Consider the following 57,671-nt stretch of genomic DNA (forward strand, 5'->3'; position numbering starts at 1 on the left):
GGTGGCCATAGCGGAGGGGAAACACCCGTTCCCATTCCGAACACGGCAGTTAAGCCCTCCAGCGCCAATGGTACTGGGACGATAGGTCCTGGGAGAGTAGGTCGCTGCCGGAAAAAACTCTAAAAGGGATAGGCAATCTGCCTATCCCTTTTTACTTTTATTCCTTCATGAAAATGGTGGTTCTCGGAACCGTCCCTGGAGTTGTGTATACAGAATATTTAGAAAAAATTTAAGAGAAAAATGAGAAAATTGTAGACAGGCTTTGTAAAATGAATATAATTTGTTATATAGGAAGATTTGCACATTATATTTGCACCCTTATAATGAGGGGAGGGGTGCGGAGGGCTGGGATGATTTAAATTAAAGAGCAAAACAATTTAGAAAAAACTGAAAAATTAAAAAGGAGGATGGTAGCAGGTGCGCAAAAGTTTTCTTACGGTAATGACGGTAGGTTTATTAGCGTTTTTACTTTTATTTACCTCCGCTTGTGGCAATAAGTCGAGTGAAAGTGACACTATTAAAATTGGAGCTAACTTGGAGCTTTCGGGAAACGTTGCTACTTTGGGTCAGTCTGGTTTAAATGGTATTATGTTAGCGGTTGAAGAAATTAATAACTCCGGTGGCGTTCTGGGCAAGAAAATTGAAATTGTCAAGTACGATAATAAGTCGGATAACACCGAGGCAGCCTCTGTAGCTACCCGTTTAATTACGCAAGATAAAGTTGTCGCCATTATCGGTTCGATGACTTCCGGTAATACCCTTTCTTACGTTAATATAGCAGAGACCAATAAAGTTCCGGTTATTTCCCCTTCGGCAACTAACCCGGATGTAACCGTTGATCCCAAGACCGGCAAAGTGCGGGAATACATTTTCCGGACTTGCTTCATTGACCCCTTCCAGGGAACTGCCATGGCAAAGTTTGTGTTGAACGACTTAAAACTTAAGAAAGTTGCTGTTTTAAAGGATAATACTGCTCCTTATTCCGTTGGTTTGGCCAAATTCTTTGTGGAGGCTTTTAAAGCTGGTGGTGGCGAGATTTTAGCCGATGAAAACTATACCACCCAGGACCAGGATTTCCGTTCCGTCTTAACCAAAATTAAAGGTTTAAATCCTGAATTTATTTATGTGCCGGGTTATTATGAGCAAGTGGGTCAAATTGTAAAACAAGCCCGGGAGCTTGGTATCAATGTTCCGATGGGTGGCGGTGACGGTTGGGACTCTCCGAAATTGGTAGAAATTGCCGGTGCTGCTGCGCTTAATAATACCTTCATTACCAACCACTATTCATCGTTAATGCCTGACCCGAAAGTTCAGGACTTTGTGAAGAAGTATAAGGAAAAATACGGTAGCGAGCCGGATGCTATGGCAGCAGTAGGTTACGATACGGTATTGGTGCTGGTAGATGCTATTAAACGGGCTGGAGAGGCAACACCCGAGAAGATTAAAGAGGCTTTGAAAACCACCAAAGATGTAGAAGGGGTTACTGCTAAAATTTCCCTGGATGAAAACCATAATGCTGTTAAAGGTTTGGTTATTTTAGAATATAAAGATGGTAAGCAGACCTATAAGGCATACGTAAATCCATAAATTTGAGCACTGCGGGGGAAGGGAATGTCCCTTCCCCTAAAAAAATGAACTCTTAAGGTTAGGGGTGGCCAAAATGACGGAATTTATCCAGCAGTTGATAAACGGAATATCTGTAGGAAGCATTTATGCTTTAATTGCCCTGGGATATACCATGGTTTACGGTATTATAAAACTCATAAACTTTGCTCACGGCGATGTTTATATGCTTGGTGCTTTTGTTGGGCTTTATGCGACCGCGGTTTTAAAAATGTCGTTTGTTCCGGCGTTGATTGTTTCCATGATTGTTTGTGCAATTTTGGGGATTATTATCGAAAGGTTAGCTTACCGGCCGTTAAGAAATTCTCCCAAGATAGTAATTTTAATCACGGCGATAGGTGTTTCGCTCCTTTTGGAGTATACCACCATGTTTTTCCTGGGCCCCCAGCCTCGAGCTTTTCCGGAGGTTTTTAAACAAGTTTCTTATCCGTTGTTGGGGGGAAAAGTTACCATCTCCAATCGGGAAATTTTGATTATTGTTGTTACCATTATTTTAATGCTTCTATTGCAATACATTGTTCATAATACCAAAATTGGTAAAGCGATGCGGGCGGTTTCTTATGATATGCAGGCCGCACGCTTAATGGGGATAAATGTAGATACGACAATATCCATCACCTTTGCGATTGGTTCTGCCCTGGCAGCAGCAGCAGGGGTGCTGGTTGGGGTATATTACAATAAGGTCTTTCCTTTAATGGGCATAATGTTTGGTTTGAAAGCTTTTGTTTCTGCGGTTTTAGGGGGAATAGGAATTATTCCGGGAGCAATGACCGGGGGCTTAATTTTGGGGATTACCGAATCTTTGGTAAGCGGCTATGGAAGTTCTCTTTACCGGGATCCGGTGGCTTTTGTCATTTTAATTATCATCTTGTTAGTCAAACCATCCGGCATATTCGGTAAAAACGTCCGGGAGAAAGTGTAGGTGAAACGGATGCTGAAAAACTGGCTTACGAAGGAAAATCTCACTGTAACGGTTTTACTGGTAGTGTTAATGTTAGGAGTTCAGGTTTTGTACTCCGCAGGAATTTTAAGCCCCTTTGTCATGTTAAACTTAATTATTATCGCTATAAACATTATCCTGGCGGTCAGTTTAAATTTAGTGGTTGGCTTTACCGGTCAGTTTTCTATAGGTCATGCGGGGTTTATGGCTTTAGGTGCTTATGCCTCGGCTATTATGACTTTAAACTTTAATGCTCCTTTTATTGTCTCCCTTTTAGTAGGAGCAATAGTTGCCGGTATTGGAGGTATAATTATTGGTATACCTACCCTGCGTTTAAAAGGTGACTATCTGGCAATAGCTACTCTGGGACTTGCGGAAATTATCCGCGGGGTAATAACCAATATCGATTATCTTGGCGGTGCTTATGGACTGATGGGAATAACACAGCGGACCAACTGGCTCTGGGCCTTTGGTTGTATGCTGGTTACGGTTATGGTAATTAAGAATTTTGTCCAATCCAGTCATGGTCGGGCCTGTATCTCCGTTCGTGAAGATGAAATTGCAGCGGAAGTGATGGGTATCAATACTACTAAATATAAAGTTATCGCTTTTACCATGGGTTCGTTTTTTGCGGGAATTGGTGGAGCGCTTCTGGCGCACTACATTACCTTTATTGAACCCAACGCTTTTAACTTCTTAAAATCCTTTGATATTTTAGTGATGGTGGTTTTGGGCGGACAGGGAAGCATTACTGGCTCCGTGGTAGCGGCAATTGTCTTAACTTTAATTTCTACCTTTTTACAGAGTTTGGCAGAATTACGGCTTATTATCTATGCGATAATCTTAATCTTGGTTATGTTGTTTAGACCCCAGGGACTTCTTGGGACCCACGAATTATCCTTTAAGCTTTTGCAGAGGAAGAGGGGTGTAAGTCATGGCAACCATTCTGCAAACGCATAGCCTGGGGATTAGTTTTGGAGGATTAAAAGCGGTTCAGGATTTAAATCTTACCTTAAATGAAGGGGATTTAGTTGGGTTAATCGGTCCCAACGGTGCTGGTAAAACAACGGTATTTAACCTTTTAACGGGGATTTACCTGCCAACTACCGGCGATATCATCTTTAAAGGTGAAAGTATCGTAGGTTTAAAGCCGTATGAAATTGCAGCCAAAGGCATAACCCGTACTTTCCAGAACATTCGCCTTTTTAGCGAGCTTTCGGTTTTAGAAAACGTTTTGATTGCCCGGCATTTGCATGCTCCTTATAATATGGTTCATGCTATTCTCCGCCTCGGGAAGTACTACCGGGGAGAAAAAGAAATGCGGGATGAAGCTTATGAGCTTTTAAAAATCATGAACTTAGCCCATAAAGCGGAAGAAAAAGCCAAAAACCTGCCTTATGGAGAGCAGCGGCGGTTGGAAATTGCCCGGGCGCTGGCAACACATCCTTCTTTGCTGCTCTTGGACGAACCGGCAGCGGGTATGAACCCGCAGGAAACTACCGAGCTTATGGAATTAATTGGCTTTATTCGGGATAAGTTTAACTTGACTATTCTTTTAATTGAACACGACATGCACCTTGTAATGAACATCTGTGAGCGGATTTACGTTTTGGATTACGGCATAAATATAGCTCACGGTACCCCGGAAGAAATTAAGAACAATCCCCGGGTCATTGAAGCATATTTGGGAGAGGGGGCATAACTGTGAGCGGAAAAGAAGTATTAAGAATCGAAGATTTAAATGTTTTTTACGGAGCTATTCATGCTTTAAAGGGAATTTCCATTACCGTGAATGAAGGGGAAATAGTTACCTTAATTGGGGCAAACGGCGCCGGAAAAAGTACTACCTTAAATACGATTTGCGGATTGGTAAAACCCAAATCGGGAAAGATAATCTTTGAAGGTGAGGATATTACCGGCAAAGCCGCCCACGAAATTGTCAAAAGGGGAATCAGTCAGGTGCCTGAAGGCCGGCGGGTTTTTGCCAATATGTCGGTTTTAGAAAATTTAGAACTGGGGGCGTATCTGTTAAAGGATAAGGCGGAATTTAAACGTAGATTAAACCGGGTATTTGAGCGGTTTCCAAGACTTGCGGAAAGGAAGGGGCAACTGGCTGGCTCGCTTTCCGGTGGTGAGCAGCAAATGCTGGCTATGGGCCGGGCGTTGATGTCTGCCCCGCGCCTTATGCTGTTGGATGAACCATCTATGGGTTTGGCTCCCCTTTTAGTTAAAGAAATTTTTGCCATTATTAAAGAGTTAAACGAGCAGGGGACGACAATTCTTTTAGTGGAGCAAAACGCTCATATGGCGTTATCTATTGCCCATAAAGGCTATGTTTTGGAGACCGGAAAAATTGTATTATCTGGCCCTGCCCGGGAGCTGGCGGAAGACCCGCAGGTCAAAGCAGCCTACTTAGGTGGCTAAGATACGTTGGGAGCAGTTCTTTTAAAAAGAGCTGCTCTTTTTCTTTTTGACGGTTTTTTAGTATAATTTAAAAAAATGAAGCAGGGACCTTAAGCTGTTTTTGGCTTTCCGAAACAAGGTAATATATCTTAAAGAAGGAGGATTTTATGATTGATCTGCACACCCATACTACTGCTTCCGATGGTACATGTACTCCCGAAGCTTTAGTTAAACTTGCTCAAAAGGAAGGGCTTAAGATTTTGGCTGTTACCGACCATGATTCTGCTGCCGGAGTTATTGAGGCGGTAGAGGCTGGAAAAAAGTATGGAGTTAAAGTAATTCCCGGAGTGGAAATAAGTGTGGTTTTTGAGCCAACGGAAATGCATATTTTGGGCTATGGTATAGATGTGAACGACCAGATTTTTGCAGAAGCGCTCACAAAACTTAAGGAAAACAGGGAGCGACGCAACCCGAAAATGTTAGCCAAATTACGAGAACTGGGGTTTGAGATTACTTTGGAAGAAGTAATTGCCGAAGCCGGAGGAGATATAGTCGGTAGGCCCCACATGGCCCGGGTTTTGTTAAAAAAGGGGTATGTTTCTTCAATTGATGAAGCCTTTAGCAAATATCTTGGCAAAGGGTGTCCGGCTTATGTTCCGAAGGAAAAATTAACCCCTAAACAAGCTATAAATATTATAAAAAAAGCCGGTGGACTTACCTTTTTAGCCCATCCGGTGTACTTAGAAAAAGATGACGAGGGCTTAAAAAAAATTTTAGAGGAATTGATAAGTTATGGTTTGGATGGAATTGAAGCTTATTATACCTACCACAATGAAGAACAAACCAGGCTGTACCTGGAATTAGCCGGTAAGTATAATCTTTTAATATCCGGTGGCAGTGATTTTCACGGGGAAAATAAGCCTGAAATCCTCCTGGGTCGGGGGCTTGGAAATCTAAAAATTCCCGAAGAAAAAGTTAGCTGGATAAACTGGTTTCTTTATTAGCAGGAAGGGAGATAAAGCCGTAACTTCCTTCTAAAACACCCAAAATTACCAGTAACCCTCCCAGTACTCGGGGAAGGGTTATTTTTTCTCCCAAAAAAACGGCAGATAAAATCAAGGTAAAGATAGGAATTAAATTAATAAAAAGTGCTGATTTTTGAGCACCTACTTTTTTTATTCCGAGATTCCACCAAAAGAAAGCGAGAACCGTAGGGAATACAGCTAAATGAATGATTAAAAGATAACTTTTTAACGATATTTTTAACATATTAACGTGTTGCATTTCCCCGATTCCCCAGGGAAGAAAGAAAATAGCACCAAAGAAAATACTAAAAGCAGTTGTTGCTAAAGGGGAAACCGTTCCCATAACCTTTTTGCTGATAACGGAATAAATTGCCCAGGAAATTACCGCTCCGAAAAGTAAAAAGCGGGTAGGTTCAAGCGGTCCTTGAAAGTAAGTTAAAGGATGACCTTCCGAAATGACAAGTAAAACTCCGATGAAAGAAATTATCAGTCCTAATATTTTTTCAAACGTAAGTTTTTCTTTTAAGAAAAGAGCAGCCAACAGCGAAACAACAATGGGGTTGACGGCAATAACCAGCGAGCTGTCGGAAGCGGGATTGAATTTTACGCCGAAAAAGAAAAAGAGGTTATAGAGAAAAATCCCGGTAAATCCCATGATAACAAGATACAGGTAATTTTTTAACCCGTAACGCCGGTTTTTTTCCCGGTATAAAGCAAGGGGCATAATTATTAGGCCGCTTAGTAAAAACCGGAGGGTCGCAGCAACTACCGGAGGCACTTCCCTGACCACTTCCCGGGCGGCAACAAAGGCACTGGCCCAAAGCATTGCAACTATAACCAGTAAAATATAAGTTAAACCGAGGTTTTTCTTTTCCATATTTCCATCCTTCCTTATTTAGCTTAAAAAGCGCAAAGCGGGCTCAAAGACGAAGACAAAGATCAGTGCCGGGAGGTAATTTCCTATTTTTAGCTTGGTTAAGTTTAACATGTTCGTACCGATCCCGATTATAAGTATACCACCGGTGGCGGTGAGTTCATTAACTATTGCCGGCGTTAAAAAGCCTTTAATAAGCCCGGCAAAAAGGGAAATACTTCCTTGATAGATTAGTACTGGAAAAGCGGAAAAAATGACACCTTTTCCCAGCGTCGCTGCAAATATAATTGAAGAAATACCGTCTAAAAGGGATTTAATAAAGAGAATTTGGTGGTTATTATTTAAACCATCTTCAATTGCTCCCATAATCGCCATAGCTCCCACGCAGAAAACTAAAGTGGCGTAAACAAAGCCCCGGGCAAAGTCTCCTCCACTTTCGGAAAAACGTTTCTCAAGTTTTTGACCTAAAGAGTTAAGACCCTTTTCTATTCCCAAAAACTCCCCCACCAGGCCTCCCAGTACCAGGCTTAAAATTACTACCAAAAAGTTTTTCGAGGTGATAGCCATTTGGATACCAACGACTACTACTGATAAGGCTAAAATGTTCATTACTATTTCCTTATAGTTTTCAGGCAGGCTCTTTTTAAAAAATACACCGATACTTCCGCCAAGAAGGATGGCAATAAAGTTTACAATTGTTCCCAGCATCTTTCCCCCTCCTGAAATAAAATTGAAGATAATAATTTAAATTTGTAAGTAATATATAGTAAAATACTAACATAGAATAGTAATTTTGGGTATAAATAATTAACTAAATTTTGGAGGATTAAATGGAAAAAAAGAACTGGCTTATTTTTGAAACTTCGCATTTGGGAGAAAAGTATCTGGAGGATTTTTTTAGGATAGAGCCTTTAACGGCTAAAATGCTGGTAAATAGGGGTATTTTCCACCCGCGAGGGGTACGGCGGTTTTTCTGGGGAAATATTGATGATACATATTCCCCCTATTTATTAAAGGATATGGAAAAAGCTGTCAAGTTAATTCTTTCAGGACGGAACACAGAAAAATTTTTAATTTACGGGGATTACGATGCCGATGGCCTTACTTCCACCGCCCTTCTTTACGACTTTTTGCGAAAAAGGGGCTTTAATGTAGACTGGTATATTCCCAATCGTTTGGATGAAGGATATGGCCTTCATCTCCCACCTCTGGTGAAAGCTTTAGAAGAGGGGATTAGTTTTATCATTTCTGTTGACTGTGGGATAACAGCTGTGGATGAAGTTAAAACGGTAAGGGAAATGGGGGCAAAGGTGGTTATAACCGACCACCACGAGCCCCAGGAAGAAATTCCAGTAGCGGAGGCGGTAATTAATCCCAAGCAAAAAGATTGTCCTTACCCTTTTAAGGGCTTGGCGGGGGTTGGTGTTGCTTTAAAACTGGTTTTGGCTTTAGGAATGGCTCTGGGGGAGCGGGAAGAGGATATTTTAGACCAGTATTTGGACCTCTTTACCGTTGGAACGGTAGCAGATATTGTACCCCTTGTGGATGAAAACCGGATTTTTGTAATTGAAGGATTAAAAAGGCTTGCTGCTACCGGGCGTCCCGGATTAAAAGCTTTGAAAGAAGTAGCTCAATTAAACCGGGAAGAAATAACTACCCGGGATGTTGGGTTTATATTATCTCCCCGTTTAAATGCTGCCGGGCGCTTGAAGGATCCTGCTTTAGCTTTTGAATTGTTGATTGAAGAAAACTACGAGCGAGCTTTAGCTTTAGCCTACCGCCTTTCCGAAGAAAACCAGAACCGCCAGGGAATCGAAGCGGAAATTTTTAAGGCGGCGGTGGAAACAATTGAAAGGGAAGTGGATTTAGACCGGGAAAAAATTCTCATTATAGGTGGAGATGGCTGGCATCCCGGCGTAATTGGAATTGTTGCTTCGAAGCTCATGGAAAAATATTACCGTCCGGTGATTTTAATAAGTTTTGACGGGGAAGAAGGTAAAGGTTCTGGCCGGAGCGTTTTTGGTTTTAACTTGTTTGAGGCTTTAAAAGCGGTAAAGGATTATCTAACCCATTTTGGTGGCCACGAGCGGGCGGTGGGGGTAGGGGTCCTAAAATCCCGCTTTTTGGAGTTTAAAGAAGCGCTGCTGGCTTATGCCGAAAAACATTTACCGGACGAGCTTTTACTGCCCAAAATAGAAGTGGAAGAGGTTGTGGGTGAAAATGATTTAAATTTAAAGATTTCGGATGAAATTGCGCTTTTTGCTCCCTTTGGAGAACAAAATCCCGAACCGCTTTTTTTAATTAAAGGTGGCCAAATTAGGGGAGCTCAAGCCGTTGGGAAAAACGGAAATCACCTAAAGTTTAATGTAAAGCTTAACCGGGAAATTTTTAGTTCCATTGCTTTTTCTAAAGGGGATTATTTAGAGTTTGTCTACCAGCAGAACGAAGTAGATTTAGCGTTTATTCCCCAACCCAATCGGTTTAACGGTAAAACGGAACTGCAACTAAATGTCAAGGAAATTGCTCCGGGGGAAGGGCGTATTTTTAAAGTTAAAAAAATAAAGGAAAAAGAGTTAAATACCATTGAAGAAGAGTTATCCCTTTTAGCAAAACCGTATTGTTATAAGTTTGCCAACCATCCGGAAAAAGTAAGTTTTGCCCGGAGAATTAACAAGTTAAACCAAAGGGAGTTTAGTTTTATAAAACTTGCGGGAACAAAGAAAACGTTAGTGGTTACAGCTAATCTTGCGGAAATGTACGGTCAGGCCCTGGAACTGTGGGAAAATGGTTTTACTTTATTACCGTACTGTCCTGAACTAAGGGAAACTTTTAAAGAGAAAGCCCTGAAAAAATACCGGGAAACGGGAATATTACTTACTTCCGAGCAGTATTTGCCGGAAGCATTAAACTTTACCTTTGAACAAATAATTTTTACAACTCCGCCGCTTCTTTTAGATGTTACCATTCCGCTGCTTACGGATTATTCGGGCAGTCTGGGAGTTTTGGCTAACAAAGAAGATCTAAAAATACTTTATCTGCGGCTTGTGCGAATTTTACCCCAGAGGGATAAAATTGCCAAAGTTTATATGGCTTTGCGGCAAAAACTTTTAACGGGAAATCCCTTTACTTTTTCTGAGAAAGAGCTGTTTTTTAATGCTTTTGGTGATGAAATGAGGGTGAAAGATGATTACTTGCTTTTAATTAGCATTCTTAAAGTTTTAACAGAATTAAACTTAATAAAAATTTGGGAAGAGGACGGTAAAAAATGGGTATTTTTGTTTCCACCTCCCCAAGATAAAATAAATCTGGAAATTTCCAGCACCTATGCCCGGGCCAAGGAATACGAGCAAAACCTTCGGGAGTATTTTAAGGTTTTTTATCCGGATGTGTTATAATAAAAGACAAAAAACTTAAAGAGAAAGGGGTGAGGATGTGCTTTCGCTGGAAGCTCTTTTAAAAAAAATAAAGAATTATAATAACAACATGGACGAAGAATTAATTAAAAAAGCTTATAACTTTGCGGCAGAGGCGCATGCCGGGCAAAAGAGGGCTTCCGGGGAAGATTACATCACCCACCCCTTGGCGGTTGCATTTATTTTAGCGGGTTTGCAGATGGATGATGAGACAATTGCTGCCGGATTACTCCACGATGTAGTGGAAGATACGGCTTATACCATTGAGGATATAGCCCGGGAGTTCGGGGAAGAAGTTGCCAATTTAGTTGATGGAGTTACCAAGTTATCCCGGATAGAGTTTAAAAATAAAGAAGAGCAGCAGGTAGAAAACTTAAGAAAGATGTTTTTGGCCATGGCCAAGGATATCCGGGTAATATTAATAAAGCTTGCCGATAGACTGCACAATATGCGCACTTTAAAATATCACAATCCGGAAAAACAAAAGGAAATTGCCCGGGAAACTTTGGAAATTTTTGCTCCCCTGGCCCATAGACTGGGAATTTACCGGATTAAGTGGGAACTTGAAGATTTGGCTTTCCGCTATTTAGATCCGGATAATTATTATGACATTGTCGAAAAAATCGCCAAAACCAGGGCCAAGAGGGAACAGTATATCCAACAGGTTATTTCTATCTTAGAAGAAAAATTAAAGTCATATAATATTAAAGCCAAAATTGAAGGACGTCCCAAGCATTTATACAGCATTTTTCAAAAAATGCGGGAACAGCAAAAAGATTTTAGCGAAGTTTACGATGTCATGGCGGTTCGGGTGATTGTGGAAAGTGTCCGGGACTGTTATACGGTGTTGGGTATTATCCATACCATGTGGATTCCGGTCCCGGGACGCTTTAAGGACTACATCGCCATGCCGAAGTCTAATATGTACCAGTCCCTGCATACTACCGTTATTGGACCTTTTGGCGAGCCCCTGGAAATCCAGATTCGGACTTTTGAAATGCACCGCACTGCCGAATACGGTATTGCTGCTCACTGGCGGTATAAAGAAGGAGGTAAAGGCGACAAAAAGTTTGACGAAAAGCTATCGTGGCTACGCCAGATCCTCGAGTGGCAGCGGGAACTTAAAGACGCCCGGGAGTTTATGGAAACCCTTAAAGTTGATATTTTTTCCGATTCTGTTTTTGTTTTTACTCCCAAGGGCGATGTGGTTGAGTTACCGGCGGGGTCGGTGCCGATTGATTTTGCCTACCGCATTCATACTGACGTGGGAAATAGGTGCGTTGGGGCCAAGGTAAACGGCAGGCTGGTACCGTTAGATTATCAGTTAAAAAATGGTGATATTGTTGAGATTATTACCAAGCAGGGAGCCGCTCCAAGTAGAGATTGGCTGAAAATAGTTAAAACTTCCCATGCCAAAGGAAAAATTAAATCGTATTTCAAAAAGACCCAGAGGGAAGAGCTGGCCCTTAGAGGCCGGGAGTTAATTGAAAAAGAAATTAAGAAACTGGGCTTAAACCCCGAAGAGTATTCTTTAGAAAAAATATCCGAAGTAGTTAAAAAATTAAATTTTCATTCTCTGGAAGATTTATTTGCTGCTGTTGGCGATGGAACTGTAACTCCCAATACCGTTCTTAATAAAATTCGTGAAGGCCTTCCCAGGACTGAAAAAAGTATTGAAGAAAGGGTAATAAAGGAAAGCAAAGCTACCCTTAATAAGCCAACCCGGGGCTTAGTGGTGCGGGGAGAAGCGGATTTAATGGTTCGCCTTGCCCAGTGCTGTATGCCCGTACCGGGGGACCCTATTGTTGGCTATGTAACCCGCGGACGGGGCGTTTCGGTGCATCATACTAACTGCCGGAACGTTGAATATTTTCGGCGCCACGAACCGGAGCGTTTGGTAGAAGTGAACTGGGAAGGGGCTATTGAACTTCCCTTTACAGTCCGTCTGGAAATTCGCGGTCATGACCGGGCCGGTTTTTTAAATGACATCTTGGGGGTATTGGCCGAACAAAAAATTAGTGCCAATTATGTATCCGGTCGGAGTACCAAAAATGGTGGAGCTGTGGTGGATTTGGCTCTGGAGGTAAAAAATATCAATCAATTAAAACAAATTACCGATAAATTAGAAAAGGTTAGAGGGGTCACCGAAGTTTATCGGGTAAATAAATAGGAGGGTTATATGCGGGCAGTAGTGCAAAGGGTTAAACGTGGGAAAGTTACCGTTGACGGACAGGTTGTTTCCGAGATAGGACCAGGCCTGGTTGCTTTGGTTGGGATACGACAGGGGGATGGGGAGAGAGTGTGCCGGTATCTTGCGGAAAAGTTAGTAAATTTACGTATTTTTGAAGATGAAAAGGGAAAATTTAATTACAGTGTCAAAGATGTAGGAGGCGAGATTTTAGTCGTTTCGAATTTTACCGTTTACGGTGATACCCGTAAAGGACGCCGCCCAAGCTTTACCGAGGCAGCCCCACCGGAGGCTGCCCGGGAGGTATTTGAAAGATTTTTAGATATACTAAAAGAACAAGAGGTTTCGGTAAAAAGCGGGATTTTTCAGGCGACGATGGAAGTGGAAATAATTAACGATGGTCCTGTTACGGTTATTGTGGAAAGTTAATTGGGTGAGGTGAAAAGGGTGCAGATAAAAACTTTAACGGTGGGGGTAATTGCTGCTAACTGTCATATAGCGTGGTGCGAGAAGACGGGCGAGGCTGTGGCAATTGACCCCGGCGGTGATGGAGATAAGATCCTGAGATTTATCGATCAGAATGGCTTAAAACTAAAATATATCGTTTTAACCCACGGTCATGGCGATCACATAGCGGCAGTGGATGAGGTGCGCAACAAAACCGGTGCGAAAGTTTTAATCCATCCCAAAGATGCCCCGATGCTTCTTGATCCCAGCAAGAATTTATCGGGCTTTTTAGGAGGAGCGGTGAAGCTGGCGCCGGCAGACCAGGAAGTAGTGGACGGTGATGAAATAATTTTTGGTGGAGAAAAGCTTAAGGTACTCCATACCCCCGGACATACTTTGGGGAGCATTTGTATATACGGCTGTGATGTCCTCTTTTCCGGGGATACCTTGTTTTTTGGTTCGGTAGGTCGGGTAGATTTTCCCGGTGGTTCCTGGGAAAAGTTATTAAAATCCATCCGGGAGAAAATTTTTACCCTGCCCGAAGATACCCGGGTGCTTCCAGGACACGGCCCGGAGACTACCGTAGGGTATGAAAAGGAGCATAATCCTTTTTTAAAGGATTAATGAAAATACTCTTTTCAAGAAAAATAGATTTGCTATAATAGTAATAGTTATTAAATAAAATTAAATGGAGGGTTCTCAAATGGCAGTCTTTGTATGTGAAAAGTGCGGTTATGAAAAAGAAACCCGGTGTAAACCGAGAAAATGTCCTCAGTGCGGTGAAAGCAATACTTTTAAGAAAAAAGAAGCATAAAACAATTTTAAAAACGAGGTGGTAGGATGCCGCCTCATTTTTATTTAGAGGTTTTATTTAGAGGGTGAGAACATGAATGAATTGTTTATAAATTTAATTGAAAGGTTAAGCGTCATCATTACTTTAGCCTTTTTTGTTTCCAAAACCAGACTTTTTCGCAATATTCTCCAACAGGAATTAACCATTCGCCAAAAGTTGGGTCTAATTTTGGGGTTTGGACTTTTTGGAATTATCGGGACTTACTGGGGGATACCGATTAAAGGGGCTATTGCTAACTCCAGAGTAGTAGGGCCTGCTATTGCCGGTATAATTGGAGGGCCTGCCGCAGGTTTGCTGGCAGGTTTAATTGCCGGAGTGCACCGGGCCTGGCTGGGTGGTTTTACGGCAGTGGCTTGTGGCATATCTACAACCGTTGAGGGATTAATTGCCGGGGTCTTGGCCCGGCGTTTTCCGGAAAAAAGGTTTAATGTAGTTTTTGGTATTTTAACCGGTATGTTTATCGAAACGTTACAAATGATTATTATTTTACTTTTAGCCCGGCCCTTTGAAGATGCCCTTAGTTTAGTAAAAGTAATTGGACTGCCAATGATTTTGGTAAACGGTATAGGTATAGGGGTTTTTCTTTTAATATTAGAAAGCACGGTGAAAGAAAAAGAGCATATAGGAGCGGTTTATGCGGAAAAGGCTTTAAATATTGCTAACGAAACCTTACCAATTTTAAGGGAAGGTTTAAATGAGGAAACGGCTTTTAAGGTTGCTCAAATTATTTTAAGTAAAACCGATGCTGATGCTGTTGCCCTTACCGATAAAAACATTATATTAGCTCATGTCGGCAGTGGCGAAGATCACCATTTAAGCGGCACACCAATAAAAACAGCTGCTACCGCTAAAGCTTTAAATAACGGGGAACTAACCGTAGTTTTAAATAAGGAGGCTATAGGCTGCAGCAATTCCAATTGTAAATTGGCGTCGGCAGTGATAGCTCCTTTATTTATTAGAAACGAAGTGGTGGGGGCATTAAAGCTTTATTACAATAAACCGGATAAAATTGGTGAGTTTACCATTATTTTTATTGAAGGATTATCCCGTTTAATTTCCACCCAGCTGGAATTATCAATGCTGGAACATCAGGCAAAGCTTTTGGCCAGGGCTGAATTAAAAGCCCTGCAAGCTCAAATCAATCCTCACTTTTTGTTTAATTCTCTAAATACCATAGTAGCTCTTTGCCGAAAAAATCCCGATCAGGCCCGGGAGTTGATAATAAAGCTTAGCGAATATTTCCGGCGGAATTTAAGGGAATGGGAGCCTTTAATACCCTTGGCGGAAGAATTAAAAAATGTGGAATTGTATCTCACCTTTGAAAAAGCACGATTTTCTGATAAGTTACAGGTAAATTTAAATATAGATGATAAAGTAAAAGAAGTTATGGTTCCTCCCTTTGCCGTGGAAACGTTGGTAGAGAATGCTGTCAAGCACGGCATTTTGCCCAAAAAGGGTGGATTAGTTCAAATAAATGCCAAACTTCAGGATAACAAAGCGGTAATTGAGATAGTGGATAATGGTGTTGGTCTTAGGGGGGACGTAAAAGTTGGAGTTGGACTTTCCAATCTAAAAGAAAGATTAAGGAATCTTTTCCGGGAAGAAGGGCAATTTTACTTATATTCCAGGGAAGATGGGGGCACGATATCCAGGTTAATAATTCCTCTTTTAAGCAAGGAGGCTTTAAGATGATCACAGCGGTTGTGGTGGATGATGAACCTTTAGCCCGGGAAGAACTAAAGTATTTATTGGAAGAAACTGAAAGGGTTGAAGTTATCGGGGAAGCAGATTCGGGTGAAGAGCTTTTTGAGGTTTTAAGGGACCGAAAACCGGATGTGGTTTTTTTGGATATTGAAATGTACGGTTTAAACGGTTTAGACGTAGCCTTGGAGCTTTTAAAGGAAAAAGATCCCCCGTTAATTGTTTTTGCCACTGCTTACGACCAATATGCGGTAAAAGCCTTTGAATTAAATGCCTTGGATTATCTATTAAAACCTTTTTCTGCAGAAAGGGTAAAGCTGACTTTGGAAAAAATTGAGGAAAAGTTAAGAGATAAAGAGATATACAAACAGAAGATGTGGCAGAGTATCCAAGCCATTGCTCCACAGCAAAAAGTGTTTATTCAGACTGCGGATAAAATTTTACCGCTCAAAAGAGAGGAAATATATTTCGTTGAAGCTCAGGGGAGATATGCCCGGCTAAGGTTAAAAAATAAGTGGGTCATGTGCCGGCATTCTCTTTCGGAATTAGAGGATATGCTCGGCGAAAAAAATTTTGTAAAAGTTCATAAGAGCTTTTTGGTAAACTTTGAGCAGATAAAAGAAATTATTCCGCTTTTTGGTGGGGGATTGATTTTAAGAATGGGAGATGATGGAGCCAGTGAGGTGCCGGTAGGCAGGACTTTTCTGAAAAGCTTTAAAGAAAAAATTGGGTTAAACATATAAAACAAATATTACAAAGTTTTCGACAGTTATTGCAAAAATTCAACATTATATTACAAAATTATATGCAAAGGTAAGGGTTGTCCCTTAAATTAGGTTAGGGAATAATAATTATTATTTGAAGGGGTGAGTTTTGTGAGTGCCTTAGAACTTATCATTGGGGCAGCCCTTATTTTAGTTTTAGCTTACCGGTTTTACGGGAGTTTTCTGGCGGCTAAGGTTTTAACCTTGGATGAAATGCGGAAAACTCCTGCTGAAAAATACAACGACGGTAAAGATTATGTGCCGATGAACAAATGGGTTGCCTTTGGTCACCATTTTGCGGCAATTGCCGGAGCAGGACCGCTGGTGGGTCCGGTTTTAGCGGCGCAGTTTGGTTATCTTCCGGGAACCCTCTGGATTTTAATTGGATCGGTTTTAGCTGGTGCCGTGCATGACATGGTGGTCTTATTTGCCTCCATTCGCCACGGTGGCAAAAGTTTGTCGGAAATTGCCAAAAAGGAAGTGGGCCCTGTAGCAGGGGTTGCAACCGGTATTGCGGTATTTTTCCTCATTATTTTAACTATGGCCGGTTTGGGCCTGGTGGTAGTTAATGCGTTATTTAAAAACCCCTGGGGTGTCTTTACCATTGCCATGACCATTCCCATAGCAATATTTATTGGTCTTTATATGCATAAGATTCGTCCCGGAAAAATTGGTGAAGCATCCCTTATTGGCGTTATCTTGGTTCTTTTAGCGGTATTCCTTGGACCGTATGTCAAAAATTCGTTCTTAGCTCCGTACCTGACTTTATCGGATAAAACACTGGAAATTTTACTTCCGGCCTATGGCTTTTTAGCAGCAGCTTTGCCGGTATGGCTTTTATTAGCACCGCGGGATTATTTAAGCTCCTACATGAAAATCGGAACGATTTTGGCACTGGCATTGGGAATTATAATAGTTAATCCCCAAATTCAAATGCCGGCATTTACGAAATTTATCCATGGCGGCGGTCCGATAATTGGTGGCAAAGTATGGCCGTTTATTTCTATCACCATAGCCTGTGGAGCTATTTCCGGTTTCCATGCTTTGGTCAGTTCCGGAACTACGCCGAAAATGATAGCAAACGAGAAAGATATTAAAATTGTCGGCTATGGTGCCATGTTAACGGAAGCTTTTGTGGCTTTAATGGCCTTAATTGCTGCTACTACTTTAATGCCGGGTGATTACTTTGCCATCAACACCAAGCCGGAAATTTTTAAAACGTTGAATATGCCGGTAGTTCACTTACCAGAACTTTCTAAACTTGTAGGTGAGGATGTTGCAGGACGGCCCGGTGGAGCTGTATCCCTGGCGGTTGGGATGGCCAACATTTTTGCAAGTATCCCGGGTTTAAAACACTTAATGGCTTACTGGTATCAATTTGCCATCATGTTTGAGGCTCTGTTTATCTTAACTACCATTGACGCTGGTACCCGGGTAGCAAGGTATATTGCTCAAGACTTACTGGGAATGATTTATGAGCCAATTAAAGAAAGTAAATCAACTGTTTTAGCTGTAGTTTTAAGTGCCTTTGTTTCCTTTGCCTGGGGTTATCTAATTTATGGTGGAGATATTAAAACTATCTGGCCGGTGTTTGGGGTAGCCAACCAAACTATTGGGGTTTTAGCGTTAGCTATTGGAACTTCAATGATATTACAGAAGAGTCAAAAGCGGATTTATGCGCTGACTACTTTCTTACCAATGACCTTCCTTTTTGTCACGGTAATGGATGCTGGTATTATAAATCTTACCAAAGTTTATCTCCCGCAGGGGCAAATGGTACCAGCAGTTTTAGTAGCAATAATGTTGTCTTTAGCGATTATCGTTATGGTAAGCTCAATTATCAAGTGGCTGAATATTTTAAGTAAGCCGCATCAACCAGAAGTAGCTGTTGAAAATTAAAGAATTAAAAGCCCTGAAGCTAAAAGCTTCAGGGCTTTTTGCTACTTAATTAATTCATAAATCGCTGCGGCATATATCTTGGTTATCTGAATTAAATGGTCGATATCGATATACTCGTCTTTTTGGTGGGCAAGTTCTTCCATGCCCGGGAATAGAGGACCAAAAGCAACGGCGTTGGGAATAGCCCGGGCATAAGTGCCGCCGCCAATGGCGATTAACCGGGCGGGCTCGCCGGTTTTTTCTTCATAAACTTTTTTAAGTTTCTGCACCAAGAAATGGTCTTCGGGTACGTATAAGGGAGCCATATCGGAGATATCTTTTAAGTAAATGCCGGTACCGGAAATTTTCTCTTCTAAGATTTTTAAGAGATCTTCTTTTTTATAGGTAACCGGGTAGCGAATATTTAAAGCAGCGTAAGCTTCTTTTTCGGTAAGCTCTAAGACGCCGAGGTTGAGGGTAAGATTACCTGAAACGTTATCCGAGAGTTTTAACCCAATATTTTCTCCGTTATAAGTTAAACCTATTTTTTCAGCTAAGAAATTTAAGTAGGCGGAAATATCGTCCCCGGGCAGAGGCAGAGTGGTCAAAAATACTAAAAGCTGGGCTATGGCGTTTTTACCCTTTTCCGGAAGGCTACCGTGCGCCGAAATGCCGTAGGATTTAATGGTAAGGGTGTTGCCTTCAATTACCGCTTCCATCTTAAAACCTTTTTCCTTTTTATAATTTTCCAGAGCATCGGAAGCGGTTTTTAGAGCTTTTTCACTTCCTTCTAAAACCGCTACGGCAAAATCCGGCACCATGTTGGCCCGAAGACCGCCCTTAAAGGATTTTAACACTAACTCGCCGTTTTTTAGGTTAGAAAACTCCCGGGCAAGTTTTAAAGTCAAAATCCCTTTTTCGGCATAAATGATGGGAAATTCGGCATCCGGGGCAAAACCAAGCTGGGGAATTTCTTCATGTTCCCGGTAGTAATCCATGCAGGCCCATCCGGATTCTTCGTTTAAACCGTAAATAATCCGTACTCGTTTGGAGACCGGAAGGTTTAAATCCTTTATTGCTTTTAGGGCATAAAGGCAGGCAACCGCCGGGCCTTTGTTATCTACCGTACCCCGGCCGTAAATCCGGTTATTGACAATGACACCACCGTAAGGGTCATAGCTCCAGCCGTCTCCTTCGGGCACCACATCTAAGTGGACGAGGATACCTACTAACTCCTTCCCCTGACCGTATTCAGCATAGCCGGCATAGCCGTCCACATTTTTTGTCGTAAATCCCATTTTGGCGGAGTCAGCGAGAGCCTTTAAGAGAGCCTGGTTTACACCTTCGCCAAAGGGCATTCCGGGCTTTGGTTCTCCTTCCACGCTTTTAATTTTTATCCATTCTTGAGTGGTGCGAACAATATCTGCCTTCAGGCTTTCAATGTAACTGTCTAAATTCACTTCATACCCTCCTTTTAGCATAATTATAGTTGTATACAATCATATCTTAACTTTTTTGCTGACTTTTTAAAAGAGATTTTGTTAAGATATATGATATAAAAACAAAAAATGGAGGCAAGGAATGGAAGCAGTATTCAATCAGATACTGGTTTTTGGAGTTTATTTGCTTTTAGGGTTTATTCTTAAAAAGAAGCGATTTTTTAGTGAAAATACAGACGCGGCTTTTGGCGACTTAGTTGTTTTTATTACCCTGCCGAGCCTGATTGTTTCTGCAATGCAGTTTCCTTTCAGTAAAAAGCTTTTACTGGATAGTTTACTGCTTTTAGTTATCTCTTTTTCTTATTACTTTCTTGTTACCATTTTTGCCGAAGTAGTGGTGAAATTTTTCCGTTTATCCCGGGAAATTGCCGGGGTTTACAAGTTTATCCTTATTTTTTCCAACGTTGGCTTTATGGGATATCCTCTTTTACATGCCATTTACGGAAAAATTGGTGTTTTTCAGGCTGCCCTTTATAATATCGGTTTTCAAGTTTTTAACTGGACCGTAGGGATTGCTTTATTAAAGGGAGAGAGTATTAAAACCATTTTTAGCCGGGAAGAGATAAAAAAGATGTTTATCAATCCAGGAATTATAGCGGTGGCTATAGGGTTTTCGTTCTTTTATTTTTCAGTAAAATTGCCCTTATTTTTGGGACAAGCTTTAAAAGAGATTGGCGAGGTAACCATGCCTCTCTCAATGATTTTGGTGGGTTCGATTTTAGGGGAACTGTCCTTTAAGGAAATTTTAACCGATTTTAAACTTTGGATACTGGCTATTATTAGGTTAGTAGTAATTCCCGCTTTAACTTTTGGAATATTATTTTTTACTGGAAATAGAGGGGTAATGCTTGCAATTCCTGTAATCTTAGCAGCAATGCCAGCGGCGGCCAATACTGCTATTTTTGCCAATAAATACGGCGGTGACGCGGTCAAAGGAGCTCAAGGAGTATTTATTTCTACTTTTTTATCTTTATTTACTCTTTTGGGATGGATGTATTTTTTAAATTATTTAAAGGTTATTTAAAACTCCAATTTCAGAACAATAAGGGGGCATATAAATGAAATTTTCCACAACCTGTACCTTAAACTGCTATGATTCCTGCCGGGTTGAGGTAACGGTAGAAGATGGTCGGGTGGTAAAAGCTTTGGGGGACAAAAACCATCCTTTAACCCGGGGCTTTCTTTGCCCAAAATTTAAAAAAGTAATTGAGAGGACCTATTCTCCGGACCGTTTAACCCAGCCCCTTTTAAAAGAAAAGGGTAGTTTTCGGAAAATTTCCTGGGAAAAAGCTTTTGCTATTTTAACGGAAAAAATCGGTGAGTTATATGCAAAAGGGGAAACCCTTTCGATTTTACATTTATACGACCATGGTTCCGGAGGTTATTTAAAGCGCTTAGATGAACGCTTCTTTAATTGCCTGGGGGGAGTTACCCACCCTTCCGGCAGCCTTTGCTGGGGTAGCGGCTATGAGGCAATGCAAAGAGATTTTGGAGCTCCGACTTTAGGTGAGTACCACGATTTGATAAACAGCAAGGCTATTATTCTCTGGGGGCGGGATCCGGATACTACGAACTTGCATCTACTGCCATTTTTAAAGGAGGCAAAAGAAGCCGGGGCAGAGATTGTGGCGATAAATCCCCTTAAAATAAAGGTAGCAATTGGAAGGCATATTTCTCTAAAACCGGGAACCGATGGCCTTTTGGCTTTGGGAATAGCCCGTCTTTTAATAAGTGAAGGGCTCTACGACAAAGCTTTTGTTAAAGAAAAGGTTATAAATTTTGAAGAGTTTTCAAGGCTTACCGAAGAAATAACGGTAGAAAAAGTTTTAAAAGAAACCGGAATAAGTGAAGACGATTTAGCTTATCTTGCAAAACTTTTTGCTTTTAAAAAGCCGATTGCCGTTTTGTACGGCTATGGACTTCAGCGCTACCAAAACGGCGGTAACACCGTGCGGGCGATAAATGCCCTTTTAGCGATTACCGGTAATGTGGGGATTAAAGGCGGTGGACCTAACTATGCCCATCCTCTCTGGAAACCTTATTTTGGTAGCATTGTAAAGGCTGAAGAAAAAGTGCGGGAGAGGTACTTTCCCTGGCCGGTAATGGCCAATTCGATTCTTGCGGCAGAACCACCTATCAAGCTTATTTTTGTAACCCGCTCCAATCCCTTGAACCAGGCGCCGGATACCAAGAGGATGAAAGAGGCCTTTTATAATGTTCCCTTTAAAGTTACCGTAGACTTTTTCTTAACCGATACCGCTTATGCTTCGGACTTGATAATCCCTGCTACCTCGGTCTTTGAGGAAGAGGATATTGTATTTAGCTCCTGGCATTATTATTTAAGCTATTTGCCCAAAATAGTTACTCCGCCCAATGGTATGCTTACGGAAGTGGAGTTTTGGAATGAATTGGCTAAGAAAATTGGCCTTAAAAACTTTGAACCAAAAACAGCCCGGGAATTTATCATAGAAGCTTTAGAACCGCTAAAACCTTTAGGGATTACCTTTGAGGTGTTAAGAGAAAAAGGTTATGTCCGCCACCCCCTGGCGCCGTTTACTTTTAGTGACGGGAAGTTTTTAACTCCTTCTGGAAAAATTGAGTTAATGGCCGGGAAAGGACCGGGGCTTTATCAGGCTTATGATTCGCTAACCGCCAAGAAATTTCCTTACCGGCTTTTGACAGTCCATCCTAAAGATTATTTACATTCGCAATTTCATAACCTGGAATCGGCGGAGTGGGGAACAAAACCGCGGGTGGTCATTCATCCTTCTACCGCTACCCGCCATAATCTTGATAATTTAGCAGAAGTACGGGTAAAGACCGTTACCGGTGAAATTACAGGTTTGGTGAAAGTATCCGACCGGGTGCGGCCGGATACGGTGGTGATTGAAGAAGGGAGCTGGGGAATAGACGGCGGCGGGGTAAATGTTTTAACACCCCAGGTCCGTCCGGATATGGGGGATGGAGTGCCTTTTTATGACGTGCTGTGCAATATTGAAGCGGTGGAGTGAAAATTTTTATAGCTAAGTTAGTCTTATTTAGGCTAAAATGTTGTTAGAAACCATTTTCCTAAACACAAAAGGGGAGATTTAGTTTTGGTAATTGCAAAAAATTTTTTAATAACCGAATATGCAAGACCCTTTGTGAAATGGGCTGGAGGAAAAGGACAATTACTTAACACCTTAGAAAGATATTATCCTCTTAAACTACTTCAAGGGGAAATAAAGCGTTATATCGAACCTTTTGTGGGTGGTGGAGCTGTATTATTTAATATTTTACAAAAATTTAATATCGAGGAAGCGTATATTTTTGATATAAATGTTGATTTGATAAATGCTTATAAGGTAATTAAATTTAATGTTGATGAATTGGTGTATTATTTAAAATCATTAGAAATATTATAATTTAGACAATGATAATAGAAAAAAAATGTATTACGAGATAAGAGATGAGTATAATTCTAAAGTTAGTAGTATAGACCACATAGATATTGAAAGAGCTGCTAAGTTTATTTTTCTTAATCGCACTTGTTTTAATGGGCTTTACAGGGTTAATAAAGAAGGCAAATTTAATGTTCCTTATGGTGATTATAAAAATCCAACTATCTGTGATGAAAGAAATCTTTACTTGGTAAGTTCACTATTACAAAAGGTTCAAATTTTTGCTGGTGATTATCGGGAAAGTGCTAAGTATATTTCAAAAGATAGTTTTGTCTATTTTGACCCCCCATACCGTCCGTTAAATAAAACTTCTAATTTTACATCATATAGTAAAAGTGATTTTACAGATAAAGACCAAATTGAACTTGCCCGGTTTTATGCCCAAATGAACGAATTAGGTGCTTTTCTTCTTTTAAGTAATTCTGACCCCAAGAATGAAGACCCAAATGATAATTTTTTTGATGATTTATATAAAGATTTTAATATTTATCGGGTTATGGCAAGAAGATCGATAAACTCAGATGGGCGAGGTAGAGGATTAATAAAGGAATTGCTTATCACTAATTATAAGGTGGAATAAGGGTTTAGGTGATTTTAGACATAGGGCAGGGGTTGTAGTAAAAATGGCTAAAAAAATGAACTGTAAATATTGCGGAGAAAAAATAAATAAAACTGAATATCCAGTACATTTAGAACTTTTACATCCTGAAGTGTATCAAAATTTAGTTGTTGCAATTAAAAGAGAGCATGAGAAGGGAAATAGTATTAAAGAAATAGCAAATAATTATTGAATGCTTGAAGAGGTAATTAAAGAAATATTTAAGTTGTGAAAAATCAATGTTAAACAGAAATTAAGACTAAAACACAATAACACTATCTTGCATATTTCCTAAAATAGAGTATAAAATATAATTAAAATTTTGGTTTTTTGGGGGTATAAAATTGGGTCTTACAAAACGCAAGGAACAGTTTTTAGCCAAATTAAGAGAGCTTTACGATAAGCTAAAATTTCCGGTATCGTATCAAATTTTAGCGGAAGAGATGAAGGTTAGCCGCTGGACCGCGTACGATATGTTAAGGGCTTTAGAGAAGGAAGGACTGGTAATCAGGGAGTATCTTTTGGAAAAGGGTAAGTCCGCACCGGGACGCTCAGCGGTGGGCTTTATTCCCAAAATAAAACAAAAAATGGTACCTAAAGATATAGAAGAGGAGCTTTTAAGAAAGATTCGCGAAGTTAAAACCAAGAGTCTTTCCGGTGTTTTAAAGAAAATGAAGGAAGAGCTGGCTTCAGAAAATACTCCTTTTGTCTACTGTTCCACTTTTTTGGCATATTTAACGGTTGTGCTGCATAAAGTAAATATTAAGGAACTTGCCCGTTTTCCGCAGATCTGGCCGCAGAAACCTGTTGAATTTCAATTAAAACAGCTTCCGGGCTTTATATTGGGGCTTTTACACATAAACGAACGGGGACAGAAAGAAATTGGAAAGATCAAAAAGAGTCTCGGCAAATTTACTGCTTGTATTGAAAACTTAGCTTTAGAAGAGGCAAAGGCGCTGCTTTTGCTCCTTGAAGCTTTTCACCGGGAGGTGAGAACCTAAATTTTTTTCAAGGAAATTTTGGATTTTTGGGTATAAAATTAATTTCGGAGGTGGGGGTATGGCGCTTAAGGTTAATGTGGAGTTTGCTAAAAAGTTTGTAGCAGAAAAACTTTTAAATGAGCTTCTTAAATACTTAGAGAAAGACCCGGAAAAAAATATCTTAAATATTTTAAAACTTTTACACAAAATTGCCCGGGAAGAAAACCATAAAGCTTATATTAACTACCTTATAGAGAGCTATGAAAAATACCCTGCGGTTAAAGAACAGTTTCGCCGGTTTTTTGCTGAAACAAATCCCCAAATCATATCCAAGCTTGCTTATAATACCATTATAAATGGGGTATTGTTTGGGATTCCCAGGCAAAAGCAGTATAAAGCTGAGACCGGTGTTCACGTTCCCTTTACCATCCTGGTGGATCCGACTTCACGGTGCAATCTTGGCTGTACCGGCTGCTGGGCAGGAAAATATCAAAAAGGTCCGGAGCTTTCCTTTGAACGGTTGGATCGGTTATTTAATGAAGCCAAAGAGCTGGGAATTTACTTTATTGTTTTATCCGGTGGCGAACCTTTAATGTACGAGCGCCTCTTTGAACTCTTTGAAAAACATAACGATATGGCGTTTATGGCCTATACCAACGGAACTTTAATTGACGAAAAGATGGCCGATAAAATAGCAAAAGTTGGTAACTTCTCTCCGGCTATCAGTATTGAAGGGTTTGAAGAGCGGACCGATGCCCGGCGGGGCAAAGGGGTATTTGCCAAGATTACCCGGGCTATGGATTTACTGCGCGAACGGGGAGTATATTTTGGAGCTTCGGTAACGGTAACCCGGGAAAATTACCTGGAGCTTACATCCGATGAGTTTATCGATTTCCTGGTTGAAAAAGGAGTTAAGTACATCTGGTCTTTCCATTATGTACCGGTAGGTAAAAATCCCGATACTTCCTTGATGCTGACCCCCGAAGAGCGACTTTATTTAGCCCAGAGAATCCCGGTTTTGCGGATTACCAAACCAATCATGATTGCCGATTTCTGGAATGACGGCCATATTACCCATGGTTGTATTGCCGGGGGTAGAAGTTATTTCCACATTAATGCTAAAGGTGAGGTAGAGCCCTGCGCTTTTGTTCATTTTGCTGTAGATAATATTAATGAGAAATCTTTAAAAGAAGTTTTAAAGAATCCGCTGTTTACAGCTTATCAGAAACGCCAGCCCTTCTCGGAAAATTACTTTGCTCCCTGTCCAATTATTGATGTTCCTCAGGCCTTAAGAGATATCGTTGCCGAAAGTAATGCTCACCCAACCCACGAAGGAGCAGACGAAGTTTTAACGGGAGCTACGGCGGAATTTTTGGACAAACGAGCCGCTGAATGGGATAAGGTGTCCCGGGTACTTAACGAATATAAAAAAGATAGAATTGCCCGGATGAAAATGTAAGCCTTCTGCATTAAGCGGAAGGCTTTACTCTTTTAGACAAAGCCGCAAGTGCCAATTATTTTATGGTTTTCTTAGTATTCAATTCCCAAGCCTGTTACCTGTCCCAAATTATAAATTAAGCTTCTGATAAAAAGTGTCGAATTATAGAAAAAAATACTCAATAAATGGTAAAATATTCCCGGTAAATTGCTTAAATTAAAACTTTCGGAGGAAGTTTATGGCGTCGTTTTTAGCTTCTCTTTTAACTGGCCTTGCTACCGGGCTTGGTTCTTTTTTACTACTTTTTAAAAAAGAGTTTCCGAAAAGCACGATAGGCGTACTTTTAGGCTTTGCTGCCGGTATTATGCTTGCTGCATCTTTTTTTAGTCTTTTACTGCCGGCTTTAGAGACCGGTGGAATTTTTTTAACAGCTTTAGGCTTTTTAACCGGTTCCTTGTTTGTTTATTTTTTGGACCGATTAATCCCGCACTTCCATCCGGCTTCTGGAACTGAGGGTCCAAAGAGTGATTTAAATAAGATATGGTTATTTATCTTGGCAATCACCATTCATAACTTTCCCGAAGGGATGGCAGTAGGTATTGGCTTTTTAGAAAAGGATATCACCAAAGCCTTAAGTTTAGCTTTAGGAATTGGTCTTCAAAACATTCCGGAAGGGTTATCGGTGGCGGTAAGTCTTGTCGGTTTTTCCTTTTCCACCTGGAAAATAATTGGGATTACTTTTTTAACCGGGCTTGCCGAACCAGTAGGAGGAGTAATAGGGGCTTTTCTTGGCAGTCTTTCAGGGAGCATTTTACCCTTTGCGTTAAGCTTGGCCGCAGGAGCAATGATTTACGTAATTTCCGATGAAATAATTCCCGAAACCCATGCTAAAGGCGGTGAAAGTCTGGCTACTTTTGGGGTTATTTTTGGGTTTTTATTGATGATGGTTTTTGATAATTTAAGCTTCTAAATTTAAAAAAAGAGAGGTGAAGTTTTGTGCAGGAATTACTCCTTCTTCACGGTTACTTTCTTTCCGGGAGTGGAAGTAATCTCTTGGTACGAAACTTGGCCTCTAACTTTGCTGAAAAAGATCTAAAAACCGTATTGGTGTGTCAGGAAAGAAACCCTGAAAAGTATTCCTTTATCCGGGATGCCATTATAGTTGAGCCGGATACCGGAAAACTCGTGCCTTATTATCATAATCCCGGGGGAAAAGTAATTTTATATAATCCTAAAACCAGTATTTTACCGGTTTTTGTTTATGATGATTACCCGGGATTTAAGGTAAAAACTTTTACCGAGCTCTCAATTGAAGAATTAGAGCGGTATATTAATGAAATGGTGACTTCACTAAAAATAATTAGCGCAAACCACAATATTCAATTTGTTTTTGCCCAGCATTTAATAATTAATCCCTATATTGTGAAACAGCTTGGTATACCTTACAGCATAACCGTTCATGGAAGTGACATTAGCTATACCATTGAACGGGATGAACGCTACCATTTTTATGCACTGGAAGGAATTAAAGGAGCTTACAAAGTTATTACGTTAAGCAATGAACTAACCCGGAGATTAAAACCGTACCTTGACTTTCCGGAAAAAATTACAGAGATTACTCCAGGAGTAGACGGGAAACTTTTTGGTGAACTTGCAGCAGTAAATCTGTTACAAATTAAAGGTAATGGAAGAAGTAAGGAAACCGAAGAAAGCTTTTATCATGGGTTAAGTCAGGTAAGATCGCTAAATGAGCTGTTGAAATATATAGATTTTATCCGCAAAAATTATGACTATTCCCTGACAGACCAACACGCCGGGGAAAAGCTAAATAAGGTAAGTAGGGGACGAAATTTAATCTTATTTTTGGGAAAACATTTATATGCCAAAGGACCCCAGCTTTTAGCCCTGGCCCTACCGTATCTTTTGGAAGAAAAGGTTAATGCTGCTTTTGTGGGCCACGGACTCTACCGGGAGGTAGTGGAGGCATTGGTTTATTTTTTAAGAGAAAACCGGGAGGATTTGGTAGCGGAAATTTTAAATTACGGCGAAGAAGGTTATCCCAATCCCGGGAAAATGTTTTATGAAGAGCTTACGAAGAGCGAAAAAGAGCAATACTTAAAGTTAGCACGCCAAAACCTGACAGGCGATAGAGTGGTATTTACCGGGCAGATTTTTCACCCGGAATTAGCAGCAGTAATTCAGCGAGCAAAGCTTTTGGTAGTTCCTTCATTGGTGAAGGAGGCTTTTGGCATGGTTGCGGTGGAAGGGATTGCAGCGGGTGCGCTGCCTCTGGTGGACGGAGAAGGAGGTATGGCTTCGATAATTACCAATTACACCGCATTTTTAAAGAAAAAGGGATTTAATTTAAGCTTAGATACCTTTATCTTGAGTAAACTGCGTACTGCTGAAGGGGTAAGGGAAATAGTGGACAAAGGCAAAAGGCTCCTTGAACTTTACGAAAAACTTGGAGAGGAGCAAATCTGGAATTTAAACCGCGAATTTATCCACAGTTATTATGACTGGTCGAGAATTGCCCAAAAATACCGGGAGCTTTCGCAAAATTACTGGCAGGAAAACCCTAAAATTTGTTGAATAAAATAAAACAAGTTAACAAATAAAGGTGGTCAGGAGTTTGAAGAAAAATCAGCTTTGGCTTTGTGCGGAAAAGGCATTATTGACAACAGGCTGTTCTAAGGTTAAAATGAATTAACGAAACGCAATGACCGGGACTTTTAAACCAGGGGGCTTCAGACAGGGAGGAAAAGCCGCGATTGAGAGCTTTTCTCTGAATGCCGGTTTAAAGGAACACCCGGGAGGCGGCTTAACTGAAAGGTTTAAGTAGGTTAAGACGGTTTGGCCCCGTTACGGCCAAGAGCGGAAGGTTTCTACCTTCAAGCAGGGTGGCACCGCGGGTAATCCCGTCCCTGGGTATTCCAGGGGCGGGTTTTAGTTTATAGAAAAGGGGGTATTTTTATAGATGCTTACCCAGAAACCTAAAGGCACTAACGACCTTTTTCCACCGGAAGTTTTCCTGTGGGAGGAGATAGAGCGGAAGTTTCGCGAAGTATGCCGGAGGTTTGGCTATCAGGAAATTCGCACCCCGATTTTTGAGCATACGGAGCTTTTTGAGCGGGGAGTCGGGGAAACCACCGATATTGTAGAAAAAGAGATGTATACTTTTTTAGATAAGGCCGGAAGGTCAATAACCTTACGGCCCGAGGGAACGGCTGCGGTGATTAGAGCGTATGTCGAAGCAAAAAAATACGCCGACCCCGGTCCTGCGAAGTATTTTTACATTGGACCGATGTTTCGTTACGATAAACCCCAGGCCGGAAGGCTTCGGCAGTTTCACCAGCTCGGGGTTGAAATCCTGGGTAGCGATGAGCCCATGGTGGATGCGGAAGTAATTTTAATGGCGCTGGAGTTTTACCGGGAGATTGGCCTGAATGACGTTGAGCTTCGCTTAAATAGCGTAGGTTGCCCTGAGTGCCGGAAAAGCTTACGGGAGAAACTTATTGAATATTTTGAAGAGCGTAAAGAGGAATTATGCGACTTGTGTAAAGCAAGGCTTAACCGAAATCCCTTGAGAATTTTGGATTGCAAAAATGAAAGCTGTCAAAAAATCGCCCAGAATGCTCCCACGCCCTTATCGGAGCTTTGCCCCGATTGCCGGGAGCATTTTATCGAGGTTAGGAAATACCTGGATTTAGCTCAAGTAAAATACGTAATTGACCCCTTTTTAGTAAGGGGGCTTGATTATTATACCAAGACAGCTTTTGAGTTTGTGGTGCCGGAGATAGGAGCCCAAAGCTCCATTGGCGGCGGAGGAAGGTATAACGGCTTAATCCGGGAGATCGGAGGGCCGGATCAGCCGGGAATAGGCTTTGCTTTGGGGGAAGAAAGAACTATCTTGGCTTTAAAAAGAAAAAGCGAAGAGATTTCCGTTCCGGTGCCGGACCTTTTCGTCTGCCTTTTGGGAGAAGAAGCCCGCGAGTATGGGTTTCCTTTAATAAATGAATTACGGAGGCTGAACCTCTGGGTAGAAACCGATTATCAGGGGAAAAGCTTGAAGGCTCAGTTAAAGGCGGCAAACCGCCTAAAAGCAAAAGCGGCATTAATTATTGGCGAAGAGGAGTTAAAGTCAGGCAGGTTTATTTTAAGAGACTTGGATACGGGTGAGCAGGTAGAGCTTTCCCGGGATGAAATTATCGAAAAATATGCCAGGGAAAGGGGTTAGGACAATGCTTAAAAGAAGCCATTACTGTGGAGAGTTACGGAAACAACATGCCGGCCAAAAGGTTATTTTAAACGGCTGGGTACAGAGGAGAAGGGATCATGGCGGTCTAATCTTTGTAGATTTAAGAGACCGTTCGGGAATCGTGCAGGTGGTTTTTTCTCCTGACGTGGATCTGGAGGCTTTTCGGGTAGCGGAGGCGGTAAGAAACGAGTACGTTTTAGCCATAGAGGGAACGGTGAGACTCCGCCCGGAAGGTACGGAAAACCCCAACCTTTTAACCGGAGAAGTGGAAGTTTATGCCAGCAAAGTCGAGGTTTTAAATAAAGCAAAAACTCCGCCTTTTTACATTGAAGACGGGATTGATGTGGATGAACAGGTGCGGCTTCGGTACCGTTATTTGGACTTACGGCGCCCCGAAATGCAGCGGGCTCTTGAACTTCGCCACAAAGCGGCGAAAGCGGTTCGGGACTTTTTGGACCGGCATGGCTTCTGGGAAATTGAAACGCCAATGCTGACCAAGAGTACGCCCGAAGGGGCCCGGGACTTTTTGGTACCAAGCCGGTTAAACCCCGGAAAATTTTATGCGTTGCCCCAGTCACCGCAAATCTTTAAGCAAATTTTAATGGTTGCCGGGATGGAACGGTACTTCCAGATTGTTCGTTGCTTCAGGGATGAAGATTTGCGGGCGGACCGGCAGCCGGAGTTCACCCAGATTGATATTGAAATGTCGTTCATTGACCGGGAAGACATCATGAGTTTAATGGAAGAAATGATAGCTTACGTATTTAAAGAAGCAATTGGGGTTGAGGTTAAAACGCCCTTTAAGCGGATTTCCTACCAGGAAGCCATGCTAAAATACGGTACCGATAAGCCTGATTTACGGTTTGGACTGGAAATTACCGATGTTACTGAACTGGTAAAAGATGTGGAGTTTAAAGTGTTTCAAACGGTAGCTCATGCCGGGGGGGTAATCCGCGGTTTAAACGCCAAAGGTTGTGCGGGTTTTAGCCGCAAAGACCTGGATGATCTTACGAAGTTTGTGGGTAACTTTGGTGCCAAAGGTCTTGCGTATTTAATTTTAACGCCTGAAGAAGTAAAGTCGCCAATTGCAAAATTCTTTAAAGAAGAAGAATTAAGAGCGGTGATTAATGCTTTACAGGGCGAACCCGGTGACATTTTATTCTTTGTAGCGGATAAACCGGAAGTGGCTGCTCAAGCTTTGGGGAACTTACGACTCCATCTTGCTGAAAGACTTGGGCTAATTCCCGAAAAGGAGTTTAACTTCCTCTGGGTGATAGATTTCCCGCTTTTAGAATATGATAACGAAGAGAAAAGGTTTGTAGCGATGCATCATCCTTTTACGGCACCGATGGATGAAGATTTACCTCTGATGGATGAAAATCCGTTACTGGTTCGGGCTAAAGCTTATGACATGGTCTTAAACGGTGTGGAAATTGGTGGTGGTAGCATTCGGATTCACCGCCGGGATATCCAGGAAAAGATGTTTAAATTAATTGGCCTTTCGGAGGAAGAAGCCAAGGAAAAATTTGGCTTTATGTTAGAAGCTTTTGAATACGGTACACCTCCTCACGGCGGTATTGCTTTTGGCTTTGACCGGCTGGTAATGCTGATGGCCGGAAGAGAGTCTATCCGGGATGTAATTGCCTTCCCCAAAACCCAAAGTGCTACCGACTTAATGGTTGGTGCGCCTAATGTTGTTGAACGCCGTCAGCTAAAGGAACTTCACATTAAAGTGGATTTGCCGGTTAAAGAGCAGCAATAATCCAAAAATTAGAACCTTGAGAGCAGTACGATTTTGTGTTATGATTTAACCAAGAAAACGCACCCTGCTTTGTGCGTAGTCCACCGGGAAGTTCGTATCCAACACTCATACAAAGGGAGTCCGGACTCTGGTTGTGGCGTGCATGCCCCGCTTAGGGGAAGCCCAAAGCAATCAGGAGGACACCCACCTGGTAGAGAAGGGGTTCGGAACTTCGTGGATTACGGCAAAGCGGGGTTTTCTTGTGTCAATTTATGCTGCGAGGTGTTGCTATGCACCGGTTTTCCCGAACGGAAATTTTAATAGGTAGCGAAGGGCTTAAAGTTTTACATAGAAGCCGGGTGATGGTTTTTGGGCTGGGTGGGGTTGGTTCTCCGGCCGTTGAGGCTTTAGCCCGAACGGGGGTAGGCTCCATGGTTTTGGTGGATTTCGACCGTGTAAGCCTTACCAATATCAACCGTCAGCTTCCAGCGCTGGAGTCAACGGTGGGGCTCTTAAAGGCGGAGGTTTTGGCTAAGAGAATCCGGGAGATTAATCCTGAAGCTGAGGTTATAACCGTAACGGAAAAGTTAACACCGGAAAATACCGAGAGATTTTTCAGGTACAACCCTGACTATGTGGTGGATGCTATCGATACGTTAAAAAATAAAATTGCGTTAATCACCTACATGTATCGAAAATATATACCTTTTATTTCGGTCATGGGAGCTGGTAATCGGCTAGACCCTACAAGATTTAAAGTTGCCGATATTTCCAGGACCCATACCTGTCCTCTAACAAGGCGGGTTCGACAGGCCCTTAAAAAAGAAGGGATTTATCAAGGGGTAAAAGTTGTATTTTCGGAAGAACCGCCGGTACTGGAAAGAGGTACCAGTGATGAGCCGTTGCCGGCGGAGAAAAAGCACCTTCCGGGAAGCGTTATGTTTGTAACGGCTACCGCCGGGTTAATTGCTGCCGGGGAGGCGGTAAAAGACCTTTTGCTAAGGCATAAGATTTTGTAATGGACCTCAAGTTTTGCTTTAATTGACAATAAAATATTTAGAGGAGTATAATTTATAAGTGGGGTTGATATTTACCGGGGGGAAAGGAGCGGTTTTTAAAATGGGTATTATTACCTTAACCGATGAAAATTTTGAAACCGAAGCACTAAAAAGAGAAGGACTTATAATTGTTGATTTTTGGGCCGAATGGTGTGGCCCCTGCCGGATGATAGCACCGATTTTAGAAGAGATTGCCCAGGAATATGAAGGAAAACTAACCGTTGGAAAACTTGATGTCGATAGTAACCCGGAAACACCAAGACGTTACGGGATTATGAGTATTCCGACTCTTCTTTTTATTAAAAATGGGGAAGAAGTGGGAAGAACGGTCGGGTTTAAACATAAAAACGAATTAATGAAAATTATTATAAAAAATTTGTAATGAGCGATTAAGTGCGCTTTATTTTAAAAAAGCGCATTTTTTTATTTTGCGGTCGGAAGGGGAGTTTTATGGATTTGTGGGATACTGCCAAAAATAAAGTGAATAAGGAAGCTCCTTTAGCCTATCGCATGCGACCGAGGAGTCTGGACGAGTTTGTAGGCCAGGAGCATATCTTGGGTGAAGGTAAACTGTTAAGACGGGCTATTTTAAGTGACCGGCTTGGTTCTTTAATTTTTTACGGTCCCCCCGGAACGGGTAAAACAACCTTAGCAAGAATTATCGCTTCTACCACCAAAAGCGGCTTTGAGAGTATAAATGCGGTAACTTCGGGGGTTGGGGAAATAAGAGAAGTAATAAAAAAAGCTAAGGAGCGGGAAAAATATTATGGCGAGAGGACTGTTTTGTTTATTGATGAAATCCACCGCTTTAATAAAGCCCAGCAAGATGCGTTATTACCCGAGGTGGAAGCTGGAACCATAGTGTTAATTGGGGCAACCACCGAAAATCCGTATTTTGAAGTAAACGCTCCCCTTTTATCCCGTTCCCGGATTTTTGAGTTTAAACCTTTAGAGCCGGAACATATAAGAGAAATTGTGAGAAGAGCTCTTGTGGATAAGGAACGGGGGCTTGGCGAGTATAAGGTGGAAATTGCTGAAGAAGCCCTTGACCATTTAGTTACCATGGCGGCGGGAGATGCCCGGGCGGCGTTAAACGGCATTGAACTTGCGGTTTTAACTACCCCGCCGGACGAGGACGGAGTGCGGAAAATTACCGTTGAAATTATCGAGCAATCAATGCAGAAAAAAGCAATTGTTTACGATAAAGAAGGGGATAATCATTACGATACGATCTCAGCATTTATTAAAAGTTTGCGCGGTTCCGATCCGGATGCGGCAGTGTATTACTTGGCCCGCATGCTCGAAGCCGGTGAAGACCCGCGGTTTATTGCCCGAAGATTAATCGTTCATGCGGCGGAAGATGTGGGGCTTGCCGATCCCATGGCTTTAAATGTGGCGGTAGCGGCTTTTCACGCTTTAGAGTTTGTGGGAATGCCGGAAGCAAGATTACCGCTGGCGGAAGCAGCTATTTATATTGCCTGTGCTCCCAAATCCAATGCGGTGATAAAAGCTATTGACAGGGCACTTGCGGTGGTGCGAAAAGGGGAAAATGGCCCAATTCCCCAGCATTTAAGGGATGCCCATTATGCGGGAGCTAAAGAGTTGGGAAGGGGAAAAGGTTACAAGTACCCTCACGATTACCCTGGTCACTTCGTCCTTGAAGAATATTTACCGGAAAACTTAAAAGGCCAGCGTTTTTACGAGCCTTCCGATTCCGGGCAGGAAGCCCAGATAAAACAGCGGCTGAAGGAATTGTGGGGAAAAGTAAAAAACTTTACTAAATAAATCGGAATTCTTGACATAAACTTGAGTAAGTGCTATGATGTTTTTGAAAGTAAAGTAATTTACTCGGAATTGGTGGTGAACCATGCGACTTTCGACCCGAGGGCATTATGGTTTGAAGGCAATTTATGATTTAGCATTGCATTATGGGGAAGGGCCGGTTCCTATTTCAGAGATTGCGCGGCGCCAGATGATTTCTGAACCGTATTTAGAGCAGCTTTTTTCGGTACTGCGGAAAGCCGGCCTCATTAAAAGTGTGCGGGGAGCTCAGGGAGGTTACCTTTTAAATCGCCTTCCCGAAGAAATTACCGTTGGAGAAGTTGTGAGAGTCTTAGAAGGGCCCATAGCACCGGTGGAATGCGTTTCCGAAAATGTGAAAGAAGCTTGCGACCAGGCGGATGCCTGCATTTCGCGCGTGGTTTGGGCCAGAGTGCGGGATGCTTTAAATAAGGTGCTGGACTCCATTACCTTAAAGGATATGATTGAAGAAGCCAAAAAAAATCAAAACCAAAATTTAATGTATTATATTTAATTTTAGTTAGGAGGATTCAGCTATGGAACGGATTTACCTGGATCACGGAGCTACTACTCCTTTATCCCGGGAAGTATTGGAGGAAATGATGCCCTATTTAACCGAGAAGTTTGGCAATCCCTCCAGCATTCATGCTTTTGGACGGGAAGCAAGAAAGGCTATCGAGGATGCCCGGGAGAAAGTCGCGAAGGCGATAAACGCTTCCGACCCCGGCGAAATAGTATTTACCGGAGGGGGAACGGAAGCGGATAACTTGGCGATTAAGGGAATCGCCCGGGCCTATAAGCATAAGGGAAATCACATCATAACTTCTGCTGTAGAACATCATGCGGTTCTGGATGCGTGTTTGGCTTTACAAAAGGAAGGTTTTGAAGTAACCGTTTTACCGGTAGACGAATACGGAATGGTATCGGTGGAAGATGTGAAAAAAGCCATTACCGATAAAACAATTTTAATTACCATCATGCATGCCAATAACGAAGTTGGTACCATTCAACCTATTGCCGAAATAGGAGAAATTGCCAGGGAAAAAGGGGTTTACTTTCACACCGATGCCGTCCAGACGGTTGGTAAAATACCGGTGGATGTAAAAGAGCTAAAAGTTGATTTATTATCCCTTTCGGCCCATAAAATTTATGGACCCAAAGGGGTAGGGGCTTTGTATGTAAGAAAAGGATTAAAACTTGAGCCCCTGGCCAATGGCGGGGGCCAGGAGAGAAAACGGCGACCCGGCACCGAAAACGTAGCGGGCATTGTGGGGCTTGGAAAAGCGATTGAGCTTGCTGTTGCCGAAATGCCGGAGGAATCGGCAAGATTAACAAAATTACGGGACAAGCTCATTAAGGGAGTTTTGGAGAGGATTCCCTATGTCCGGTTAAACGGGCATCCTACCAAAAGACTTCCGCATAATGCTAATTTCAGCGTGGAATTTGTGGAAGGGGAGTCAATGCTTTTAATGCTGGATATGAAAGGAATTGCCGCTTCCAGCGGTTCTGCCTGCACTTCCGGCTCCCTGGATCCATCCCATGTTTTGCTGGCCATGGGAATTCCCCATGAAGTTGCCCATGGTTCGTTGAGGCTTACTTTAGGTAAAGCCAATACCGAAGAACAAATTGATTATGTCCTGGAGGTTCTTCCGGGAATTGTGGAAAGATTGCGGGAGATGTCTCCGCTTTATAACCAAAAAGTGTTGGGGGGAGAGTAATTATGATGTATAGCGAAAAAGTTATGGACCATTTCACCAATCCGCGAAATGTTGGGGAAATCCCCGATGCTGATGGAGTCGGGGAAGTAGGTAATCCTTCCTGCGGCGACATCATGCGGATTTACATTAAAGTAGATGGTGATAAAATTACCGATGTAAAATTTAAAACTTTTGGCTGCGGGGCAGCTATCGCTACCAGTTCTATGGTGACCGAAATGGTAAAAGGGAAGACTATCGAAGAAGCAATGAAGATTACCAACAAAGCTGTGGCCGATGCTTTGGATGGGTTACCACCGCAAAAAATGCACTGTTCCAATTTAGCTGCCGATGCCTTAAAAGTTGCTATCGAGGATTACTTAAAGAAAAAAGGGCAAAAATAAGAAAGCGGTACATTACCGCTTTCTTTTCCTGGGAAGGAGTGGACGTTATAGGTAGAAAAAAAGTACTGGTGGCCATGAGCGGAGGAGTTGATAGCTCCGTTACTGCGGCTTTATTACTGGAACAGGGGTATGAAGTAGTAGGGGTTACCATGCAAATCTGGGACCCGAAAATTGAGGTTATCGGGGAAGAATACGTGGGCTGTTGCTCAATTTATGCGGTTAATGATGCCCGGCGGGTAGCAGATCGTTTGGGAATACCTTATTATGTCTTGAATTTTCGGGAACTGTTTGAAAGAAAAGTAATAGACTACTTTACCGAAGAATACCTGCGGGGGCGTACTCCCAATCCCTGTATTGCCTGTAATCGTTATATTAAATTTGACGCTTTGTTAAAAAAAGCGTTAAGCCTTGGAATGGATTACATGGCCACCGGTCATTATGCCCGGGTAGTTTACAAGGATGATATAGGTAAATACGGGCTATTTCGCGGTGTAGACCGAAAAAAAGATCAGACTTATGTTTTATACAATCTTACCCAGGAGATGTTACGAAGGTTATTACTCCCGCTCGGGGAATATACTAAGGAACAGGTGCGAGAACTTGCCCGGAAGTACAACTTAGTAACGGCAGATAAGCCGGAAAGCCAGGAGATTTGCTTTGTACCGGATAACGACTACCGCAAGTTTCTCAAGGAGCGCCGGGGAGAAGAAATTAAACCGGGTAATTTTGTGGATGTAAACGGGCGAGTTTTAGGACAGCACCAGGGTTACCCCTACTACACTATTGGCCAGCGCAAAGGGCTGGGCCTGGCTTTAGGAAAGCCGTATTATGTGGTTGATATTAGACCTGAAACCAACGAAGTGGTTATCGGGGAAGCTTCGGAGATTTTCAGCCCGGGCTTGATTGCTTCGGATTTAAATTTCCTCTGGTTTGATGAAATACCGGAAAGGTTTGAAGCCCAAGCTCAAATACGGTATAATGCCAAACCGCAGCCGGCGGTGGTGGAAAGGATAGGAAAAGATAAGGTGAAGGTGGTGTTTAATGAACCCCAGCGGGCAATTACTCCCGGACAGGCGGTGGTATTTTACCGGGGTGATGAACTTTTAGGCGGGGGTACAATTGAAAAACGCTTATAGCGGGCAATATTTTTTGCCTGCTTTTTTCTTTAATAGCCGGTGTTTAAAATGCTATAATAGAAAAGAATTAAAAATAATTTAAGGAGATAGCTATGGAATTTAACCGGATTGCTTTGGTGGTTTTGTTAACCTTAATTATCCATCTGATAGATACCTTGTCGTTTGCTGCCCGGATAGCGGGAATTAAAACTAAAAAACTTGCTTTGGCGGGTTCGGTTTTTAATATTATTGTCCTGGTGTCGAGAACTTCTAATATGATTCAAGCACCCCTTTTGGGTAGTATCGTGGAAATTGCTTTGCTTAAACATGATTTGGCCGGGTTGGAAATGGTTTTTCGCTGGGTACTCCTTGGAGCAACCGCCGGTACGTTGATTGGGGCAGTATTAATACCTACCTTTATAAATTTTTTTACTATAGCTTTAAATAAATTGGATGAAGTTGGTTCCGTTCCCAGGCTCATAATTGTGACCCTGCGGCAGCGGAAAACCCAGGCTATAAAGGAAAATATTCGGGGAGTACCTTTTAAATCGGTAAAAAAACTTGCCCGGGAGCAAATGCCCTATAAAATCCTTTTATTAAACCTTATAATAACCGGTATTTATACCACCGGTGTTTTATCGGCAATGTATGCCGGAGTTTTAAACCCGGAATACCGCTTAACTGCCAGTCAGCTCTCCGGAATTATCAACGGTTTTGCAACGATAGTTTTGGTTTTACTGGTTGACCCGTATTCGGCAATGGTAACCGACAGGGTCTTAAATGGAGCCTTGCCGCTGGATTCGCTGAACCGGCTTGTTTTGTCCCTGGTGATAAGCAAATTTTTAGGAACTCTTTTAAGCCAGGCCATCTTAATTCCGGCCGCCTGGATTATTCTGTATTTCACCCGCTTGATTATTTAAAAAGTATATCCCTATACCGGCTAAAAAAGCCGGTTTAAATTTTTTGCCAAAAGGTGCAGGATTATTTTGAGTTACGGCGAAGTGTATAAATAACGTTTATAGCTTAATAAATTAAATGAAATTTATTATAAAGGAAATGTGGTGTCCTTTACCCGAAAGGATGAGAAAAGTGACTGCCCTGAAGGATAAACTTATCCGGATGGTGAAAGAACTTTCCGAAGAGAAGCTTTCAGCGGTGGAGAGATTTATAACGGCCCTTGAAAGGGGGGAAAATCTGTTAGAAAAGCTTTATTTATATGAAAAAATTATTGATTCCTTACCCGATGCTACTTTAGCGATTGATAAATATGGACGGGTGATTGTCTGGAACCAGGCGATGGAAGAGATGACCGGGGTTAAGAAAGAAGAGATTCTGGGAAAAGGCGACTACATATATGCTGAGCCGTTTTTTGGGAAAAGAAAGCCAATTTGCGTAGACCTGGTGCTTGGCAATTATGGTGAGATTGGTATAAATGGTTATGAAAAATTAGAAAAAAGAGGTAAGGTGATTGTCGGAGAAGGGGTGGCGCCAAATGCTTATGGGGGAAAGGGAGCCTGTTACTGGACATTAGCTGCACCTATTGAGGATGATGAAGGCAATTTGCTGGGGGCCGTCCAGTGCGTTCGGGACGTAACCGAAAGAAAAATTATGGAAAATGAATTAAAATATTGCAGTACCAGAGATGTGTTAACAGGTCTGTATAATCGAGCATTTTTTGAAGAAGAAGTAAAGCGGATGGAAAAAGGTCGGGAATACCCTATTAGTGTCTTGATTTGTGATTTAGATAACTTAAAAGCGGTAAATGATATGTTTGGTCATGATAAGGGAGACTTATTATTAAAAAGGGCTGCCGAAGTATTAAGAAATGGAGTAAGACAATCGGATGTAGTAGCGCGAATTGGTGGCGATGAATTTGGCATTCTTTTGCCCGGTACTTCAAGAGAAGCGGCCGAAGAAATTGCCCAGAGAATCCTGGAAAAGGTAGGGGAGTATAATAAACTTCACCCCGATTTACCCCTAAGTTTATCTATCGGCGTTTCAACCGCGTTAAAACCGGGGGCTTCCCTCTGGGAAACTTTGCGGGAAGCCGATGATGCGATGTATAGAAACAAACTTGCCAGTGGTAATGATGCCCGGGTGGCGTTGGTTAAAGCTCTAAAAACCGCTTTAATGGAAAGGGATTTTCACAATACCGAACGGATGAAAAAAGTTGCCCTAAAATTTGGTGCAGCTTTAAAATTACCCCGGGAGGAGATGGATAAGCTTGTCCTTTTGGTGGAAATGCACGATATAGGCAAACTGGGGGTTCCGGAAAATGTTTTAAATAAGCCTGAGCCCTTATCTCCTGAGGAAAGGCGGATTATTGAGCGCCATCCGGAGATTGGTTACCGAATTGCATTGACCTCCGGGGAACTTTCGGCTATAGCTCCCCTTATTTTACAACACCATGAACGCTGGGATGGGAAGGGTTATCCCCAGGGGTTAAGGGGCGAAGAAATTGCGTACTTAAGTCGCATTATGGCAATTATTGATGCCTATGATGCGATGTTATCCCCGCGACCTTATCGAGCACCCCTTACGCGCAAAGAAGTATTAAAGGAACTTTTAAAAGGTTCCGGTACTCAATTTGATCCGGACTTGGTTAAAGTGTTTGTAAGTTTGGTTTTAAAGGAAGAGGATATTTCCGAAAAAAGAGATCTAAAAGGTGAAGTTAGTTGATAACGGAAAACTGTTTAAGGATTTCCGTTATTTTGTGCGACTGGCACGGGTTGGTTGCAGGAGTTTGCCCGGGAGCGGAAAATGACGGTTATTACTGCTCTGCATGACCTGAATCAGGCGTTACGTTTTGCCGATAAATTTTTACTGATAAAAGATGGCGAAATTGTAGCCTTTGGTAATCCCGCAGGAGTTATTGATTGATGCCGGCTGAAACGCCGGTTTTATTTGTGCCTTGTTTTTCAGCGAGGATTAGAGGAATTTTAAAAACCGGGACGAATATATAACAAAAATAACCAAAAAGCTGGAGATGATAGCCGTTGGCCCGAAATTAAAGGGGATTTTGTTGTTCGTTGTTTTAGGATTAGGAATTTTGTCATTTATTTATAGAGATGGTGCTATTTATAAATATCTTTACTTAACTGTAAAAGCCCAGTTTTCGCCCCGGGTGCAGGTGGAAAAGGTGGTACTTAAACACGACCAGGATGGCGATGGGATTTATGACTTAGATGATATAGTTCAGGGAGCGCGGAAAGATGTGGCCAATAAGCCCCGTTACCGGAGCGCTTATTATGCAGGAGGCTATCCTCCGGATAACGAGGGGGTCTGCTCCGATGTCATCTGGCGGGCGTTTAAAAATGCAGGTTATAATTTAAAGGCGATGGTCGATGAAGATATTAAAAATAATCTTAATGCTTATCCCCGGGTAGGGGGAAAACCCGACCCCAACATTGATTTTCGCCGGGTGCCCAATTTAGATGTCTTTTTTCGCCGTCATGCTCAGATTTTAACTACCAAACTTATCCCCGGAGATCCGGAGAATTTAAAAGAGTGGCAGGGGGGAGACATTGTAGTGTTTAAAAATCCCCAGCATATAGCGATTATCTCCGATAAAAGAAGGCGGGATGGGGTACCTTACATTATCCACAACGCCGGACCCTACACCCGGGAAGCCGATGAACTATTGCTGTGGCTCCCCGGTATTGTCGGGCACTACCGGTTTCCCAAGGTTAAGAGTTAGTATTTTTTGCCGAGGGGAGTGGTTTATATCATCCGTTTAAAAAATATTTCCAAAACTTACGGAGGGGGAAAGGTCCGGGCGGTGGATAATTTAAATCTCACGGTACCGCCGGGGGAAATTTTTGGCTTTTTAGGCCCCAATGGGGCGGGGAAAACTACCACCATTAAAATTATGACCGGAATATTGGCTCCGGACACCGGGGAAGTGGAATTATGTGGGATTGACCTTTTAAAAGAGCCCCTTAGGGCTAAGAGAAAATTTGGTTATGTGCCGGATATTTCGGAAATTTTCCCCAGGCTTTCCGGCCTTGAATTTTTAAATTTCGTGGCGGATGTGTATGAAGTCCCGGCTAAGCTCAGGGAAGAAAGGATTCGCCCCCTTTTAAAACTTTTTAGCCTGGAAGGGGCGATAAACGATAGAATTGGCAGCTACTCCCACGGGATGAAGCAAAAACTTCTGGTTATTGCTTCGCTGGTCCACGACCCGGACATCTGGATCTTGGATGAACCGATGACCGGCCTGGACCCGGAGTCGTCTTTTAACTTAAAAAAGCTTATGCAGGATTACGCTGCCCGGGGTAAAACGGTGTTTTTCTCAACCCATATTTTAGAAGTGGCGGAAAGGCTCTGCACTACTTTAGGGATTATTAAAAAAGGAAAGCTAATCTTTACCGGAACCATGGAAGATCTAAAAACCCAGAAGCAGGAAGATAAAAGCCTGGAAGAGCTCTTCCTGGAGCTGGTGCGGTCATGAGAAAAACTTTGCAGTTAACAAAAGTTTTGCTGGCGGTTCGGCCTTTTTCCTATTATCGCCAAAATCCCAAAGAATTTTTAAAGGCTATTGGCTTTATCGTCTTAATCCTTTTCTCCCTGTCGGGCCTTTTTTCCATGAACGTTGTTTTTTATAAAAATCTTTTCCTGGCTTTAAAGCCGGTGAATCTTGAATCCACCGTGCTGGCCCTGGGAACGGTAAATACCGTTTTAATTATCTTAGCTCTGGGCGTAATAGCGATCCTTTCGGGTTACTATTACGATGGAGCGGAGTATCTTTTGGCTTTGCCGTTAAAAGGGAGAGAACTTTTAGGGGCGAAAATACTGGTAAATTATTTTTACCACCTGCCGCTTGCCGTACTTTTCTTCGGAATACCTGCCGGGGTTTACGGTTATTTTGGTGGTGAAGGCTTGCTTTACTGGGTTACTGCTTTTTTGAATTTGTTTCTTTTACCTGTTTTACCCCTAACTTTAGTCTTTATCGTTTTTGTCCTGATTTTTAGAAGCTTCTCCTTTGCCCGGAAAAAAGATTTGCTCATGTACGTGGGCGGCATTATTGGCCTTGGAGCAGCGATACTTATCCAAAAATTTTCCAATACTGTGCAACTGGCCGAGAAAAATCCGGGAATGCTTGTCGCAAAATTTTCCGACCCCAACCTTATAAACCTGAAGCTTTATAAGATTTACCTTCCGGCCTTGCTTACGGTGAAATCTTTAACCGGAGAGGATGTTACTATAAAAGCTTTTTCCCTGGGGGCTAACATTATTCTTAGCCTTGGCCTTTTAGCTTTAGGCCTTTATATCCTGGGGCGGGCTTACGAAAAGAGCTTAAAAGTGGGGGCGGAAGGGGGCGGTGGACGCCGGAGGGTAAAAGGGGAGTTAACTTTTACCCCAAAACCTGTCTTTACTTCGAACCTTCTGCGGGAAATCCGGCTTATGAACCGCGAACCGGTTTATTTCTTAAACGGTCCGCTTGTTATTATTATCATACCCTTTGTTTTTGGTATTTCCTTTTATTTTCAGGGAATTGCAGGCTTAAGTGAAATTAAAAAGCTTTTAGCTAACAAAGCTTTTGAGAATTATCTTTTAGCCGGCCTTTTATCCCTTGGGGTCTTTTTGGCTGCGGCCACCAATATCACCTCTACCGCCATCTCCCGGGAGGCCAAAGAGCTTTACTACCTTAAAAGTCTTCCGGTCTCAGAAAAAACCTGGCTTTTAGGGAAGCTGGCCCACGGTTATGTATTTGGGATAATAGCTTCGCTTTTCGCGGTAGGGGGTGCGTTTCTTTTGAAGATTTCGGGTTTAAAAGCCTTATTTATTTTACCGGCGGTACTTTTAAGCTCTTTACCGGTTCTGGCAGCCGGGCTTTTACTTGACTTAAAGCACCCGTATTTGAACTGGGACCACCCGCAAAAAGCTTTTAAACAAAATCTCAACGCCACGGTAGGAATATTTTTTCCTTTTATGCAAATAGGTCTCTATTGGTTGTTATTTTTAAAATTTAAAATTTCGTTTTGGCCTTTAACCCTTGGCTTTGTAGTTTTATCTTTTATTTTAGGTGTAGGTATTTTAACATATACTTTAAAGATTGCGAAGGAAAGTTTTAAAAAGCTTGAAGTTTAAGGAGGGGGTTTTATATGTTAATTGGTCTCGTGTCGGATAGCCATGATAATTTAGCCAATGTCCAGAAAGCGGTGGAGTATTTTAAAGAAAAGGGGATTACCACCGTAATCCATGCCGGCGACTGGGTGGCACCCTTTGCGGCCATAGCCCTGAAAAAAGGTCTTGGCCGGGAAGGACGGCTTATTACCGTTTTTGGCAACAACGAAGGGGAGCATTACTACTTTAGGGAAGTTGTGGATAAACTTGGCATTGAGTACTACCATGAGGCCGGTGAAGTGGAAATTGCCGGGCGAAAAATTGCTGTTTATCACGGCACGAGTGAAGTCTTAACCCGGGCACTGGTGGAATGCGGTAAATATGATTTGGTGGTAACCGGCCACACCCACCGGGCCCATATTACGTTACAGGGCAAAACTTTGCATGTGAATCCCGGGGAACTGGCGGGAGTCTTGACCGGCAAGGGAACCTTTGCGGTGGTGGATTTAGAGAGTATGAAAGCGGAACTGGTGGAGGTTTAAGTAACAAAAAAATTCTCTAACGGCGCCTGACCCGTCAAAAAAGGTCGGGCGAGAATAGGGACAAGCCTTCCCCGCGAAAATGGTCGCTGACAGAACCGTCCCTGGAGGGATCATTATGCTTACGATAGTAAGGGGGCCGGTGGGGTCCGGAAAAAGCCGGTACTGCCGGGAGGAGATAGTCAAAGCTTTAAAAGATGCACCGCTGGGACCTATGGTGCTGTATATAGTGCCGGAGAGTGCTACTTTTGAAAACGAGTACCTCTTAAACACCCGGGAGGATTTGCCCGGGAGCTTCCGCCTGCAGGTGGTAAGTTTTAATCGACTTGCTTTAAATGTTGTCCGGGAGTTTAAAGCTCGCCTTAAAAACTCTTCAGAATTTGTTTATCAGATTACTTTAAAAAAGATTTTACAGGAAAATAAGGAAAAACTGCTGCTTTTACGAAAAGCAGTTGATAATCCCGGATTTATTGAAGACCTTTTAAAGTTATTTAAAGAGTTTCGGCGTTACCGGGTAAAACCGGAGAATTTAGAAAAAGCGTCTTCTAAAATAGAGGATTGGCTGCTGCAGCGAAAATTAAAAGATGTTTACCTGTTATACAAGTTATACTTAGAAAAATTTGGGGAAGAGTATACCAGCGAGGGACTTCTGGAAAAGTTTTTGGAATATGCCCCTAAGAGCAAGTTTTTAGCGGGGGCAAAAGTGTTTATTGACGGTTTTTATACTTTTACGCCTTTAGAGTTAGAAGTTATTAAAACCCTTTTAAAAACCTGCGCCGAAGTTACCGTAACTTTGCCTCTGGAATACGATACGGGGGTATTTAAAAGGCTTTATACCGAGGCTTTAAATTTAGGTGTAAAAGTAAAAGAAATAAATCTTGAAAAAATTAAGCGCTATCAAGCTGCAGAACTTCTTCACCTGGCCCAGAATTATTACCCGTTTCCCCCGAATCCTTACTCCGGGTCTTCCGAAAATTTAAGTTTAATTGCTGCTGCCAACCCCTTAGAAGAAATGGAAAAAGCGGCCCGGATAATCCGCTATCTTGCCAAATTTAAGGGGTATAAACTTTCCGATATCATGGTATTAATACCGGAAGATGGCTACTATATTTCCAATATCAAAACTGTTTTTAACGAATACGGTTTGCCGGTATATGTGGATAAAGGCCTTGCTTTTGACCACCACGGACTTTATTTCCTGTTAAAAGGAGTGCTCGGGAAGTTTAACCGGGAAGCGGCTATCGATTGTCTAAAATCCGGCCTATTAAATTTAACCGCCGATGAAGTTTTTGCTCTGGAAAATTACCTTTTAAGCCGGGGATTAGATGGTGAAAAATTAGTTTCCAAAGAGGCCTGGAAGGACCCCAATTCATTATACTGGGAGAGCTGGGAGAAAGGTTTTGGGGAAATCATTTCTTTTTCGAAAAAACTACCTTTAATTAACACTTACCAGGAGTTCAGCCAGAGCTTAAAACAGCTCTTATTAAAAATAGGTGTTCCCCGGAGAATTTCCGATGAAAATGGCGAGCGGTTCTGGCAGGCCTTTATGAATTTACTAACCGAGATAGAAGAAGTTTTTGGCGATGAAAGGTTAAATCCCACTACCTTTGCGGAAGAACTTTTAGCATACCTGGCAAAACTTTCTTTAAAAACCATCCCCAAAGGTTTGGACCAGGTGCGGGCAGGGGGCAGCAAACGTTACTGGACCGCTGAAGTCAGGGCGGTAATTATTTTGGGAGCAGTGGAAGGGAAATTTCCCTCACCGCCGGCAGCGGGACTAATTTTTACCGAGGAAGAACGGGCCAAGCTTAAAAAGGTGGGATTGGAACTTTCACCGCTAATCCGCCAGCGGCTTAAAGAGGATAATTTTCACGTATTTTTAGCGCTGACCCGGGCCCGGGAAAGGGTTTATGTTTCTTATCCCCGGGTAAGTCTTACCGGTGAAAGTTTTACCCCGGCGCTTTTAGTAGACTGGCTAAAGAAAGCTTTTCCCAGTTTAAAACCGGAGGAAGGATCTTACGGTAATGAAACCACCCCTCAGGCCTTAACAAGACTTCTTTCCAGAGAAATGGTAAAGGTTAAAAAGAACGGGGAGCTACCTTTTATTGCTCAAGGAGCTTTTAATGCTTTACTGCTAAGTAAGCCGGAGCTTATAACAAAAATAGCCCGGGCTTTTGCCACCAATCCTGGCAAAATAAGGTTAAATGCCGGTTTTAAGGAATTTCTCCCTTCTAAAACCCTTTCGGTTTCGCGTTTGGAAACTTATTATAGCTGCCCATTAAAATATTTTTTAAAATACCTCATTAAAGCCGAAGAGCGAGAACTTTTTACTCCGGAAGCAACCGAAATTGGTGCTCTTCTTCACGGGGCAGTAGCGGAGATAATAAAAACGGTAAGGGAAAAAGGGCAGAAGCTTTCAACCCTTTTAGCAGAAGATTTAAAAACCTTAGTTTATCAAGCTTTCACCAAAGCCCAGCAAGAATACGGAGAAAAATTCCTGGCCACATACCGGGGAAGGTACTTTTTAAACCGTCTGTATCTTATGTTATTTAAAGCTATTGAAGCTCTTGCTTATTTCGAAGGCTTTACTAAATTTACTCCCTTTGGAGAAGAAATAGCTTTTGGGGAAAAGGAAAGGTTAAAATCCCCGGTTTTTGAGGTCAACGGAGAGAAATATACGTTAGCCGGGAAAATTGACCGGATAGATGTTTATGAGAACGATGGAAAAACCTATCTTAGAGTAATTGATTATAAAACCGGCTCTATATCAATAAGCCTTGACGAAGTAGTGGGTGGGGTTAACCTTCAGCTTTTAACTTATCTTTTAGTGGCCAGTGAAAATAAGGAACTTTTTGGAGAAAATTTGGTGCCTGCGGGAGCGTTTTATTTTCGCTTTCAAAACCCCATGTTAGATGAGAAGGCTGAAGGTCTCTCAATGGAGGAGTTAAAGGAAGAAGTTTATAAAAATTTTCGCCTGAATGGTTATGCCTTAAAGGATGAGGAAAGTTTAAAACATTTAGATAGCTTTTATGCCCAGAACAACAAGTTTAAAACGGTAAATTTACGAACTTATAAAGACGGCAGGATTGATAATGCTTTAACCCCGGCGGAACTGGAAGCTCTGTTTACCAAAATTAAAGGTCTTATTACCGAAGCTATTGCTCAAATTAGTGCCGGAGAATTTTCGGCAATACCCTATCAATTAAAAGATGCTACCGGCTGCAGGTATTGTTCTTATCTTGAAGTGTGCCGTTTGGAAGAACAGGAAAAACAATACCGGGTAATACCCAGGAAAAAAGATGCCGAAGTGTTGCTGGCGCTTTTAGGGGGAGGTGTGGGGGATGAAAAACTGGACAGCTGAACAAATGCGGGCTATCACCTCCAGGGGTAATGCCCTGTTAGTATCAGCTGCTGCAGGAGCCGGGAAAACTTCGGTTCTGGTGGAGCGGGTATTATCCTGGGTATTGACGGATACACCGCCGGTAGATATAGACCGGCTTTTGGTGGTTACCTTTACCGAGGCAGCAGCGGGAGAGATGAAAGAGCGTCTTGGGACGGAGCTTTTAAAGCGTTTAAATGAAGATCCGGGAAATTTACGGATTTTAGAACAGTTAGAACTTTTACCGGTGGCCGATATTTCTACCCTCCATTCCTTTTGTCATAAAATTATCCGGAAATACGGACGGGTGTTTGGGTATGAAACCAAGTTTGCGATTTTAGAGGGACCAAGGGAAACGTATCTAAAAAATAAAGTCTTAGAGGAAATTTTGGAGGAGAGATACGAAAAAGGGGACCGGGAACTTTTTGCCCTGTTGGAATATTTAAACGATGAAAAAAATGACCGTAACTTAAAGGAACTAATCCTTAACCTTTACCATTTCTCCCGGTCCAATCCCGAGCCTGAAAAGTGGCTTTTGGACTCATTAAATTTATTTAACGGGGATTGGGAAAGGTTTGAAGATACTTTCTGGTACCGGGAAATAAAAGGTAGCACCGAAATGTGGTTGGAGTATATCATCGAGCTTTTAGAACGGGCTAAAAGTGTAGCGGAAAAGTATGGCCAGGACAGGGCTTTTTCCCTCTTAGAAGAAGATATGGAAAAGGTGCGGGGACTGTATGCGAAACTAAATGAGGGGTACGAGGCGGCAAAGCAGTACTTGACTCAGGTGAAATTTGGAACCTTTTCCTGGGGAAGAGGAGTTGGGGGCAAGGACGAAGCAAAAGACCTGCGGGATAAGGCAAAGGAGCAATTTGAAACCATAAAAAAACGTTATTTTTCCTGGGAAGCAGGTAATTTTCGGGAAGAGTTAAGAACTTTAACCTCCTATCTTGACCCTTTGGTAAAGTTAGTCCGGGAATTTTCCCGGAAGTATCAGGAGGAAAAAAGGAAACTTGGTTTTGCGGACTTTTCCGACTTAGAGCACTGGGCTCTTGATATTTTAAAAAGTGGAGTTTACCGGGAGCTCCGGGAAAAATACGTGGAAGTGTTGGTAGATGAGTACCAGGATATAAATGGCCTTCAGGAAGAGATTTTAACTTATGTCTCCAGAGATGGGCAAAATCTTTTCATGGTGGGCGATGTAAAGCAAAGCATTTACCGCTTTCGCTGGGCCCGGCCGGAGATTTTTCTAAAGAAATATGAAGATTTTACTGATGAAAAGAAAATAGAGTTAAGCCTGAACTTCAGAAGCCGCGAGGAAATTATCGCTACCGTAAACTTTATCTTTAAGCAAATCATGAAAAAAAGGGTAGCGGAGCTTTCTTATGATGAAAAAGCTTTTCTTAAAAAGGGAGCAGACTATCTTCCCAATGCTAACTGTTTTGCGGAACTGCACTTAATTGAAGGAAAACCCGAAGAGGAAAATAACTCAAACGGTGAACCCGAGGAAGATCTAACTGCGGTCCACCGGGAAGCCCGGCTGGTAGCGGCAAAAATTTTAAAGCTCAAAGAAGAAGGTTTTAAAGTTTTTGACCGGGAAACTAAGGAATTTCGGCCTTTGCAGTACCGGGATATTGTCATTCTTTCCCGGTCCCTCGGTAGTTCTACCAATATCTGGCAGGAAGAATTGACCAGGGCGGGGATACCTGTTTACGTTGAAGGAGCTGGCAGCTTTTTAAATTCCAAGGAAATTTTGCTGATGACCAGCTTTTTAAAGGTAATTGATAACCCCTGCCAGGATATTCCTTTGGCCGCGGTGTTATGCTCACCCGTTGCTGGTTTAACCTATGAAGAACTCTGGCAGGTCCGGAAGGAATACCCCGAAGGCCTTCTCTATGATGCTCTTAAAAATAAATCTTCGGGAGGGGATGAGCTTTCGGTAAAAAGCCAAAAGTTTTTAGAACTTTTAGCTGAATTTCAGAAACTGTCCCGGCAAATTAGTTTGGCAGAGCTCGTGAATGAAATATACCGTAAAACTAATTTACCGGAGATTTTTGGAGCTTATCCCGGCGGAGAAGTGCGGCAGGCGAATTTAAAATTGTTACATGACCTGGCTGCGGATTTTGCTGAAATTAACGGTGGGGGCATTTATAACTTTCTTACCTTTTTAAGCCAGGCGGCAGAATCCGAGGATTTTTCGCCGGCCAAATTAATTGGCGAGGCGGATGATGTGGTCCGGGTAATGTCCGTTCATAAAAGCAAAGGGCTGGAGTTTCCGGTGGTGTTTGTGGTTGGCCTTGGGAAACGATTTAAGTTTGATTACAGCAACACTGTTTTTCTCCACAGCGACCTTGGTTTCGGGCCTAAATTTTTTGACCCGGAGAAAAGAATCCGGCGCCATTCCATAGCTTCGCAAATCTTGAGTGAGCGGATGAGGCGGGAAACTTTAGCGGAAGAAATGCGGATTTTGTATGTTGCCCTGACCCGGGCCAGAGAAAAGCTTATCATGGTGGGTACGGTGAAAAACTTAGCAAAGAAAATGGCCGGCTGGCAAAGCCAAACCGAGGCTTCAAAAGAAACTCTGTCCGATGGCCAGATTGCCAGAGCAGGGAACTTTCTGGACTGGATTGGGCCAGTAGTTTTTAGGGAGGGCAGCGATTTACCTGACTGCCTTAAAGTGGAAGTTCATCCGCAGCAGGAAAAAATTGAGGGAGAGCAATGGGAACTTCCGGAAGTGCTAAGGGTTAAGCTCCTGACAAAAACCCCTTTTACCGAAGAAACCGATTATACCGGGCAATTTAGGGCAGGTTTGGAGTTTAATTATCCCGGGTTAAAAATTGCTAAGCTTCCTGCGAAGATGAGCGTTTCCGATTTAAAAGAAGTTTTTAGCACCGATGACGTTATTTCTTTGGAAGATGAGGATGAAATATTTTTACCCGGAGTCTACTTTGAAGACGGAGCTATGTTAGGGATTGTTTACCACGAGTTTTTGCGGCGGATTGATTTTCAAGGTGATTTGTCCGCTGCTGGACTTAAAGCTCAGGGGGAAACGCTGGTAGCGGAGGGGGTTTTGCCTCCCGAAAGCATAGAAATGCTTGATTTTACGAAAATTGCCCGGATTTTTGCTACGCCCTTGGGCCAGAGAATCCTTAGAGCCCGGGAAATTTACCGGGAATTTCCCTTTACCCTGGGAGTCAAGGCCGGTGAAATTTATCCGGAGGCTACCGGTTTTTCGGAAAAAATCCTGGTGCGAGGGGTAATTGACCTTTTGGCTCTTGAAGAAGATGGGTTTTTTATCGTTGACTGGAAAACCGACCGGAGCACCGGCGATAGCTTAAACGAGCGGCTAAAAGAGTACGCAGGTCAGCTTAACCTTTACGCCCGGGCTGTGGAGGAGATTACCGGGAAAAAGGTAAAAGAAAAGTATTTATATTTTATTAATTTAGAGAAGGAAGTTCAGGTGTAACGCTGGCGCACTTCTGCGTGCCATTAGGCGGAGAGGGGTGGGGGATGTGTTCATTAAAACCGAAGATTTAACCAAAGTTTACAAAACTGGAGCTGCGGAGGTCCGGGCTTTGGACCGGGTAAGTTTGTCTTTTGAAAAAGGAAAAATTTACGCTGTTTTAGGGCCTTCCGGTTCGGGAAAATCCACTTTATTTAATTTAATCGGCGGGATTGACCGGCCCGATGGGGGAAAGATATGGGTGGACGGGGAGGAAATCAGCTCTTATTCTCCGGAAAAACTTACCCGCTACCGGAGAGAGAAGGTAGGCTTTGTCTTTCAGTTCTACAACCTCATCAATACTCTAACCGTTTACGAAAATGTCCAGGCGGCGGCGGACCTTTCTGCTTCCCCTGCCGACATAAAAACGGTTTTAGAGCTGGTCGGTATGCTGGAACATAAAGACAAATATCCTTTAGAGCTGTCCGGTGGTGAAGCGCAAAGAGTAGCCATTGCCCGGGCGGTAATCAAAAGACCTCCCCTGATTCTCTGCGATGAGCCAACCGGTGCTTTAGACTACCAGAACGCCAAAAAAGTGTTAGAGCTTTTAGAAAAAGTCAATAAAGAAACCGGAGCTACGGTAATGATAATTACCCACAACCAGGCCATTGCCCGAATGTGTCACGGGGTGGTGACCTTGAGAAGCGGCCAGGTGACGGGATTTAGCGAAAATCCTGCACCGGTTGCCGCCCGGGAGGTCGAGTGGTAATGGTAATCGGGAAAATTCCCGGGAGGATAATTCGCAAAAATAAAGCCCAGTATGTGGGGACGATATTTTTAATTTTTATTGCAGTGGTGACTTACCTGTCTTTGCAGCTATCCATGGAAAATATCACCGAAAACTACCGGGATTTTAAACAAAAATACCGCCAGGAGTCTGCCCATTTTTCTACCTTAAAGCCGGTGGATGTAAGTTATTTAGAGAAAAAGTATAATCTTTTAATCGAAGAACGTTTCCAAAAAGATGTGGAGTGGCAGGGGAAAACCTTGCGGGTTTTTAGTGAAAGCCAAAAAGTTAACCTGCCTTATTTATCCCGGGAAGAAGCGGGAGATGTGATTTATATTGATCCGTTATTTTTAAAAGCTAATGGGTTAAAAATCGGTGATACCATAACTTTTGGTGGAAAGAAATATAAAATTGCTGGGAGCTTGGCTCTGCCCGATTATATTTACATTATAAAAAACGATTCCGACCTTTTAAACGACCCCAACGAGTTTGGCATTGCGGTGCTACCGGCGGATGAAGTAAAAGCTTTAGGTCCGATGCCGTACCACTACTACATGGTGCGGGGTAAGATTACCGATGAGTTTGTATCGGAACTTAGTGCCAATGCATCTCTCCTCTCTCTGCAGAAGATCACCGAAAATCCCCGGGTTTATTATGTGGACGCGAAAATTAAAGGGGCCAAAATCATGGCTACCCAGTTTCCAACCATTCTTTTAGTCGTTGCTTCGGTTCTTCTCTTTACGGTTTTACGGCGGCAAATCGGCACCATGCAGCAGGAAATCGGGGCACTTTTTGCCCTGGGTTATACCTCCGGGGAAGTGCTCCGGGCGCTTTTGGGTTTTCCCTTTTATCTCTGGTTGTTTGGGTCAGTTCTGGGGTGTGTTGCCGGGATAGGCCTGGCCATCCCTTTAGCCCGGTTTTATGCCGCGTATTTTAATATCTCCATAATAAGCTTTAAATTTTTACCTCAGATAATAATTACCGGACTCCTGCTGCCGGCGGTGTTTATTTTCCCGGTGACTTACTTTGCTCTCAGGGGGATGATGAAGCGTCCGGTCTTAGAGCTAATCAAAGGCTTAGAAAAGGGCCGCTTTAAAAAGCCTCTTATTAAAATAGGAGAGGGAACCAATTTCCTTACCCGGATGGCTCTAAAGCAGGGAGCAATCAATGCAGCGCGGGGGATAATCTTAATCGTGGGAATTGCCTTTGCTACTTTTTTACTTACCTATGGCCTGGCGGCCAAGGATTCCATAGGAAAGCTCATGACCGAGAGTTTTGGCGAGGTCTTTCATTTTCAGTACCAGTACCTTCTGACCTCACCTTTAGACCGGGTGCCCGAAGGAACCGAAAGTTTTACTGTAGTCCCGGCAAAGATTTCCGGAACCAAAATAAACGCCCAGCTTTACGGCATTAAGCCTGGCTCCAAAATGGTGGAGGTCAGAGATAAAGGGGGGAAAGTTAAACTTGGGGGTAACGGCATAGTTATCTCCAAGCCTCTTTCCGAAAAAACCGGTCTGGTACCGGGGCAGTTGATGGAATTAGAAACGGTAGGCAAGAAAAAACTTTCTTTAGATATAGTGGCGGTAGCGGATATCACTTTAGGCAACACAATTTTTATCTACCAGGAAGACCTAAATAAGCTTTTAAATCTGCCGGACAATTACTATAATGGCCTCTGGAGCAACCAAAAATTAACTGTTCCCGAAGATAAACTCGTTGCCTTTTTTGATAAACAGTATCTAAATAAAGCCTTAGAAAACACCGCTAAGCCTTTAGAAATATCGGTAAGCATCATGGGATTGGTGGCAATATTATTTGCTCTGGCGGTAATCTTTGTCTTAACTTCCCTGATTATTCAGGAAAACCGGCGTACTATAAGCTTATTAAAAATTCTTGGCTGGAGTAATAAAGAAGTAAACTTTATGATTTTAGGGAGTAACGACCTGTTGTTTTTAGCCGGTTTTGTCCTGGGAATACCGTTATTTTACAGGCTTTTCAACTACTTAATGGCCGAGGCTACTAAAGATATCGACTTTTCCTTTAACATGATCGTATCTGCCAAAACCTGGGGGCTGGTGTTTGGGGTTCTTCTTTTGACCTGGCTTTTTGCCAAATTCTTAAACCAGCGGAAAATCGCCGCTATCCCTCCCGGGGAAATCTTAAAAGAGCAGGTGGAATAAATGGTGGTAAGTCGTAAGTGGTTGGGGGTAAGTAAAAAATGCACCGTTTACTTAACTGTAAAATCATGGTAGGATGATGATAAGAAGAAAAAAATATTTATACTTACCGGGATTATCTTTTGTTACCGGAAGGGAAAAGGGTGGAGCTTATCGAAGGGGAATTTGTGGCTATGACCCCTTTGCCCTCGACCCGGCATCAGCAGGTATTGGGTAATTTGTTTTATGAATTTAAAAAGCAAAATCTAAAAGGGTGTTTGATATTTTTAGCTCCTTTTGATGTGCGCCTGATGGAGGTCGGAGAAAATCCGGAGGAAATAAAAAATGTGGTACAGCCGGATTTAAGTATTATTTGCGATCCAAAGAAAATTGATGAGAAGGGCTGTATTGGTACGCCGGATTTAATAGTAGAAGTTATTTCACCGGGAAGTGCTGCCAGGGACCTTATAACCAAATTAAGATTATATGAAAAATTTAAGGTAAAAGAATACTGGATTGTTCATCCCCTGGATGAGATAGTGATGGTCTATTGTTTAAATCAAGAAGGCTTTTACGGTCGGCCGGAAATTTATTCCCGAGAAGATAAGATAAAGCCGGGAATTTTTAGGGATGATGTAGAAGTAGAAATTGATTTACAAAAAGTTTTCGCGGAGGAGTAGGTTTGATTCCTGCCGGTTAAATAATTACGGTTCTGCTGGGCAAGTTTTTTAAAGGTGGTGGGGAGATGGACCTCTTTTCAAGTTTAATGCCGGCTATCTTTGGTTGGCCCCTGGTTTTAGTGGGGGCAGCGGTACTTTTGGCCGGGATGATTTTAAAGAAGATTGTTTATCTAATCTTAAGTCTGGTTTTTATGCTGCCTTTTTCATTTTATTTTTTATACTTTTACAATGGAATTGCCAAGCTTTACGGTGGCGGGATATTACTTTTTTTAATCTTGGGAATAACCCTGTTTAAAATAGGGAAAAAGATTCTTTCAACGCTGTTTTTTCTGGGAGTATACGGCATTTTAGCTTATGTGGCTTATTTGGTTTTAACCCAGCCCAAATAAATAACCCGGGGGAACCCCCGGGATTTTTTTAATCAAGTTCAAGAAATCTTATCATTTAATTAACCTATTCAGCTAATTTCTTTAAAGTTGTTCCATGTTTTTTATTTACTTTTTCTAAAGCATCTTTAAATTTTTTTTTCTCCACATTTTCATAAATTGGCGTGATTATAAAACTTCTTCCATCAGTTTTGATTTCTAAAGGGGTATTTAGGTCTATGTTTAAAAGTTCTAATATAGGTTTATCAATAATTAATGCTGCACTGTTTCCGTGAGTTGTTAAAGTTTTAATCATATAAATCACCTCGGATATACATTGTAATTACATTTTAAGGTAGTTTGATAATACTGTCAAAAGATTTAAGCTTTTTTCTTTAAGCTGCTTCAATTTGGGGGTAGGTTTTTAAAACCGGCAGGATTTTATCAAGCAAATCTTGAATATTTAATTTTATAAGTTCCGGCAATAAAACCATCTCCTTTTGCTTTGTTTTTATTCTAATGTTAGATTGCAAATAAAGTCAACAACCTTTAGTAAAAATTACCAGCAAGAAGGTTTTAGTTTCCGGAGATAAAAATTAAAGAAAAGGATGGGATCAATGACCAATCGTAACTTTGAAAAATTTATGGATCAGGGTATTTCTTCATTAAAAAAAGGTAATATTTTAGAAGCCCAGGGGTATTTTGAAAAAGCTCTTAAAGTAGACGACAATGTTTGGGCTCGCAATAACCTTGCTTATGTTTACTATGCAACTAAAAACTCTTTCAAGGCTTATAAAATTTTAGAACCACTTCTTAAAAATAAAAATAACATCCTTAAATATACTCCAAATACTTTTACTTTTGCCCTGGCTTCCTTAATCCAGTCATCGATGGGTAATGAATTCTTAGCCCGCAGGCATTTACTGGAGGCTGAAAAAACCTTCGACCGGGAGTTATTAGCCTTTTACCCTCAGCCTGCTCCCCAGGCGGTATTGGAATATACCGCTCTTGTCTTGGAAGCTGCCGGCAGCCTCATGGACCACCGTAAAGTTTACGAGCTTTATAAAAAATGGCAGAACTGGCATGTTAAATGGGAAAGCCATTATCTGGGGGCGGCTGCTTGTTTTAATCTTGGGAAATATGAGGAAGCGGCTAAAATCTGGGAAAGTATTAAAGGGCATTCCGAGATTTTTGCGGGGCTGGCGAAAGTATCCCGGTTGGTTGAGAAAAAAGAAATTCCCCCATTTAAAATAGAGTATCAGTTAAGTATCCTGGCGGAAATGGAGGAAGTGCTGAAAAAAGCCCAAGAAGATGTTGATTATTTAAAACAAATCCTGCAACTGGGGACAGTAAAAGCTTTCTTATTGTTAGTAATTATTGAAAGGTTAGATAAATATTTAGCGCAAAAAAGCATAGAGGATTTTGTCCGCTACTGCGGGGATTGGGGCGAAGAGTTAGCCAAAACTGTTTTAAAATCCTCCCTTTATTCAATGGAAATTAAAACTGCGGCGGCAGTTGCCTTAAAAGAAAAAGGGGTGTTTGGCGAGGAAGAGACTATTCCGATAGTTTTTAACAATCAAGAAATCCAGGCCAAACTTCGTAAGATGGACTTTATTTTAGACAACCGCGAAGATTTAAATAAAGTTGTCTTTGAGGCTACTAAATTGCGCGAGCGGGGGAGATTGGAAGAAGGCCTTAAAATTCTTGAAGGTCTTTGGCAAAAGGGAATTTTTTATCCTTTAGCTGCAATATATCTGGCTGAATTCTACCGGGAGAAGAAGGAGTATGACCGAGCGCTAAACTTTTATGAGTATATTGAAAAAATTGTTCCCGATAATCCTCTGTTTCTTCATTTTTTTACGCTGCTTTTAGTGGAAATTGGGGATGTGGCCCGGGCTAAAAAGTATTTACATAAACTTAAAAGATTAAATGTGCAGAATCAGGAATTACAGGAAAAGATCAAACATTTAGAAATAGTTATTTATCTAAGAGAAGCTTTGTTTTCTAAAGGGGTTGTTCACTATGAAAAAGAACTGCGGAAAGAGATTGAAGAAAAGGCTATAACTTTAAACCCAACTATTTCCCGGGGATTAAAAAATATGCCGGTTTACTGGATTGACTTT

49 protein-coding genes, 1 rRNA gene, 1 other RNA gene and 1 other annotated feature (1 of these 52 running past the window's edge) are annotated in these 57,671 nt (G+C 42.1%); of the genes, 47 read left to right on the forward strand and 4 right to left on the reverse strand.

Going from position 1 to position 57,671, the window contains the following annotated elements; all coding sequences use genetic code 11:
• The 7 genes from rrf to CARFE_RS0108150 form a co-directional block, all read left to right on the forward strand.
• Positions 1-113: ribosomal RNA gene (gene rrf, locus CARFE_RS0108120) — 5S ribosomal RNA — on the forward strand; the annotation flags it as partial.
• A gap of 328 nt (positions 114-441) precedes the next feature.
• Complete coding sequence (locus CARFE_RS0108125) at positions 442-1,587, forward strand: ABC transporter substrate-binding protein (protein WP_218852452.1); 1,146 nt, start codon at positions 442-444, stop codon at positions 1,585-1,587.
• 73 nt (positions 1,588-1,660) lie between these two features.
• On the forward strand, positions 1,661-2,545 hold the full coding sequence (locus CARFE_RS0108130; protein WP_028052396.1) for a branched-chain amino acid ABC transporter permease: 885 nt from the start codon (positions 1,661-1,663) through the stop codon (positions 2,543-2,545).
• A 9-nt stretch (positions 2,546-2,554) separates the two neighbouring features.
• Complete coding sequence (locus tag CARFE_RS0108135; protein WP_028052397.1) at positions 2,555-3,523, forward strand: branched-chain amino acid ABC transporter permease; 969 nt, start codon at positions 2,555-2,557, stop codon at positions 3,521-3,523.
• Positions 3,498-4,265 carry an ABC transporter ATP-binding protein gene (locus CARFE_RS0108140; protein ID WP_011345115.1) on the forward strand — a complete coding sequence of 256 codons (768 nt, stop codon included), beginning with the start codon at positions 3,498-3,500 and terminating at the stop codon, positions 4,263-4,265. The genes CARFE_RS0108135 and CARFE_RS0108140 overlap by 26 nt, the downstream gene beginning before the upstream one ends.
• Before the next feature lie 2 nt (positions 4,266-4,267).
• On the forward strand, positions 4,268-4,987 hold the full coding sequence (locus CARFE_RS0108145) for an ABC transporter ATP-binding protein (RefSeq protein WP_028052398.1): 720 nt from the start codon (positions 4,268-4,270) through the stop codon (positions 4,985-4,987).
• A 146-nt stretch (positions 4,988-5,133) separates the two neighbouring features.
• Complete coding sequence (locus CARFE_RS0108150) at positions 5,134-5,970, forward strand: PHP domain-containing protein (protein ID WP_028052399.1); 837 nt, start codon at positions 5,134-5,136, stop codon at positions 5,968-5,970.
• Here CARFE_RS0108150 and CARFE_RS14735 read toward each other — a convergent pair.
• Positions 5,942-6,868 carry a DMT family transporter gene (locus CARFE_RS14735; protein WP_011345112.1) on the reverse strand — a complete coding sequence of 309 codons (927 nt, stop codon included), beginning with the start codon at positions 6,866-6,868 and terminating at the stop codon, positions 5,942-5,944. The two genes, CARFE_RS0108150 and CARFE_RS14735, sit on opposite strands and share 29 nt — an antisense overlap.
• An 18-nt stretch (positions 6,869-6,886) precedes the next feature.
• A complete protein-coding gene (locus tag CARFE_RS0108160; protein ID WP_028052400.1) occupies positions 6,887-7,573 on the reverse strand; it encodes a DUF554 domain-containing protein in 687 nt (228 codons plus the stop codon).
• A 122-nt stretch (positions 7,574-7,695) separates the two neighbouring features.
• On the opposite strand from CARFE_RS0108160, the gene recJ reads away from it, so the two are divergent.
• The 8 genes from recJ to CARFE_RS0108200 all read left to right on the forward strand — a co-directional run bounded on the left by recJ (position 7,696) and on the right by CARFE_RS0108200 (position 18,130).
• On the forward strand, positions 7,696-10,260 hold the full coding sequence (gene recJ / locus CARFE_RS14740) for a single-stranded-DNA-specific exonuclease RecJ (RefSeq protein WP_051250237.1): 2,565 nt from the start codon (positions 7,696-7,698) through the stop codon (positions 10,258-10,260).
• 88 nt (positions 10,261-10,348) lie between these two features.
• Entirely contained in the window at positions 10,349-12,448 is a 2,100-nt protein-coding gene (locus tag CARFE_RS0108170) for a RelA/SpoT family protein (RefSeq protein ID WP_154652744.1), read from the forward strand.
• A 9-nt stretch (positions 12,449-12,457) separates the two neighbouring features.
• Complete coding sequence (gene dtd, locus CARFE_RS0108175) at positions 12,458-12,895, forward strand: D-aminoacyl-tRNA deacylase (protein ID WP_028052401.1); 438 nt, start codon at positions 12,458-12,460, stop codon at positions 12,893-12,895.
• 18 nt (positions 12,896-12,913) lie between these two features.
• Complete coding sequence (locus CARFE_RS0108180) at positions 12,914-13,537, forward strand: MBL fold metallo-hydrolase (protein ID WP_028052402.1); 624 nt, start codon at positions 12,914-12,916, stop codon at positions 13,535-13,537.
• Between the two features lie 79 nt (positions 13,538-13,616).
• Positions 13,617-13,727, forward strand: coding sequence for an RCKP-type rubredoxin-like domain-containing protein (locus CARFE_RS0108185; RefSeq protein WP_028052403.1), 111 nt, complete (start codon positions 13,617-13,619; stop codon positions 13,725-13,727).
• A gap of 72 nt (positions 13,728-13,799) precedes the next feature.
• Positions 13,800-15,458 (forward strand): sensor histidine kinase, encoded by a 1,659-nt coding sequence (locus tag CARFE_RS0108190; protein ID WP_028052404.1) that lies wholly within the window; start codon positions 13,800-13,802, stop codon positions 15,456-15,458.
• Positions 15,455-16,210, forward strand: coding sequence for a LytR/AlgR family response regulator transcription factor (locus tag CARFE_RS0108195; RefSeq protein ID WP_011345104.1), 756 nt, complete (start codon positions 15,455-15,457; stop codon positions 16,208-16,210). Before CARFE_RS0108190 ends, CARFE_RS0108195 begins: the two co-directional genes overlap by 4 nt.
• A gap of 132 nt (positions 16,211-16,342) precedes the next feature.
• Positions 16,343-18,130: a carbon starvation CstA family protein gene (locus tag CARFE_RS0108200; protein ID WP_028052405.1), complete on the forward strand. Its 1,788-nt coding sequence runs from the start codon at positions 16,343-16,345 to the stop codon at positions 18,128-18,130.
• Positions 18,131-18,171: 41 nt separating this feature from the next.
• Here the strand turns inward: CARFE_RS0108200 and pepV are convergent, their stop codons facing one another.
• A complete protein-coding gene (gene pepV, locus CARFE_RS0108205) occupies positions 18,172-19,569 on the reverse strand; it encodes a dipeptidase PepV (RefSeq protein WP_028052406.1) in 1,398 nt (465 codons plus the stop codon).
• Between the two features lie 121 nt (positions 19,570-19,690).
• Between pepV and CARFE_RS14745 the strand changes: the two genes are divergently transcribed.
• From CARFE_RS14745 to CARFE_RS0108375, 31 genes are all read left to right on the forward strand, one after another.
• The gene (locus tag CARFE_RS14745; protein ID WP_051250238.1) at positions 19,691-20,632 is read left to right on the forward strand and encodes an AEC family transporter; all 942 of its coding nucleotides are present in this window, start codon (positions 19,691-19,693) and stop codon (positions 20,630-20,632) included.
• Between the two features lie 34 nt (positions 20,633-20,666).
• A complete protein-coding gene (locus tag CARFE_RS0108215) occupies positions 20,667-22,619 on the forward strand; it encodes a molybdopterin-containing oxidoreductase family protein (protein WP_028052407.1) in 1,953 nt (650 codons plus the stop codon).
• 84 nt (positions 22,620-22,703) lie between these two features.
• On the forward strand, positions 22,704-23,012 hold the full coding sequence (locus tag CARFE_RS16920) for a DNA adenine methylase (RefSeq protein ID WP_257020496.1): 309 nt from the start codon (positions 22,704-22,706) through the stop codon (positions 23,010-23,012).
• A gap of 25 nt (positions 23,013-23,037) precedes the next feature.
• Complete coding sequence (locus CARFE_RS16925; RefSeq protein WP_257020497.1) at positions 23,038-23,628, forward strand: DNA adenine methylase; 591 nt, start codon at positions 23,038-23,040, stop codon at positions 23,626-23,628.
• A gap of 43 nt (positions 23,629-23,671) precedes the next feature.
• Positions 23,672-23,839 (forward strand): hypothetical protein, encoded by a 168-nt coding sequence (locus CARFE_RS16190; RefSeq protein WP_179393707.1) that lies wholly within the window; start codon positions 23,672-23,674, stop codon positions 23,837-23,839.
• A gap of 151 nt (positions 23,840-23,990) precedes the next feature.
• Positions 23,991-24,647, forward strand: a complete 657-nt coding sequence (locus CARFE_RS15620; protein WP_011345096.1) for a helix-turn-helix domain-containing protein — start codon at positions 23,991-23,993, stop codon at positions 24,645-24,647.
• Between the two features lie 58 nt (positions 24,648-24,705).
• Positions 24,706-26,085: a radical SAM protein gene (locus CARFE_RS0108235; RefSeq protein ID WP_028052408.1), complete on the forward strand. Its 1,380-nt coding sequence runs from the start codon at positions 24,706-24,708 to the stop codon at positions 26,083-26,085.
• A 217-nt stretch (positions 26,086-26,302) separates the two neighbouring features.
• Positions 26,303-27,034 (forward strand): ZIP family metal transporter, encoded by a 732-nt coding sequence (locus CARFE_RS0108240; RefSeq protein WP_028052409.1) that lies wholly within the window; start codon positions 26,303-26,305, stop codon positions 27,032-27,034.
• A gap of 26 nt (positions 27,035-27,060) precedes the next feature.
• Positions 27,061-28,656: a glycosyltransferase gene (locus tag CARFE_RS0108245; RefSeq protein WP_028052410.1), complete on the forward strand. Its 1,596-nt coding sequence runs from the start codon at positions 27,061-27,063 to the stop codon at positions 28,654-28,656.
• A 118-nt stretch (positions 28,657-28,774) separates the two neighbouring features.
• Positions 28,775-28,993: a binding site (T-box leader), on the forward strand.
• A gap of 48 nt (positions 28,994-29,041) precedes the next feature.
• Positions 29,042-30,301, forward strand: coding sequence for a histidine--tRNA ligase (gene hisS, locus CARFE_RS0108255; protein WP_028052411.1), 1,260 nt, complete (start codon positions 29,042-29,044; stop codon positions 30,299-30,301).
• A 4-nt stretch (positions 30,302-30,305) separates the two neighbouring features.
• Positions 30,306-32,084 carry an aspartate--tRNA ligase gene (gene aspS / locus CARFE_RS0108260; RefSeq protein WP_154652743.1) on the forward strand — a complete coding sequence of 593 codons (1,779 nt, stop codon included), beginning with the start codon at positions 30,306-30,308 and terminating at the stop codon, positions 32,082-32,084.
• 58 nt (positions 32,085-32,142) lie between these two features.
• A non-coding RNA gene (ssrS, locus tag CARFE_RS15950) (6S RNA) lies at positions 32,143-32,323 on the forward strand.
• A gap of 30 nt (positions 32,324-32,353) precedes the next feature.
• Positions 32,354-33,082 (forward strand): tRNA threonylcarbamoyladenosine dehydratase, encoded by a 729-nt coding sequence (locus CARFE_RS0108265; RefSeq protein WP_028052413.1) that lies wholly within the window; start codon positions 32,354-32,356, stop codon positions 33,080-33,082.
• A 100-nt stretch (positions 33,083-33,182) separates the two neighbouring features.
• A complete protein-coding gene (trxA, locus tag CARFE_RS0108270; protein ID WP_011345088.1) occupies positions 33,183-33,503 on the forward strand; it encodes a thioredoxin in 321 nt (106 codons plus the stop codon).
• 68 nt (positions 33,504-33,571) lie between these two features.
• Positions 33,572-34,906: an AAA family ATPase gene (locus tag CARFE_RS0108275; RefSeq protein ID WP_028052414.1), complete on the forward strand. Its 1,335-nt coding sequence runs from the start codon at positions 33,572-33,574 to the stop codon at positions 34,904-34,906.
• Positions 34,907-34,988: 82 nt separating this feature from the next.
• A complete protein-coding gene (locus tag CARFE_RS0108280; protein WP_028052415.1) occupies positions 34,989-35,435 on the forward strand; it encodes an RrF2 family transcriptional regulator in 447 nt (148 codons plus the stop codon).
• Between the two features lie 22 nt (positions 35,436-35,457).
• Positions 35,458-36,639: a cysteine desulfurase NifS gene (nifS, locus tag CARFE_RS0108285; protein WP_028052416.1), complete on the forward strand. Its 1,182-nt coding sequence runs from the start codon at positions 35,458-35,460 to the stop codon at positions 36,637-36,639.
• 2 nt (positions 36,640-36,641) lie between these two features.
• Positions 36,642-37,019 carry a Fe-S cluster assembly scaffold protein NifU gene (gene nifU, locus CARFE_RS0108290; RefSeq protein WP_011345084.1) on the forward strand — a complete coding sequence of 126 codons (378 nt, stop codon included), beginning with the start codon at positions 36,642-36,644 and terminating at the stop codon, positions 37,017-37,019.
• 38 nt (positions 37,020-37,057) lie between these two features.
• The gene (gene mnmA / locus CARFE_RS0108295) at positions 37,058-38,155 is read left to right on the forward strand and encodes a tRNA 2-thiouridine(34) synthase MnmA (protein WP_028052418.1); all 1,098 of its coding nucleotides are present in this window, start codon (positions 37,058-37,060) and stop codon (positions 38,153-38,155) included.
• 92 nt (positions 38,156-38,247) lie between these two features.
• The gene (locus CARFE_RS0108305) at positions 38,248-39,054 is read left to right on the forward strand and encodes a lipid II flippase Amj family protein (RefSeq protein ID WP_028052419.1); all 807 of its coding nucleotides are present in this window, start codon (positions 38,248-38,250) and stop codon (positions 39,052-39,054) included.
• Positions 39,055-39,214: 160 nt separating this feature from the next.
• The gene (locus CARFE_RS0108310) at positions 39,215-40,813 is read left to right on the forward strand and encodes a diguanylate cyclase (protein WP_218852460.1); all 1,599 of its coding nucleotides are present in this window, start codon (positions 39,215-39,217) and stop codon (positions 40,811-40,813) included.
• A gap of 343 nt (positions 40,814-41,156) precedes the next feature.
• A complete protein-coding gene (locus CARFE_RS0108330; protein WP_245570768.1) occupies positions 41,157-41,831 on the forward strand; it encodes a DUF1287 domain-containing protein in 675 nt (224 codons plus the stop codon).
• Between the two features lie 6 nt (positions 41,832-41,837).
• Positions 41,838-42,584, forward strand: coding sequence for an ABC transporter ATP-binding protein (locus CARFE_RS0108335; RefSeq protein WP_034541912.1), 747 nt, complete (start codon positions 41,838-41,840; stop codon positions 42,582-42,584).
• Positions 42,581-44,224: a hypothetical protein gene (locus CARFE_RS0108340; protein WP_028052423.1), complete on the forward strand. Its 1,644-nt coding sequence runs from the start codon at positions 42,581-42,583 to the stop codon at positions 44,222-44,224. The genes CARFE_RS0108335 and CARFE_RS0108340 overlap by 4 nt, the downstream gene beginning before the upstream one ends.
• A gap of 14 nt (positions 44,225-44,238) precedes the next feature.
• Positions 44,239-44,742, forward strand: coding sequence for a metallophosphoesterase (locus tag CARFE_RS0108345; RefSeq protein ID WP_028052424.1), 504 nt, complete (start codon positions 44,239-44,241; stop codon positions 44,740-44,742).
• Positions 44,743-44,857: 115 nt separating this feature from the next.
• Positions 44,858-48,100 carry a PD-(D/E)XK nuclease family protein gene (locus CARFE_RS0108350; RefSeq protein ID WP_028052425.1) on the forward strand — a complete coding sequence of 1,081 codons (3,243 nt, stop codon included), beginning with the start codon at positions 44,858-44,860 and terminating at the stop codon, positions 48,098-48,100.
• Positions 48,081-51,584 carry a helicase-exonuclease AddAB subunit AddA gene (gene addA / locus CARFE_RS0108355; RefSeq protein WP_028052426.1) on the forward strand — a complete coding sequence of 1,168 codons (3,504 nt, stop codon included), beginning with the start codon at positions 48,081-48,083 and terminating at the stop codon, positions 51,582-51,584. The genes CARFE_RS0108350 and addA overlap by 20 nt, the downstream gene beginning before the upstream one ends.
• Positions 51,585-51,630: 46 nt before the next feature.
• Positions 51,631-52,329, forward strand: a complete 699-nt coding sequence (locus tag CARFE_RS0108360; RefSeq protein WP_028052427.1) for an ABC transporter ATP-binding protein — start codon at positions 51,631-51,633, stop codon at positions 52,327-52,329.
• Entirely contained in the window at positions 52,329-54,527 is a 2,199-nt protein-coding gene (locus tag CARFE_RS0108365; RefSeq protein WP_028052428.1) for an ABC transporter permease, read from the forward strand. Before CARFE_RS0108360 ends, CARFE_RS0108365 begins: the two co-directional genes overlap by 1 nt.
• 95 nt (positions 54,528-54,622) lie before the next feature.
• Positions 54,623-55,183 carry a Uma2 family endonuclease gene (locus CARFE_RS0108370; RefSeq protein WP_028052429.1) on the forward strand — a complete coding sequence of 187 codons (561 nt, stop codon included), beginning with the start codon at positions 54,623-54,625 and terminating at the stop codon, positions 55,181-55,183.
• Between the two features lie 65 nt (positions 55,184-55,248).
• A complete protein-coding gene (locus CARFE_RS0108375) occupies positions 55,249-55,572 on the forward strand; it encodes a hypothetical protein (RefSeq protein ID WP_028052430.1) in 324 nt (107 codons plus the stop codon).
• Positions 55,573-55,636: 64 nt separating this feature from the next.
• On the opposite strand, the gene CARFE_RS0108380 is transcribed toward CARFE_RS0108375, so the two are convergent.
• A complete protein-coding gene (locus tag CARFE_RS0108380; protein ID WP_028052431.1) occupies positions 55,637-55,864 on the reverse strand; it encodes an AbrB/MazE/SpoVT family DNA-binding domain-containing protein in 228 nt (75 codons plus the stop codon).
• Positions 55,865-56,165: 301 nt separating this feature from the next.
• Between CARFE_RS0108380 and CARFE_RS0108390 the strand changes: the two genes are divergently transcribed.
• Positions 56,166-57,671, forward strand: partial view of a hypothetical protein gene (locus CARFE_RS0108390; protein WP_028052432.1) — the 5' portion only. 369 nt of this gene lie beyond the right edge of the window; 1,506 of the gene's 1,875 nt are visible here — the first part of the coding sequence; its start codon is at positions 56,166-56,168; its stop codon lies off the right edge, out of view.

Origin of the sequence: Carboxydothermus ferrireducens DSM 11255 (genome assembly GCF_000427565.1) — a bacterium.
GTDB classification, from domain to species: domain Bacteria; phylum Bacillota; class Z-2901; order Carboxydothermales; family Carboxydothermaceae; genus Carboxydothermus; species Carboxydothermus hydrogenoformans.

Excerpts from the sequence above, each read along its gene's own strand:
- CARFE_RS0108305 (WP_028052419.1), top strand. The coding sequence starts at position 38,248 with ATGGAATTTAACCGGATTGCTTTGGTGGTTTTGTTAACCTTAATTATC.
- dtd (WP_028052401.1), top strand. The coding sequence starts at position 12,458 with ATGCGGGCAGTAGTGCAAAGGGTTAAACGTGGGAAAGTTACCGTTGAC.
- addA (WP_028052426.1), top strand. The coding sequence starts at position 48,081 with ATGAAAAACTGGACAGCTGAACAAATGCGGGCTATCACCTCCAGGGGT.
- CARFE_RS16190 (WP_179393707.1), top strand. The coding sequence starts at position 23,672 with ATGGCTAAAAAAATGAACTGTAAATATTGCGGAGAAAAAATAAATAAA.
- CARFE_RS0108160 (WP_028052400.1), bottom strand. The coding sequence starts at position 7,573 with ATGCTGGGAACAATTGTAAACTTTATTGCCATCCTTCTTGGCGGAAGT.
- CARFE_RS0108125 (WP_218852452.1), top strand. The coding sequence starts at position 442 with ATGACGGTAGGTTTATTAGCGTTTTTACTTTTATTTACCTCCGCTTGT.
- CARFE_RS0108235 (WP_028052408.1), top strand. The coding sequence starts at position 24,706 with ATGGCGCTTAAGGTTAATGTGGAGTTTGCTAAAAAGTTTGTAGCAGAA.
- CARFE_RS0108345 (WP_028052424.1), top strand. The coding sequence starts at position 44,239 with ATGTTAATTGGTCTCGTGTCGGATAGCCATGATAATTTAGCCAATGTC.
- CARFE_RS0108185 (WP_028052403.1), top strand. The coding sequence starts at position 13,617 with ATGGCAGTCTTTGTATGTGAAAAGTGCGGTTATGAAAAAGAAACCCGG.
- aspS (WP_154652743.1), top strand. The coding sequence starts at position 30,306 with ATGCTTAAAAGAAGCCATTACTGTGGAGAGTTACGGAAACAACATGCC.
- CARFE_RS0108240 (WP_028052409.1), top strand. The coding sequence starts at position 26,303 with ATGGCGTCGTTTTTAGCTTCTCTTTTAACTGGCCTTGCTACCGGGCTT.
- CARFE_RS0108340 (WP_028052423.1), top strand. The coding sequence starts at position 42,581 with ATGAGAAAAACTTTGCAGTTAACAAAAGTTTTGCTGGCGGTTCGGCCT.
- CARFE_RS0108350 (WP_028052425.1), top strand. The coding sequence starts at position 44,858 with ATGCTTACGATAGTAAGGGGGCCGGTGGGGTCCGGAAAAAGCCGGTAC.
- CARFE_RS0108190 (WP_028052404.1), top strand. The coding sequence starts at position 13,800 with ATGAATGAATTGTTTATAAATTTAATTGAAAGGTTAAGCGTCATCATT.
- trxA (WP_011345088.1), top strand. The coding sequence starts at position 33,183 with ATGGGTATTATTACCTTAACCGATGAAAATTTTGAAACCGAAGCACTA.
- CARFE_RS0108375 (WP_028052430.1), top strand. The coding sequence starts at position 55,249 with ATGGACCTCTTTTCAAGTTTAATGCCGGCTATCTTTGGTTGGCCCCTG.
- CARFE_RS0108150 (WP_028052399.1), top strand. The coding sequence starts at position 5,134 with ATGATTGATCTGCACACCCATACTACTGCTTCCGATGGTACATGTACT.
- CARFE_RS0108170 (WP_154652744.1), top strand. The coding sequence starts at position 10,349 with ATGGACGAAGAATTAATTAAAAAAGCTTATAACTTTGCGGCAGAGGCG.
- CARFE_RS0108215 (WP_028052407.1), top strand. The coding sequence starts at position 20,667 with ATGAAATTTTCCACAACCTGTACCTTAAACTGCTATGATTCCTGCCGG.
- CARFE_RS0108135 (WP_028052397.1), top strand. The coding sequence starts at position 2,555 with ATGCTGAAAAACTGGCTTACGAAGGAAAATCTCACTGTAACGGTTTTA.
- CARFE_RS0108275 (WP_028052414.1), top strand. The coding sequence starts at position 33,572 with ATGGATTTGTGGGATACTGCCAAAAATAAAGTGAATAAGGAAGCTCCT.
- CARFE_RS0108310 (WP_218852460.1), top strand. The coding sequence starts at position 39,215 with ATGAGAAAAGTGACTGCCCTGAAGGATAAACTTATCCGGATGGTGAAA.
- CARFE_RS14745 (WP_051250238.1), top strand. The coding sequence starts at position 19,691 with ATGGAAGCAGTATTCAATCAGATACTGGTTTTTGGAGTTTATTTGCTT.
- recJ (WP_051250237.1), top strand. The coding sequence starts at position 7,696 with ATGGAAAAAAAGAACTGGCTTATTTTTGAAACTTCGCATTTGGGAGAA.
- nifU (WP_011345084.1), top strand. The coding sequence starts at position 36,642 with ATGATGTATAGCGAAAAAGTTATGGACCATTTCACCAATCCGCGAAAT.
- CARFE_RS0108130 (WP_028052396.1), top strand. The coding sequence starts at position 1,661 with ATGACGGAATTTATCCAGCAGTTGATAAACGGAATATCTGTAGGAAGC.
- nifS (WP_028052416.1), top strand. The coding sequence starts at position 35,458 with ATGGAACGGATTTACCTGGATCACGGAGCTACTACTCCTTTATCCCGG.
- CARFE_RS0108265 (WP_028052413.1), top strand. The coding sequence starts at position 32,354 with ATGCACCGGTTTTCCCGAACGGAAATTTTAATAGGTAGCGAAGGGCTT.
- hisS (WP_028052411.1), top strand. The coding sequence starts at position 29,042 with ATGCTTACCCAGAAACCTAAAGGCACTAACGACCTTTTTCCACCGGAA.
- CARFE_RS16925 (WP_257020497.1), top strand. The coding sequence starts at position 23,038 with ATGTATTACGAGATAAGAGATGAGTATAATTCTAAAGTTAGTAGTATA.
- CARFE_RS0108140 (WP_011345115.1), top strand. The coding sequence starts at position 3,498 with ATGGCAACCATTCTGCAAACGCATAGCCTGGGGATTAGTTTTGGAGGA.
- CARFE_RS0108380 (WP_028052431.1), bottom strand. The coding sequence starts at position 55,864 with ATGATTAAAACTTTAACAACTCACGGAAACAGTGCAGCATTAATTATT.
- CARFE_RS0108280 (WP_028052415.1), top strand. The coding sequence starts at position 34,989 with ATGCGACTTTCGACCCGAGGGCATTATGGTTTGAAGGCAATTTATGAT.
- CARFE_RS0108365 (WP_028052428.1), top strand. The coding sequence starts at position 52,329 with ATGGTAATCGGGAAAATTCCCGGGAGGATAATTCGCAAAAATAAAGCC.
- CARFE_RS0108195 (WP_011345104.1), top strand. The coding sequence starts at position 15,455 with ATGATCACAGCGGTTGTGGTGGATGATGAACCTTTAGCCCGGGAAGAA.
- CARFE_RS14735 (WP_011345112.1), bottom strand. The coding sequence starts at position 6,868 with ATGGAAAAGAAAAACCTCGGTTTAACTTATATTTTACTGGTTATAGTT.